This window comes from Campylobacter concisus (assembly GCF_002914195.1).
Classification (GTDB): Bacteria; Campylobacterota; Campylobacteria; order Campylobacterales; family Campylobacteraceae; genus Campylobacter_A; species Campylobacter_A concisus_M.
Genome location: NZ_PPAU01000080.1, coordinates 1 through 43,370 on the forward strand (window position 1 = coordinate 1; position 43,370 = coordinate 43,370).

Annotated in this window: 41 protein-coding genes and 1 pseudogene; 18 read left to right on the forward strand and 24 right to left on the reverse strand. The window is 38.0% G+C overall.

Annotated elements, in window-relative coordinates; genetic code table 11:
- The 14 genes and pseudogenes from CYP28_RS01975 to groES form a co-directional block, all read right to left on the reverse strand.
- Window positions 1-576: ABC transporter permease (locus CYP28_RS01975; protein WP_103592896.1), on the reverse strand; the 576-nt coding region annotated here is incomplete at its 3' end.
- Entirely contained in the window at window positions 573-1,799 is a 1,227-nt protein-coding gene (locus CYP28_RS01980; RefSeq protein ID WP_103592897.1) for a hypothetical protein, read from the reverse strand. The genes CYP28_RS01975 and CYP28_RS01980, both read right to left, overlap by 4 nt.
- Window positions 1,796-2,758 (reverse strand): NAD-dependent epimerase/dehydratase family protein, encoded by a 963-nt coding sequence (locus tag CYP28_RS01985; RefSeq protein ID WP_103592898.1) that lies wholly within the window; start codon window positions 2,756-2,758, stop codon window positions 1,796-1,798. Before CYP28_RS01985 ends, CYP28_RS01980 begins: the two co-directional genes overlap by 4 nt.
- Before the next feature lies 1 nt (window position 2,759).
- Window positions 2,760-3,866 carry a hypothetical protein gene (locus CYP28_RS01990; RefSeq protein ID WP_103592899.1) on the reverse strand — a complete coding sequence of 369 codons (1,107 nt, stop codon included), beginning with the start codon at window positions 3,864-3,866 and terminating at the stop codon, window positions 2,760-2,762.
- A 3-nt stretch (window positions 3,867-3,869) separates the two neighbouring features.
- On the reverse strand, window positions 3,870-4,805 hold the full coding sequence (locus CYP28_RS01995) for a GDP-L-fucose synthase family protein (protein ID WP_103592900.1): 936 nt from the start codon (window positions 4,803-4,805) through the stop codon (window positions 3,870-3,872).
- Window positions 4,789-5,319, reverse strand: coding sequence for a D-glycero-alpha-D-manno-heptose-1,7-bisphosphate 7-phosphatase (locus tag CYP28_RS02000; protein ID WP_103592901.1), 531 nt, complete (start codon window positions 5,317-5,319; stop codon window positions 4,789-4,791). The genes CYP28_RS01995 and CYP28_RS02000 overlap by 17 nt, the downstream gene beginning before the upstream one ends.
- Entirely contained in the window at window positions 5,309-5,998 is a 690-nt protein-coding gene (locus CYP28_RS02005; protein WP_103592902.1) for a nucleotidyltransferase family protein, read from the reverse strand. Before CYP28_RS02005 ends, CYP28_RS02000 begins: the two co-directional genes overlap by 11 nt.
- Window positions 5,986-6,597, reverse strand: coding sequence for a D-sedoheptulose 7-phosphate isomerase (locus CYP28_RS02010; RefSeq protein WP_103592903.1), 612 nt, complete (start codon window positions 6,595-6,597; stop codon window positions 5,986-5,988). The genes CYP28_RS02005 and CYP28_RS02010 overlap by 13 nt, the downstream gene beginning before the upstream one ends.
- Window positions 6,585-7,607: a dehydrogenase gene (locus CYP28_RS02015; protein ID WP_103592904.1), complete on the reverse strand. Its 1,023-nt coding sequence runs from the start codon at window positions 7,605-7,607 to the stop codon at window positions 6,585-6,587. Before CYP28_RS02015 ends, CYP28_RS02010 begins: the two co-directional genes overlap by 13 nt.
- 19 nt (window positions 7,608-7,626) lie before the next feature.
- Entirely contained in the window at window positions 7,627-8,661 is a 1,035-nt protein-coding gene (locus tag CYP28_RS02020) for a GDP-mannose 4,6-dehydratase (protein ID WP_103592905.1), read from the reverse strand.
- Between the two features lie 32 nt (window positions 8,662-8,693).
- A pseudogene (locus CYP28_RS02025) lies at window positions 8,694-10,035 on the reverse strand (mannose-1-phosphate guanylyltransferase/mannose-6-phosphate isomerase).
- 2 nt (window positions 10,036-10,037) lie between these two features.
- Window positions 10,038-11,438, reverse strand: coding sequence for a phosphomannomutase/phosphoglucomutase (locus tag CYP28_RS02030; protein ID WP_103592906.1), 1,401 nt, complete (start codon window positions 11,436-11,438; stop codon window positions 10,038-10,040).
- Window positions 11,439-11,571: 133 nt separating this feature from the next.
- The gene (gene groL, locus CYP28_RS02035) at window positions 11,572-13,206 is read right to left on the reverse strand and encodes a chaperonin GroEL (RefSeq protein ID WP_002940160.1); all 1,635 of its coding nucleotides are present in this window, start codon (window positions 13,204-13,206) and stop codon (window positions 11,572-11,574) included.
- Between the two features lie 17 nt (window positions 13,207-13,223).
- Entirely contained in the window at window positions 13,224-13,484 is a 261-nt protein-coding gene (groES, locus tag CYP28_RS02040) for a co-chaperone GroES (protein ID WP_087577938.1), read from the reverse strand.
- 167 nt (window positions 13,485-13,651) lie between these two features.
- On the opposite strand from groES, the gene CYP28_RS02045 reads away from it, so the two are divergent.
- The 4 genes from CYP28_RS02045 to CYP28_RS02060 all read left to right on the forward strand — a co-directional run bounded on the left by CYP28_RS02045 (window position 13,652) and on the right by CYP28_RS02060 (window position 17,766).
- On the forward strand, window positions 13,652-16,192 hold the full coding sequence (locus CYP28_RS02045; RefSeq protein ID WP_103592907.1) for a tryptophanyl-tRNA synthetase: 2,541 nt from the start codon (window positions 13,652-13,654) through the stop codon (window positions 16,190-16,192).
- 214 nt (window positions 16,193-16,406) lie between these two features.
- Window positions 16,407-16,796, forward strand: a complete 390-nt coding sequence (locus tag CYP28_RS02050; RefSeq protein WP_141089917.1) for a hypothetical protein — start codon at window positions 16,407-16,409, stop codon at window positions 16,794-16,796.
- Window positions 16,797-16,803: 7 nt separating this feature from the next.
- Entirely contained in the window at window positions 16,804-17,055 is a 252-nt protein-coding gene (locus tag CYP28_RS02055; protein WP_103592909.1) for a hypothetical protein, read from the forward strand.
- Between the two features lie 18 nt (window positions 17,056-17,073).
- Entirely contained in the window at window positions 17,074-17,766 is a 693-nt protein-coding gene (locus CYP28_RS02060) for a metallophosphoesterase (RefSeq protein WP_103592910.1), read from the forward strand.
- 2 nt (window positions 17,767-17,768) lie between these two features.
- Here the strand turns inward: CYP28_RS02060 and CYP28_RS02065 are convergent, their stop codons facing one another.
- Both CYP28_RS02065 and uvrB read right to left on the reverse strand, forming a co-directional pair.
- Complete coding sequence (locus CYP28_RS02065) at window positions 17,769-18,128, reverse strand: hypothetical protein (RefSeq protein ID WP_103592911.1); 360 nt, start codon at window positions 18,126-18,128, stop codon at window positions 17,769-17,771.
- A gap of 317 nt (window positions 18,129-18,445) precedes the next feature.
- A complete protein-coding gene (gene uvrB / locus CYP28_RS02070; RefSeq protein WP_103592912.1) occupies window positions 18,446-20,422 on the reverse strand; it encodes an excinuclease ABC subunit UvrB in 1,977 nt (658 codons plus the stop codon).
- Window positions 20,423-20,547: 125 nt separating this feature from the next.
- Between uvrB and CYP28_RS02075 the strand changes: the two genes are divergently transcribed.
- The 7 genes from CYP28_RS02075 (at window position 20,548) to CYP28_RS02105 (ending at window position 27,293) form a co-directional block, all read left to right on the forward strand.
- On the forward strand, window positions 20,548-20,781 hold the full coding sequence (locus CYP28_RS02075; RefSeq protein ID WP_021091279.1) for a cell division protein ZapB: 234 nt from the start codon (window positions 20,548-20,550) through the stop codon (window positions 20,779-20,781).
- A 13-nt stretch (window positions 20,782-20,794) separates the two neighbouring features.
- Window positions 20,795-21,031: a hypothetical protein gene (locus CYP28_RS02080; RefSeq protein WP_103576802.1), complete on the forward strand. Its 237-nt coding sequence runs from the start codon at window positions 20,795-20,797 to the stop codon at window positions 21,029-21,031.
- Window positions 21,028-21,444, forward strand: a complete 417-nt coding sequence (locus CYP28_RS02085) for a type II secretion system protein (RefSeq protein ID WP_103592913.1) — start codon at window positions 21,028-21,030, stop codon at window positions 21,442-21,444. The genes CYP28_RS02080 and CYP28_RS02085 overlap by 4 nt, the downstream gene beginning before the upstream one ends.
- A complete protein-coding gene (locus tag CYP28_RS02090; protein WP_103592914.1) occupies window positions 21,444-23,297 on the forward strand; it encodes a primosomal protein N' in 1,854 nt (617 codons plus the stop codon). The genes CYP28_RS02085 and CYP28_RS02090 overlap by 1 nt, the downstream gene beginning before the upstream one ends.
- Before the next feature lie 240 nt (window positions 23,298-23,537).
- On the forward strand, window positions 23,538-24,596 hold the full coding sequence (gene ispG / locus CYP28_RS02095) for a flavodoxin-dependent (E)-4-hydroxy-3-methylbut-2-enyl-diphosphate synthase (protein WP_103592915.1): 1,059 nt from the start codon (window positions 23,538-23,540) through the stop codon (window positions 24,594-24,596).
- A 10-nt stretch (window positions 24,597-24,606) separates the two neighbouring features.
- Entirely contained in the window at window positions 24,607-26,019 is a 1,413-nt protein-coding gene (locus CYP28_RS02100) for a replicative DNA helicase (RefSeq protein ID WP_072594392.1), read from the forward strand.
- Window positions 26,019-27,293 carry a ComEC/Rec2 family competence protein gene (locus tag CYP28_RS02105; RefSeq protein WP_103592916.1) on the forward strand — a complete coding sequence of 425 codons (1,275 nt, stop codon included), beginning with the start codon at window positions 26,019-26,021 and terminating at the stop codon, window positions 27,291-27,293. The genes CYP28_RS02100 and CYP28_RS02105 overlap by 1 nt, the downstream gene beginning before the upstream one ends.
- Here CYP28_RS02105 and CYP28_RS02110 read toward each other — a convergent pair.
- From CYP28_RS02110 to CYP28_RS02145, 8 genes are read right to left on the reverse strand one after another with little or no spacing between them, the layout of a single operon-like run.
- Window positions 27,290-28,153 (reverse strand): EamA family transporter, encoded by an 864-nt coding sequence (locus tag CYP28_RS02110; protein ID WP_087586594.1) that lies wholly within the window; start codon window positions 28,151-28,153, stop codon window positions 27,290-27,292. The genes CYP28_RS02105 and CYP28_RS02110 overlap by 4 nt on opposite strands.
- Entirely contained in the window at window positions 28,146-29,381 is a 1,236-nt protein-coding gene (locus CYP28_RS02115) for a TolC family protein (protein WP_103592917.1), read from the reverse strand. The genes CYP28_RS02110 and CYP28_RS02115 overlap by 8 nt, the downstream gene beginning before the upstream one ends.
- On the reverse strand, window positions 29,378-32,404 hold the full coding sequence (locus tag CYP28_RS02120) for an efflux RND transporter permease subunit (RefSeq protein ID WP_103592918.1): 3,027 nt from the start codon (window positions 32,402-32,404) through the stop codon (window positions 29,378-29,380). Before CYP28_RS02120 ends, CYP28_RS02115 begins: the two co-directional genes overlap by 4 nt.
- Complete coding sequence (locus tag CYP28_RS02125) at window positions 32,401-33,144, reverse strand: efflux RND transporter periplasmic adaptor subunit (protein WP_103592919.1); 744 nt, start codon at window positions 33,142-33,144, stop codon at window positions 32,401-32,403. Before CYP28_RS02125 ends, CYP28_RS02120 begins: the two co-directional genes overlap by 4 nt.
- Window positions 33,141-34,406, reverse strand: coding sequence for a TolC family protein (locus CYP28_RS02130; RefSeq protein ID WP_103592920.1), 1,266 nt, complete (start codon window positions 34,404-34,406; stop codon window positions 33,141-33,143). Before CYP28_RS02130 ends, CYP28_RS02125 begins: the two co-directional genes overlap by 4 nt.
- On the reverse strand, window positions 34,406-35,128 hold the full coding sequence (fliP, locus tag CYP28_RS02135; RefSeq protein WP_196781206.1) for a flagellar type III secretion system pore protein FliP: 723 nt from the start codon (window positions 35,126-35,128) through the stop codon (window positions 34,406-34,408). The genes CYP28_RS02130 and fliP overlap by 1 nt, the downstream gene beginning before the upstream one ends.
- Before the next feature lie 11 nt (window positions 35,129-35,139).
- Window positions 35,140-35,919 carry an OmpA/MotB family protein gene (locus tag CYP28_RS02140; protein ID WP_103592921.1) on the reverse strand — a complete coding sequence of 260 codons (780 nt, stop codon included), beginning with the start codon at window positions 35,917-35,919 and terminating at the stop codon, window positions 35,140-35,142.
- Window positions 35,919-36,686, reverse strand: a complete 768-nt coding sequence (locus tag CYP28_RS02145) for a motility protein A (protein ID WP_103592922.1) — start codon at window positions 36,684-36,686, stop codon at window positions 35,919-35,921. The genes CYP28_RS02140 and CYP28_RS02145 overlap by 1 nt, the downstream gene beginning before the upstream one ends.
- A 136-nt stretch (window positions 36,687-36,822) precedes the next feature.
- On the opposite strand from CYP28_RS02145, the gene glmU reads away from it, so the two are divergent.
- Genes glmU through truA form a run of 7 tightly spaced genes read left to right on the forward strand, consistent with a single transcriptional unit; the run spans window position 36,823 to window position 43,195 of the window.
- Window positions 36,823-38,130, forward strand: coding sequence for a bifunctional UDP-N-acetylglucosamine diphosphorylase/glucosamine-1-phosphate N-acetyltransferase GlmU (gene glmU / locus CYP28_RS02150; protein ID WP_103592923.1), 1,308 nt, complete (start codon window positions 36,823-36,825; stop codon window positions 38,128-38,130).
- The gene (gene coaBC / locus CYP28_RS02155) at window positions 38,117-39,289 is read left to right on the forward strand and encodes a bifunctional phosphopantothenoylcysteine decarboxylase/phosphopantothenate--cysteine ligase CoaBC (protein WP_103592924.1); all 1,173 of its coding nucleotides are present in this window, start codon (window positions 38,117-38,119) and stop codon (window positions 39,287-39,289) included. Before glmU ends, coaBC begins: the two co-directional genes overlap by 14 nt.
- Complete coding sequence (locus tag CYP28_RS02160; RefSeq protein ID WP_103592925.1) at window positions 39,286-39,972, forward strand: hypothetical protein; 687 nt, start codon at window positions 39,286-39,288, stop codon at window positions 39,970-39,972. Before coaBC ends, CYP28_RS02160 begins: the two co-directional genes overlap by 4 nt.
- 3 nt (window positions 39,973-39,975) lie before the next feature.
- Window positions 39,976-40,647 carry a polyprenyl diphosphate synthase gene (uppS, locus tag CYP28_RS02165; protein WP_103592926.1) on the forward strand — a complete coding sequence of 224 codons (672 nt, stop codon included), beginning with the start codon at window positions 39,976-39,978 and terminating at the stop codon, window positions 40,645-40,647.
- Window positions 40,648-40,654: 7 nt separating this feature from the next.
- Window positions 40,655-41,443: a prepilin peptidase gene (locus CYP28_RS02170; protein ID WP_103592929.1), complete on the forward strand. Its 789-nt coding sequence runs from the start codon at window positions 40,655-40,657 to the stop codon at window positions 41,441-41,443.
- Window positions 41,436-42,464: an LptF/LptG family permease gene (locus CYP28_RS02175; protein WP_103592927.1), complete on the forward strand. Its 1,029-nt coding sequence runs from the start codon at window positions 41,436-41,438 to the stop codon at window positions 42,462-42,464. Before CYP28_RS02170 ends, CYP28_RS02175 begins: the two co-directional genes overlap by 8 nt.
- Window positions 42,464-43,195 carry a tRNA pseudouridine(38-40) synthase TruA gene (gene truA, locus CYP28_RS02180; RefSeq protein ID WP_103592928.1) on the forward strand — a complete coding sequence of 244 codons (732 nt, stop codon included), beginning with the start codon at window positions 42,464-42,466 and terminating at the stop codon, window positions 43,193-43,195. The genes CYP28_RS02175 and truA overlap by 1 nt, the downstream gene beginning before the upstream one ends.
- Window positions 43,196-43,370 lie beyond the last annotated feature (175 nt).

Genomic DNA, 43,370 nt, shown 5'->3' on the forward strand with positions numbered 1-43,370 from the left:
TTTATAAATAATCGGAGTTAAAAAAACGCCATAAATAAGGACAATTTCCCAAATCTGTTTTATGTCTCTAAAAAAAACATTTAAAAAAGATAGGATTATATTTAAACTTAATATTAATATACTAATCTGCAGGAAAGAAACGGTAATAATAAAAAATTTAAATATATTAAAATCCAATATAGAATTATATGAAACCAGATATATAATTATAAAGATAATAAAGTTTATACAAAAGTTAAATAATGGCGTTAAAAAGGCGGCAATAGGCGGTATGAGTCTATTGACATTTATCTTATTTATTATTGAAGCTTTGCCAACAAATGAATTTAGCCCCAGCGATGTCGCTTCTGAAAAAAATGTCCATATTAATACACCAAAGAACAATCTTAATGCGTAGCCATCACCAGTATCTACTTGTAAAAATACACCGAAGACTGTAAAGTATACAAAAAACTGCAGTAATGGTTTTATAAAAGACCATGAAAAACCAATAAAGCTATTTTGATACTTTAACTTTAAATCCATATATGCTATTACAATTAATTTTTGGTAATTATTTAATATAAAATACATCATCTTTTATCCTTTTCAAACAGACTAATGTGCAAATTTATATTATTCTCAATGTTATATTTATCGTAATATTCAATTAGCCCTTTTGAATAATTATCTCTATAAAATAATATCTTTTGAGCCAACTCGACATAATTCCCGATGTCAAATGTCTCAAATGCACCTGGCGCATATTTTGATAGTTCAAAAAACGCCTTATTGTTAGAAAAAATTGATTTTGCTCTTGTTTCTAATGTAATTGAGGCTACACCAGACCCAGATTGCCCCGTTTCCTTATATGGCAAAACAGTAAAATTTACTTGATTCAACGCGGTGATAAATTCATCATCGCTCAAAGAGCCGCAAAAATATACCCTATTAGATAAATCACCTTTTCTTCTATTTTTTATTTCCTTTATAAGTATTTCTAAATATGGATCAATATCGCTATTGCTTAGTATAGACTGCGGGTGCTGACTTCCAAAAATCATAAGCTTATAGTTTTCTGGCAAAATTCTCAATGCTTTAATGGCTGTTAAATGCCCCTTGTAATCACTAATAAAACCAAACACGCCTATTATAACATCGCTATCGCCTAAATTATACCTATTCCTAAATACCTTATTACTTTCTATAGCTTTGTCGCAATAATATTTTATCTCATTACGATTCAAAAAAGTTATTGGAAAATCAAAAACATTATCGAAACCAAACATATACTTAATAATCTCTTTTTCCCTCTTTGTATGAACTATAATATTTACATTCCGCTCATTAGAAGCATACTTAAAAAAAAGTATTAGTTTTGCATATAGGCTTGGATAATACGAGCTATCTCTGTATTCCTTTATGGCCTTCATTGGAGAATTTATAATTTTCTTTAAAAAATCAACCGATAAAAAACTATTTTTCACATCAATTCTATGCATTGTAATAATTAGGTTTTTAGAACTCTCAACAATTTTCTTTAATCTACTATATATGTCTCTTCTTTTTATACCAAACAATCCAACTTCTAGCTGAATATTTACATAATCATAATCTTTAAGTTTACTACATAAATCATCAATGTGTTGCTGCGCCAACTTTTTATATTGTCTATTTTCAGATCGCAACAAGTTAACGCGTAGCGAAAGTACATCTACATTATAGTATTTTTCAAATTCTTTCTTTAATGCAAATGCATACGTGGCATTTCCACACAATTCATTATAGCTGCTTACTATAGCCAATTTACTCTTTTTCATATCAGATTACCTTTATTGTTAATATACCATTTATATATCATTCTATACAACCCTTCTTTTAAAGATACGTTAAAATTAAAATCAGGAAAATAGATTTTTATGGACTTTGAAGAGCAACTCTTGACTTTTCTGCCTTCTGGCTTTTTTAGATTATTAATGATAGTAATTTTTTTATTTGCGATTTCTGCCACTAACATAACTAAATCATTCATAGATATAACTTTTTCGTGTCCTATATTTAGCAATGGAATCAATTGATCATTAAAAGCGATTCTTACCAATAATTCCGCGCAATCGTCGGCATGAACATACGACCTTTTTTGATTCCCGCTACCCCAAACTTCTACGTCATTACTAGTCATAACCTTATTTATAAGCATCGGTATAGCCTGTGAGAATTCGCCGGCCCATCTGTATGACTCGCCATAAATATTCAATGGCCTAACTATTGAAAGTTCAAACTTGTTCACTACAGATAGTAATTTTAATCTATCCTCAAGGTACCGCTTTGAAAAACCATAACCTATATTTGCGAGCTCTGGAAAATTACCCAAAGGAGAAAATTCATCAACGATATCTTCTCCATCATCAGAATATACGCAAGATGAACTAACATAAACAAGGCGCAACCTGTCAGGATTTTGTTTTAGTAAAAATGATATAAAATTCTCATTCAACTTTACATTATTATTATAAAGTTTTAATTGATTTTTTTCAGAAAACCCTAATCCCAACATAAAACTAACTAAGTGAAATATTACATCAAAACTACCTAAATTATGCTTTTCAATATTACATATATTATCTTTAATAAAATTGCACTCAAACGGTATATTATCAATCCTTCCTCTAGATAAATCATCAAGTACGGTTATGTCTTTATATCCTTTTTTGATCAATTTTTTTAATAAGGAAGCCCCTATTAGTCCCGCTCCACCTAATACTAAAATTCTACTCATCTTATATACTTATCCTATTTGCAAATTCTTCTAGGCTAAAAACGACACTATAATTAACTTTATCTCTTTGGACTCTTTTTAAAACTTGCATTAACTGTATACTATTGCCTGGATCAAAAAAACTAATTGCTTTACCAAAATGCATCTCAGCCATTTCAAATGTTGTACATCTGGTTGCTACTATACTCTTCTTAAGTTCATATGCTTGCGATAAAACAGAACTTGCACTCATATATGTTTCCAAATAGCTAATTAAGACTATATCCATTTTAGACATTACTTTGAAAAAGTCAACATTTCCGAGTTTATCATAAAAAAGGACCCTATTTACAATATCAAAATCTTTAAACTTCCATAAAATTTCATCTAATTTTTCTATGGATACATTTTTCTTGCAAATCTGTCTTTCACCAGGATGAGCTCCGCCTACTATATGGAGCCTATAATTACTTGGCAACATAGTTAATGCTTTTATGGCGGTCTCAAAATCCTTATGGGCATTAATATAGCCGAACATGCCAATATCTATATAATTAACTTTATCATTAATGCACATTTTAGAGTAATTGCAAAAGTAAGATCTTATCTTGTTGCTAAAATATGTTACCGGATAGTAAACTATATCTCCATTATATATCCTCTTAACAGCGTTATAGTCTTTTATATTATTAACCCAGATTTTACTTTTATTATTAATACTATTTACAAAACTAATTATGTCTAGGTATAAATTAGTAAAGGTATCATCTTGAATATGAAAAGAATGAACAAATAAAACCAATTTGCTTGAATTTTCCAATATATTAAAAATATTTCTTCTCATATCTTCCAATGTATCACCATACATACCAAGTTCCAAATGCAAATGTGTAACATCAGACCTTTTTACAATCTCTATAACATTTTTAATATTATTATTAAATTTAGACTTGTCTCTTAGTACTGGATTGTATATGTTATTTATGGCTCCGGTATCGGCAAACGCTAATCTTGCCCCAATGGCTCTAGATACCCTTGTGGCATATAGTTTAACTGGATTATCTTCAGAAAAATCACAAACAACGGCTATACTATTAGTTTTATTTCTTAATAAAAATCTATTTAGCATACGTCATCTTCTTATATTTTGAATATTTTCACAAAACCAATCCCAGGTAATTTTTAGACCTTTATAAAGATCATATTTTGGCTCAAAACCAGTTGATTTTAGTTTAGTTAAATCATATGCACGATAATCTTGTCCATTAGGCTTCGTACTGTCCCATTTGACCTTACAATGAAGTCCGGTTATATCTGCTAAATTATCCACTATATCCTTTATTTTTATAACGCTACTACTACCAATATTCACAGCACCGTCTATATTAAACATTATATTTATAAGTGCTTGTGCAGCATCATAGGAAAATAAAAAATCCCTTTGAGCCGATCCGTCGCCCCAAACAACAATATCATCACCATTTTTATAAGCTCTATAAAATTTACTAATCAAAGCCGGCGTAACATGTCCGAAATTTTCATCAAATTTATCATGAGGACCATATAAATTACAACTAATAACAAAAGCAAAATTGGTATTATAGCTCTTTTTATAGGCACACAACTGTGCGTACATAGCTCTTTTTGAAATAGCATAAGAGTCCTCAGAATCATGCGGATACCCCATCCACATCATATCTTCTTTTAGCGGTAACCCAGGAGACGGGTATGGGTAAACACATCCAGAGCCCATCGCTACTATTTTTTTAACATTAAAAATCCTACTAGCCTCGACAACATTAGTATTTATCATAACATTATCAAGATAAGATAATCCCTTATTTTCCATATTTCCCATTATACCATACACTCTAGCCGCATTATGGAAAACATAATCTGGTTTCAATTCTGCAAACATTTTTAACGTTTGTTCCATATTTGCTAGATTATATTCTCTGCTCGTTGGTGTAAATATCTGCGAATATCCTTGTTCTTGCAATAATTTTTTTAAGGCATATCCAACCAAGCCATTGCCGCCAGTAATCAAAATTCTAGAATCTTTTTGCATATTTCACAAGCTCCTTTATATTGCTAATTTTATTAAAATATATACTTTCTTTTATGCTGGAATCAGTTGTAATCAAATAGTTTCTCCCTATACCAGCATTTATACCAGCTTCAACATCTGAAATTTTATCACCGACTAGTATAGAATTTTGCAAATCTATACCAATTTCTGCCTTTGCTCTTAATATCATACCAGGCCTTGGCTTTCTACACTCGCACTCTACACCGAATTCTGGATGATGCGGACAGTAGTACACTTTTGTAATATTAATATTATTTGACTTAAATTCACCAATCATCCAATTGTTTAATTTAATGAAATCGTCTTCCGTATATAATCCTCTTGCTATACCGGCCTGATTTGTGATAACTACTATAAAATAATCAAGCCTTTGAAAATATCTACAAACATCAAATATGCCATCTATAAATTCGAATTCAGAAATTTTATAAAGATAATTTTTTTCTATGTTTATAACCCCGTCTCTATCCAAAAATAGAGCTTTATGTAACATATTTTAGCTCCTTTTGCGCCTTATAATAGTCCTCCGGAATACCTACGTCAATGAAATATCCATTATCTATTACTCCATAAATTTTCTTTTCTTTATAGTTTTTATTCATAAAATCTTCAAAAGAAAATTTTTGTACATCTTCATTATCTAAAAAATTTTTCCTTATAATATATAAACCACCATTTATTAAACCGTTCTCGCAATACTTTTTCTCATTAAATCCAATAACCCTATTTGCGGAATCCAACTTTACAATACCGTACCTATCAAAGTTACACATTGGCTTTAAACATAGAGTTAAGTCCGCTAAATTATTTAGATGACTTTTGAATAGCGCATCCAAATTTACGTTAAAAAACGTGTCGCCATTAAGCAACAAGACATTCTCGTTATTGCAAAATTTTAACGACTGCTTTATTGCGCCACCGGTGCCCAATGGTTCTTCTTCTACTGAATATTTTATACTTATATCAAAAAACGTATCACTAAAATATTTAATAATAGTGTCTCTTTTATAGCAAACAGACAATACCACTTTATTAATATTATTTTTTTTAAGGTATCTAAAAATGTATTCCAAGAATGGTATACCCATTATTGGAGCCATTGGCTTCGGGACATTAGAAACTACTGCCTGAAGTCTAGTACCAAGACCTCCGGCTAAAATTATCGCTTCCAAAACTGAAAACCTTTACCGAATATAAATTCTTCTACAACTGCACATATGGTATGAGCTATCAGAATATGTCCCTCCTGTATTCTCGGCGTTTCGTTAGATGGCATGCATATACAATAATCGCAGACATTTTTCATAAGACCACCATTTTCACCGGTAAACCCAACCGTTAAAATATTATTTTCTCTCGCATACTTTAAAGCCTCTATTACATTTTTAGAATTTCCGCTGGTAGAAATACCTAAAAATACGTCACCGGCTTTCCCATTTGCTTGAAGTTGCCTTACAAAAATTTTTTCATACCCATAGTCATTTCCAATAGCCGTTAAAACCGATGTATCCGTAGTTAAGGCAATAGATGCCAGTCCTGGTCTATCAAAATAGAATCTACTAACGAATTCCCCGGCAATATGCTGGGCATCTGCCGCACTACCGCCATTGCCAGCTATTATGGTTTTATTTCCATTTTTATATGCTTTAACTATCGCCAATGATACATCTCTTACAACCATACCGATATTCTTAGAATTGTAAATTGCTTGTTTTAGCTCTAAGGACTTCCCAAACTGATTTATTATAAAATCATTAATCATACTTTCCATGCAGTAGTTCCTTCCTTTGTGAAATTGAAATTTATAACTTTTCCACCGCTATTATTCAATGCCTTAACAAGTTGATATTTTTTTATGGGATCGACCATAAAAAACATAAAGCCGCCGCCGCCAGCACCGCTAACCTTGCCAGAATATGCACCATTTTCAAGCGCAATATTTAAAACTTTATCTATTTCACTATTCGTAACAGATTTTGCCATATTTTTTTTAGACTCCCAAGATTTGCCCAATATCTTAGCAAAGCCGTTGATATCACCCTTTAATAAAAACTCTTTCATTAGACGGGCATCATCTTTTACTTGGTGCATGGCCTCCAATGGTTTAGGATTTTTTGTTGCGGTATTTTTCTTTTCTTCTTCTATAGCGGATGCAGACCTTCTTATCCCGGTAAAATACAAAACTATTGATGATTCAAATTCATTAATAATCCAATTTTTAACTCTTAATGGATTTACTATCACCCTATTATTATCATAGAATTCCATAAAATTAAATCCGCCAAAAGTTGCAGCGTATTGGTCTTGTTTACCACCAATTATACCAACATCAATTCTTTCTATTTCATAAGCAAGATAGGCTATTTCATATTCTCCCAATGACAAGTTTAACCATTCGCAGAATGCTTTTATTATTGCTACCACCATGGTTGATGAGCCTCCTAGACCGCTACCGGATGGAGCATCAGAATATGTGGTGAGCTTAAATGATAACGCATTGCCATTATTATAGCGCTCTATTATCTTATTATATATGCTTTTATATAAATCCAACTTTCCATCACAACTGATAAGATTGGTCTTTACAACTTCTACGAATTCATTTTGATCTAATGAATTAAAAATTATCTTGTCGTCATTAGTAACTTCTATATTGCAATAAGCGTACAAATTTAGAGTAGCATTTAAAACAGCCCCTCCATAAGTAGAGTAATAAAATTCTATATCCGTACCACCGCCAGCAAGCCCCAGTCTTAGTGGTGCCTTTGATCTAATTATCATACAATATCCTTTGCTATATTTATCTATTTAAAGGAATCTTGCCTTTTGAAATCTCATCCCTCCAATGATTCAGCAAGTCTAAGAACATTTTTTTGGTCGGTATTTCAGGTTTCCAATCTATAAATTGTCTAATTTTGGTATTATCAAACATTTGATAATCGGCATCTATCGGCCTTAATCTGTCTGTATCCGTTTCAACCCTTATCTTATCCTTCATGGTACTATAACCAATTAATAAATCTACAACTTCTGGCAATTTATAGGCTTCTTCACCAGCAATATTAAATGCCTCACCACAAGGAATATTCCCTTTTTCACTCTCTAATGATAAAAGATAATAAGCCCTAACAGCATCTCTTGCATCCTGAAAAGTTCTAACACTTGACAAATTTCCAACCTTGACGACTGGCTCTTGTAGTCCAGCTTCTATTAGCGCTATCTGTTTTGCAACCGTACTTTCGAAAAATACGTCGCTTCTTCTAGGTCCGGTGTGCGTCCCCATTCTAGTTATATAAGTTTTTATATTATAAGCTTCGCCATAAAATCTACCCAAATAATCGGTTCCAATTTTACTAATACTGTATGGGCTTGCTCCATGAAATTTAGTATCTTCATTTAGTTTTTCACCAGGCTTTGCTCTACCATAAACCTCACTCGAAGAACAGATGTGAACCACTGGGTCATAACCATCTGTCTCTTTAAATTGTCTAATAACTTCCAGCAGGCTAGCAGTTCCTATGATATTCGTCTGTAGTGTTTCTATTGGAATATTAAAAGATGTTTTTGGAAATGATTGTGCAGCCAAATGAAATATTACATTTGGTCTCACTGCATTAATCATCCTATTAATTGATGCATAATCATTCAAATCAGCATAGTATATACTAATCCTATCCTTTTTATTTATCCTGTCATTTAGATGATATAAATTATCCATAGGTTCTTGCCAACGCATCATTCCAACTATCTCATAGCTAGTATTTTCTAGCAAAAAATCAGCCATCTGTGAACCAACCTGCCCTGTAATACCGGTAATTAACGCCACTTTACCCACTATATAATCCTTTTATATAAAATTTTTATTTATCAATTTCTATCAAAATCGTCTTCTATCCTAATAATATTATCTTCTCCTATATACTCCCCCACTTGCACCTCTATTAAAATAACCGGCATATTACCATTGTTTGCCAAACGATGAACTTCTCCTGTTTTTATATATGTCGATTCGTTTGACTCAACTAGTCTAATTTCGCCTCTTACGGTTACGGTTGCCACACCAGATACAACCGTCCAGTATTCGCTTCTATAAAGATGCTTTTGCAAGTTCAGTCTTTTACCGGGTTTAACCACTATCTTTTTCATCTTATAGCCGCTACCCTCGCAGCACCTCGTAGCTGCCCCACGGACGGTATACGCTCGTGTGCGCTTCGCAAATTTCAGGAAATGAATTCAAAAAGTGCTTATAAACCTCTTTTACCTTTTACGAACTGCCTTTTTTGGCGATCAAAAGCGCGTCTTTGGTATCGACTACGAGCAAATTTTGCACGTCCACGAGCGCGGTCGGTTTTTTGGTCAGGATAAAATTTTCGCTTGAGTCGATTTGTAGCGATTCGCCGATATTTTTTATCTTTTTACTCAGCTCGTCAAAGCTACCCATATCGCTCCAGCCCGCATCAAGTGGTATCATTTTGATATTTAAGCTTTTTTGCATTAGCGCATAGTCGATACTGATATCCTCGATCTTATCCATAAAATTCGGACTAATTTTTAGCAAATTCGGTTCGTTTGCCGAATCCTCTATCGCCGCAGTAACGTCTTTTACGATACTTGGCGCATATTTTTTCATCTCGCTTAAAAACACGCCCGCCTTAAAACAAAACATACTGCTGTTAAAATAATATCCGCCCTCTTTTATAAATTTAGTCGCGGTTTCAAGATTGGGCTTTTCGATAAACCGCTCTACGTCGCCGTTTTTATCGGCCTTGATGTAGCCGTAACCGGTATTTGGCTCGCAAGGCTTTATGCCAAACGTCGCTAAAAAGCCCTGACTTGCGTAGCTTTGCGCGATCAAAAGCGCTTTTTTATACTCCGCTTCGTTTTCGATTAGATGGTCGCTTGGAGTAACTAGCAAAATCTCGTCCTCATCGCAGCAAAGCGCGGCAAACGTAATCGCCGCGGCAGTGTTTTTACCGAAAGGCTCGAGGATAAATTTATCTATTTTTTTACTTCCGCATTCATCAAGCGCCAAAAAATAGTGCGCCTCGTTGCAAACGATGATCGTTTTTTGCGCGTGTACGTTGCGTCTAAGCGTAAGATCAAAGAGAGATTTGCCGTTAAAAAGCCTGATAAATTGCTTTGGCATCAGAGTGCGAGATAGCGGCCAAAGTCTCGTGCCTGAACCTCCGCAAAGTATAACGTTTGTCATTTTTACGCCTTTTGCTTTAAATTTTCGACCAAATTTAAAAATGTTTCTTGTAATTTTACAAGCAAATTTTGATCCTTGGTCTCAAATCTCGTGACGATAACCGGCGTAGTGTTTGAGGCTCGTACTAGCGCCCAGCTGCCGTCCTCAAATCTCACTCTAACGCCGTCTATATCGATGATTTCGGCTATCTTACCTAAGCCTGCTAGCAAATTTTGCGCGTCGCCCTTCTCGTAAATTTCGACCAAAACCTCTTTTAGCTTTGCAACAAGCTTAAATTTTTGCGCGTCGGTCGTTTTAATCTTGATCTCGTCGGTGCTAAAGACCTTTGGCAGTTTATCTAGCTCGCCGTCTAGGTTAAAGCCCTTAGCTACAAGCTCCAGCGCGCGAAACATCGCATACGTCGCGTCGTCAAAGCCGAAATACCTCTCCTTAAAGAAAATATGCCCGCTCACCTCGGCCGCCATGTCGATATTTAGCTCCTTCATCGCCTTTTTGATATTGCTGTGGCCGGTCTTGCCCATGAAGCTTTTGCCGCCGTGCGCGTCGATCTCGTCGTACATATTTTGCGAGCATTTGACCTCGCCCAGCACCCTGGGATTTTTCATCGCAAGGCTATATAGATAGGCTAGTTCGTCGCCTTTTATGTTACGTTTTTTGGTTAGAACCGCGATGCGGTCGCCGTCGCCGTCAAAACCGAATCCTATGTCAAATTCGCCCTTTAGCGCAGCCTTTAGATCGCTTAAATTTTTCTCCTCGCTAGGATCGGGGTGGTGATTTGGGAAGTTACCGTCGGGCTGGGGATATAAAATTTGAGCGTCTAAATTTAACGCCTCGCAAATTTCGGGCAAAACCGCTCCGACCGCGCCGTTTGCGCAGTCGATGACGATTTTAAGCGGTAAAGCTTTTAAATGCGCAAACTGCTCTATAAGAAAATTTTTATAAGACGTCGCGATGTCAAATTTCTCGACTCTTAGATCGTCCGGGATTTGCGTTTTTGCCGCGATGTCTGCTAGCACGGCGACTTTTAACTTTTGCAAATCCTCGCCGAAGTAACTATCCTTAAAAATCGTGATTTTAAAGCCGTTGTACTCTTTTGGATTATGAGAGCCGGTTATCATTATGTTTGCGTCAAATTTGTCCGTAAACACGCTAAAATATCCGACCGGCGTCGGTAGCAAACCGATATCGTAAACCTTGACCCCAGCTAAATTTAACCCGCTAACCAGCCAGCCGAAAATCTCGCCCGCGCTTAGCCTAGCATCATATCCTACGCTAACGTTTTTTGCGCCCCTACGTAGCATTTCTCGGCCCAAATTTAACCCGATCGCCTTGACGCTCGTTTCGTTTAGATCGCGCTCATAAACGCCGCGTATATCGTATTCTCTAAAAATTTCTTGTATCATAAATTTTTTATCTTTTAATTAAATAATTTTGGGATTATAGATAAAAAGAAGTTAAATTTTTATTAATTTTAGCCATTTTTTAGAAATTTGAGATTTTAGAGATTTACCCGACGGAAAGTCGGGTAAATTCGGGCTACATCATGCCGCCCATGCCACCCATTCCGCCCATGTCAGGCATTGCAGGCATTGCTTTTTCTTCTTTTATCTCGCTGATAGTTGCTTCAGTGGTTAGTAGCAAGCTAGCCACGCTAACAGCGTTTTGTAGAGCAACTCTCTCAACTTTTACTGGGTCGATGATGCCAGCTTCAAACATATTTACATATTCGCCAGTTGCAGCGTTAAAGCCAAAATTTGCATCTTTGCTTGTCTCAACTGCATTTGCTACTACGCCTGCGTCAAAGCCAGCGTTCTCAGCGATTTGGCGAAGTGGAGCACGAAGCGCTCTTCTAACGATCTCAGCACCGATTGCCTCGTCACCTTGTAAATTTAAATTTACGCTCTTTGAAGCAAGGATAAGAGCTGAACCGCCACCTACTACGATGCCCTCTTCAACAGCTGCACGAGTAGCACTTAGAGCGTCATCTACGCGGTCTTTTTTCTCTTTCATCTCAGTCTCAGTCGCAGCACCTACTTTGATAACTGCCACGCCACCGCTTAGTTTTGCAAGGCGCTCTTGAAGTTTTTCTTTGTCGTAGTCGCTTGTAGTCTCGGCGATTTGAGCTTTTATTTGAGTTATTCTAGCGTCGATCGCTGACTTCTCGCCTGCACCATTTACGATAGTAGTGTTGTCTTTGTCGATAACTACGCTTGAAGCTTGACCAAGGTCGTTTATAGTGGCACTCTCTAGTGTTCTGCCTAGCTCTTCGCTGATAACCTCGCCACCTGTTAAAATAGCGATATCTTCAAGCATCGCTTTTCTTCTATCGCCAAAACCAGGAGCTTTAACAGCTGAGATGTTTAGCACGCCACGAAGTTTATTTACAACAAGCGTTGCAAGTGCCTCACCCTCGATATCTTCAGCGATGATTAGAAGTGGTTTGCCACTCTTTTGTACTTGCTCAAGCACTGGAAGCAGGTCTTTTAAATTTGTGATCTTCTTGTCAAATAGCAATATGAATGGATTGCTTAGCTCAACTTGCATCTTTTCAGGGTTTGTGATGAAGTATGGGCTTAGATATCCGCGGTCAAACTGCATACCCTCAACAACGCTTAGCTCGTCTTGGATAGACTTTGCCTCTTCTACTGTTATGACGCCATCTTTGCCGACTTTCTCCATCGCATCAGCGATAAGCTTGCCGATGCTCTCGTCTGAGTTTGCAGAGATAGTAGCGATCTGAGCGATCTCCTTTGAGCCAGAAACTTTTTTAGAGATGTTTTTTAGTGCATCTATAAGAGCTGCTACTTCTTTATCCATACCACGTTTTACTTCGATAGGATTTGCACCAGCAGTTACGTTTCTAAGACCCTCTTTAAATATCGCATGAGCTAGCACAGTCGCTGTTGTAGTGCCGTCGCCTGCTTGGTCGTTTGTTTTGCTTGCTACTTCTCTAACTAGGCTTGCACCCATGTTTTCGATAGTATCTTTTAGCTCAACCTCTTTAGCCACGCTAACGCCGTCTTTTGTGATGTTTGGAGCGCCAAAGCTCTTTTGGATAAGGACATTTCTGCCTCTTGGTCCCATTGTCACTTTCACAGCGTCATTTAGTTTTTTTACGCCCTCGTATAGGCGGTTTCTTGCATCATCAGAGTAAAAAATTTCTTTTGCCATTGTCTTTCCTTTTTTAATTATTTAATCACGCCTAAAACATCATCAATATTTAAAACAAGATATGTTTTATCGTCTAAATTTATCTCAGTGCCACCGTATTTTGCAAATACAACTTTATCGCCAACCTTTACACCCTCTACCTCAGTACCAACTGCTTTTACTTCTCCGCTTAAAGGTTTTTCTTTTGCGTTATCAGGTATAATAATGCCTGAAGCTGTGGTCTTTGTCTCTTCTACACGTTCGACTAGAACACGCTTGCCTAATGGTTGAAAATTCATTGTTCATCCTTTTAGTTTAATTGTCTTTTTTAGCACTCTTTATTTTTGAGTGATGAGATCCTAGCATTTTTTTCTAAAAAAGTCAATAATTTATACTAAAATTTATTAAAACTTTAGTCACTTACACTAAAGTTTTATGATATGTAAAACTAATATAATGGAAATTTATGAAAAAAATAGCCTATTTAGTAGCAGCTTTGGCACTGATAATCCTTTGCATTTTTGGCTTTATCTTTAGCTCTTTTGGCAATAAATTTATAGCTAGCAAGATAGAAAAAGAAGCACTCGCTCGTGGTATAGATGTCAAATTTAAAGACTTTAGCCTTGGACTTACCACGCTAAATTTAGAAGCGACCGTGATGAATGCCATAAATTTAAAGGCAAATGGGGATCTCTCGTTATTTGCTCAAAGCATGAACTTAAACATAGATATAGACGCCGACGAGTCGAAGGCTAGCAAGCTTGGATTAAAAAAAGATGTCGCACTTAAAGCAAACATGGCTGGTAAATTTAGCGACTTCAAGCTAGTGGCAACTGGCATGGCGCTTGGCTCAAACATAAATTTAAATGCAAATTTAAAAGACTACCTGCCAAAATCTCTAAATCTTGACGCTAAAAACATCGAACTCTCCGAGATCTCAGCTCTTGCACAAAAGCCAAATTTAGCTAGTGGTAAGCTTGACCTAACGAGCAACGTGCAAGGGGTTGATGAGAAAAATGAGCCCATCATTAACGCTCAAATTTTAGCAAGCGACGCAGCGATAAACAAAGAAATTCTTAAAAATGAATTTGGGCTAAATTTAGTAAAAGATATAAACTTTAAAGGCGGTGTAAATGCTAAATTTGCAAATGAGAAAGTGAGCGCAAAGACCCTTATCATCGCACTTGAAGCCACTTTAAAAGCAAACGAGACGACTTATGATCTGGCTAGCAAAAATTTAAAGAGCGACTTTTCGCTAAACGTACCTGATCTTGCTCTTTTTGGCAAGCTCTTAGGCGAGCAACTAAGCGGCGCAGTGGATGCAAACGGCGAAATTACAATGCAAGAAAATGCCCTTAAAAACCTAAAGGCTGAGATAAACGGCCTTGGCGGCAAGATAAATGCAAATTTTGATAGCAAAAACTTAGCCCTAAATGCGGCAAGCATAAAGCTAAAAGAGCTTCTAGCGCTTGCCTTGCAGCCTAGCTACGCAGACGGGCAGATAAATTTAAATGCAAATTTTAGCGGCTTTGACGAGCTAAAAAAGCTTGCAGGCGAGGCTAAATTTGAGATAAAAAACGGCCTTATAAATAATGGTCTTGCAAAGCTTAAAAATGCAGCTAAATTTGAGCTAAAAGGCGGCGTCACCGCAAAAGGTGAGCTTGTAAATTTTGACGCAAACGTGCTTAGTGACCTTGGCGAGCTAAAGGATATAAAGGGTGTTTTTGACCTAAAAAACAGCCAAATTTTTAGCAAATTTGCCCTGCTTATTAGCGACCATGAGAAATTTAAGGCAGTTAGCGGCTTTGAGATTGGCTCAAAGATGGCGCTTGCGGGCGATGTGAAGGTTAAAGCAAGCAAGATAGATGAGCTAAATTTAGGCGGCGATGCCTTTGCTGGCAAGCTAAACGCCACCATAAAAAATGAAAATCTTGATCTTAGTATAAAAGAGGCGCAGTTAGGAGAAATTTTAGCACTTAGCGGCAACGACAGACTGGCAAACGCTAAAGCAAATGTCCAAGCAAAGGGGCAAAATATCTTTAGTAAAAGCCAAAGTATCGCTGCAACGATCACTTTAAATGATGGCAAATTTAACGCCGCAGCGCTTAGCAAAATGCTTGATAAAAAATTCCCTGAAAACGAGAAATTTAGCTCAAATTTGAGCCTAGACTACAAAGGCGACGTAGCAAAATTTAGTGGCGACTTTCTTAGCTCGCTAGCTGATATAAAGGGTATAGATGGCAGCTTTGACGTGGGCAAAAGTACGCTAAGCTTAAAGCTTCAAGCGGTGTTTTCAGAGCTAAATAAGCTTGCATTTTTAGCTGGCCGCGAGCTTCACGGAAAATTTGCAGCCATCGTAACGGCAAATGGTAAAGTGGATGATCTAAGCGTAAAAGCTACTTCAGATGATCTATTTAAGGGCAAACTAGAGGCAAACTACAAAGGTGGCGCGCTTGATGCGGTACTAAAAAATTTTGAAGTCAAAGGGCTAACGCAGACTTTGGGGCTAGAGCACCTCTATGACGGCAACGGCGATGCTAAATTTGACTACGAAACAAAGCAAAAGCTCGGCAAATTTGACATCTTGCTAAAAGAGGGTCACCTAGCCAGCACAAATCTCACAAACAACATAAAAATATTCACCGGCAAGGACATCACAAAAGAAATTTACAAAGACGGCAAAATTTATGGCGATATAAAGGGCGATAACGTCGTCTTTAACGTAAATTTAAGCTCACCAAAGAGCGACATAAAGGTTACAAACGGCACTTATAATACCGCCACAAAAATGCTTAACGCGCCGCTTGTTTGCAGGCTCGAAAAGACTGATCTAAACGTGCAGATCTCAGGCACGACAGACAAGCTAAAATACGACGTCAGATCGCAGTATCTTGAAAATAAGGTCAAAAAAGAAATAGGTAGATTTTTAGATAAAAAGCTTGGCAAAGATAGCAACTCTAGCAGCGACAAACAAAATTTAAAGGGGCTTTTAAAAGGGCTATTTTAGATGAAAAAGGCGGAAAATTTAAAGTATCTAATGGGGCTTGGGCACTTTTGTAGCGATATAAACCAAAGTGCGCTTGGCGTAATGCTAGTGATCGGCGAGTGATAGCGCTCAAATTTGATGCGAAATTTAGATTGCGCGTATCGCGTATTTTGCAAGTAAAATTTAATGCTTGCGGTAGTAAAATTTCGCAAAATTTATGTTTACATGAGAAGCGATGAAAAAGCTGATTATTTTTATGATTGCGCTGATATTTTGTGGGTGCGGTATAGCGTCAAAGGGTGATGGAGCCTCAAATAGTATGAATTTTCATATAGCAAAGAGGGTAGCCATAGATATGTCGGGCGGCTGGATTGATTTTAACAAAGAAAACTACGATAAATTTTGGAGAAATATACGAAGTTCTGGCAACACAAAATATAAATTGGATTGGATTAAAGCTGATGCTTATTCGATGGTAAATTTAAATATAGAGTTTTTGAAATCAGCCCTTGAAACTTATAAGAGTAAAAATGTAATTAAAACAGCTAATTTTGTGTCCTACGAGAAAAATATCGAAAATTTGGTTCCAACCGTATCTGGTTATAATACCGAACAAGAAATATAAGTCAAAGATGATAATAAAGCAGGCTATAACAATATACAACAAGCAGCTTGAGGTTTTTAAAAACGGGAGCAAATTCGATATCTATCTTTATGTTATGCGAGTTTCAAATATTAGCGATAACGGCGTGAGTATATCAATTGACTTTGTGGGAATAAATGCTGTCGGCGAGAATAAAAACGATATAGAAAAACACTTGAATAGAGCATATGAATTAAAGCAAAATCTAGATAGTCTTTTTGATAAAAACTATCGTTGGTAATGTATAAATTTTAGCAAAATGAACGACCAAATTTACCTTATCGGCGACGTTCACGGCTGTTATAAAACCCTTTGCGCCTTGATAGATCGCTTGCCGCGCGGCGCCGATTCTAAAATTTGCTTCGTCGGCGATCTGATAGACCGCGGAAATGGTAGCTTTGAGGTCGTGCAGCTAGCGATGCGGCGCGGTTACGCTGCCGTGATGGGCAATCACGAGTACCGCATTTTGCAACATAAAGACGCATTTTTACGCGGTGAGACGCCTAGCGATCCGCGCTGGTTTTACCTAAACGGCGGCGCGCAGACTTTTGCTTCCTACGCCAAAGCTAGCCGCGCCCAAAAGCTCGCGCATTTAGAGTTTTTGTCGAATTTGCCGTTTTATTTGGAGTTTGCTGGGCTTAAAAACGCTCAGGGCAGGCGGCTCGTTGCGTCGCATTCGGCGATTGGGCAGATGTGGGTGCTGCGCAACTCGCACGGCGATAGTGCGGCGGAGTTTAGGCGGCATGTACTTTGCGGCAGAGGCGATTTTAGCCAAAACGAAGGCGTCTTTAACGTCTACGGCCATACGCCGATCGCGGAGCCTGATCTCGTTAAATTTAGCGCAAATATCGACACGGGCTGCGTTTATAAGCATGATTTCAGCCGTCTTTGCGCGCTCGAGTTTCCGAGCATGCGGGTTTTTATGCAGGAAAATATCGAGGACGGCGGGTAAGGCTATTGGGTTAAAATTTCATCGTAGCTTTCTTTAATATTAACTATTTCATTATCTATAAAATCACAACTTAGGCGCAAAATTTTACCATTCGAAAACATCTCTCTGACATGCGCCGCTAGGATACCTGCATCTTTGTCGCTCGAGCAAGGTATCCTAAAAATAATTTCCGTTTCTATGTCGTCTACAAAATTTGTCTTTTTGTTTAGATTTTGATATAAATTTCTTGTTGTGATTCTGACGGCAGAGTTATAGTATTTACCGTCAAGCGTACACTCTGCTAGTGTTTTTATTAAGCCGCCTTTTATATCAAATGTGGAATAAAAATCTCGTTCCGTAAATTTAATCTCCTCTTTTAACATTTTGTATGTTCCTCTTTTGATTAAAATTTTGCTTTTTACAAATACGTCATATTTTAGTAAAAATTGGCTAAATAAATTTTTGTACCATTTTTAAAATTTGGCATTTTTAAGATACGGGTCTCGGTGGGTAAAAATTTGAAGCCAAATTTACAAATTTAGCCAAATTGGACTCCAAATTTGAACGCAAAACGATAAGGCGGAAGTATTTTGCGATAGATTTAAATGTTGTGTAGATAAAATTTTGCGTAGGCTGGACAGGTAGTCCGCCGAGCAAAATTTTAGCAAACTCATTTAAAGATACGCAAAAGACAACACCTTCATATTTTACGTATCTTGGCGATTTCGTCGCGCAATGCCGCCGCCTTCTCAAACTCCAGCTGCGCCGCCGCTTCAAGCATCTGTTTTCTTAGCTCTTTTACTATCGCAGCCCGCTCGCTAGCTGGCATCTTCTCTAAATTCTTGCCACGCTTGTAAATTTCGCCATCATCTTCGACATGCAGGCTCTCTTCGATATTTCTGCTGGCAGAGTGCGGCGTGATGCCGTGAGCTTTGTTGTACTCATCTTGAAATTTACGCCTAGCTGTCGTCGTATCGATCGCCTCTTTCATCGAGTGCGTGATCTTTTTGGCAAACATTAGCACCTTGCCATTTACATTTCTAGCCGCGCGCCCCATCGTCTGTATAAGGCTCGTGGTAGAGCGCAAAAAACCCTCTTTATCGGCGTCCATTATGGCTATCAGGCTCACTTCAGGCAGGTCCAGACCCTCACGGAGCAAATTTATGCCTATTAGCATGTCAAATTCACCGCTTCTAAGCCCTCTAATGATCTCATTTCGCTCGATTGCGTCGATGTCTGAGTGCATATACTTGACCTTGACGCCAAGCTCGATGTAGTAGCGGCTTAGCTCCTCAGCCATCTTTTTTGTTAGCACCGTAACTAGCACGCGCTCACCTCTAGCGATCACCGCCTTTGCCTCGTCAAATAGCGCCTCGACCTGATTGTCGCTATCTTTTATCTCGATAAGCGGATCAAGCAGCCCAGTAGGTCGCAAAATTTGCTCATATACGTGCCCCTGGCTGATGCCAAGCTCGTATTCGTTTGGTGTGGCTGAGACAAAGAGAAATTTCGCCTTTTTGCTTATAAACTCGTCAAATTTAAGCGGCCTATTATCAAGCGCTGATGGCAAGCGAAATCCATACTCCACAAGCACCTCTTTGCGACTTCTATCGCCTGCGTACATGCCCCTAAACTGCGGCAAACTCACGTGACTCTCATCGACGATAACCAGATAGTCTTTTCCGCTTATCTCAAAGTAGTCAAACATCGAGTACGGCGTCTCTCCGGGCTTTTGACCAGTTAGGTGGCGCGCATAGTTTTCGATGCCTTTACACATGCCAGTGCTCGTCATCATCTCAAGGTCAAACTCCACCCTTTGCTTTAGTCTTTGCGCCTCGACTAGCTTGCCCTGCTCGTTAAACTCTTTCAAGCGCACATCAAGCTCCTCTTCGATCTCTTTCATCGCAATCTTTAGCCTATCAGCGCCCACGATGAACTGGCTGGTCGCATAAAGCGTAAATTTAGAGATATCCTTTAGCCTTTTGTTATCAAGCACGTCAAAATGATACATCGCATCGATCTCATCACCGAAAAACTCGATCCTTAGGGCTTCGTCGTTATAGTAAGCTGGGTAAATATCCACCACATCGCCATTTACACGAAAATCCCCCCTATCAAAGTAGTTATCATTGCGCTTATAGCCCATATCCACAAGCTGCTCTAAAAGCTTTCTTTGGCTTATTTTCTCACCCACGCTAAGATATGCCACCATCCCCTTATACTCACTTGGATTACCAAGTCCGTAGTTTGCAGAGACTGAGGCCACGCAGACAACGTCATCAAAGCTTAGCAAGCTAGCCGTCGCAGAGAGGCGCAGGCGTTCAAGCTCCTCATTTACAGAGCTATCCTTTTCTATATATAGGTCGCTTCTTGGGATGTATGCCTCTGGCTGGTAGTAGTCGTAGTAGCTTATGAAGTACTCGACGTGATTTTTTGGGAAAAAGCCCTTAAATTCGCTGTAAAGCTGAGCGGCGAGGGATTTATTGTGTGTCATTATAAGCGTTGGCATATTTAGCTCGCGTATGACATTTGCCATGGTAAAGGTCTTACCAGACCCTGTCACGCCTAGAAGTGTTTGGTATTTATTGCCTGATTTTATACTTTTTACTATCTCTTTTATCGCTCTTGCTTGGTCGCTGCTTGGGCTAAATTTAGATAAAATTTCAAATTTACTCATTGATTGCCTTTAAATTTGAGCGAATTTTATAGCAAAGATAGTGCTTTGTCAAATGAGAATTTTAATAAGAATTTAGCCTCTGCGTGTTAGAATACGAGCCTAATTATTATTTTAAAGGAACCTTTATGTTTGAAGATAATGCGATCTTAACCACACTAAGCGATAAAGTAAATGACCTGATCACAAAATATGACGAACTTTGCAAAACGAACGAAGAGTTGCGTAATGAGATCGTAACTTTAAAAGCACAAAATGAGGCAAAAAGCAATCAAATCATGCGTTTAGAAGAGGATCTTGACAAGAAAAATACCGAAGCTGACGATGTAATGAGAAAAATCGAAGCTGTCCTTGGCAGATAAGCTTGGCTAAAATATGAAAAAAATCACGCTCACGATATCATCTCGCGACTACACGATCACGCTTGATGATGATTTTGCTAAATTCTTTGAGGATGACTGGCAAAATTTAATGGGCGGACGCCAATTTATCGAGCCAAAAGAGCTTTTAAATGCCTTTATAGAAAAATGTTATGAAAATTATGCTGTGATAAAGACAGTAAAAAATTTAACTGGCAACATTGATGAGATATTAAAGCGAGAAGAGAGATGAAGAGACGAGCTTACACCTTGCTTGAGCTAATATTTATAGTAGTTATACTAGGTATTTTAAGCACAGTCGCTATACCTAGACTATTTTTTTCTAGAAGCGATGCTACCGTCTCAAATGCCAAAACTCAACTTGCTGCTATAAGAAGCGGAATTTCACTAAAATACAATGACAATATCTTGCAAGCAAAGCCAGAATTTCCACAAAAACTAGACGATGGCGATCCAAGCAAACTCTTTAAAAATGTTATAAATATACCAATAAAAGATAGCGGCAGCAAAAATGGCTGGCACAGAATAAGCGATGACAAATACACATTTAGATTAGATGGCAAAGTAGCAAATTTCAAATACGACAAAAATACTGGTGATTTTGGTTGCAGTGACGAAAATGAAATTTGCAAATCACTTCAGTAATGCATTATTACATACTCGCATTTTATGGGCTAAATTTAGCCCCGCTCACTTATGAAAGCGATCAAAAACTAGAAAAATTTCAAGGCGTAAAAGCTTCTTTAAGAGGCAAAATTCTTACTGCTTTTATCGTAAAAGAGACTGGCGAACCAGAGTTTAAAACAAGTAAAATTTTAGAAATTCTACCGATTAATCTAACTTCAATGCAAAGCGAATTGGCAATATTTATCTCAAAATATTACACATGCGAGCTTGGCGTCAGCCTAAATTTATTTGAACCAAATGACATTATTGCAGCAGATAAATTTTATGAAAATCAAAATTTTAATGTGGCACCCAAATTAAGCGAAAAACAGCAAGAGGCTTTGGATTTTATAAATAAACGTAAAATTTCACTCATATTTGGCGACACTGGAAGCGGAAAAAGCGAGATTTACATAGCAAAGATCAGAGAAATTTTAAACGCAGGCAGCCAAGCGTTATTTTTAATGCCTGAAATTTCGCTCACGCCACAAATGCAAAAACGCCTTGAGGGCTTCTTTGGCGAGGCAGTGGCTGTTTGGCACTCAAAGATCACATCAAAGAAAAAAGAGCAAATTTTAAAAGATATAAAAAGTGGAAAAGTTAGGCTCGTTGCAGGTGCGAGGTCGGCTTTATTTTTGCCACTTGAAAAACTAAAACTTATCATCATCGACGAAGAACATGATGATAGCTACAAAAATACAGGTTCAAAACCACACTACAACGCAAGAGATCTTGCCCTTTTTTTAACTGGTAAATTTGACCTGCAAGTAGTACTTGGAAGTGCCACGCCAAGCCTTACTAGCTTTTACAAGCAGGAGCATTTTCGCTTAAAAGGGACATATTTTGATTCGCAAAAAAATTACATTTTCGATGAGAGCGAGACTGGAATTAGTGAAATTTTAAAAGATGAAATTTCAAAGACACTCGCGAATAAAAAACAAGCTGTCATCTGCCTGCCAACAAGGGCAAATTTTAAATATCTAGTCTGCAAAAACTGCGGTGAAACGTTAAAGTGCCCATTTTGCAGTATCGGTATGAGCTATTACAAAAAACAAAACGTGCTAAAGTGTCAATACTGCGAGCATAAAATGGCTGTGCCAAAGACCTGCCATCAGTGCGGTAGCGAGATGATAGAGGCCAAAAAAATTGGTACTAGCGAGCTACTTGAGCGGCTGCAAGCTGAGTTTGCGAACGCTAGAATCGCTAAATTTGATAGGGATGAAATAACGACGCAAAACAAGCTCGTAAAGGCCTTAAAAGAATTTAACGACGGCAAGATAGACATCTTGCTTGGTACGCAGATGCTAAGTAAGGGACATGATTATCACAACGTAGAGCTTGCTGTCATCATGGGCTTTGATGAGCTTTTAAATTTTCCTGATTATAAAGCCAGAGAGCGAACTCTCGCTCTTGCCATGCAAGTAGCCGGAAGAGCTGGTAGAAACGGGGTTGGCAGAGTTATCATTCAAAGCAAACAAAGAGAATTTTTTGAGAGCTACATCAGTGATTATGACGCATTTTTAAAAGATGAGATTGGCTACCGCGAGGGGCTATATCCGCCATTTACCAGGCTTCTTCGCATTATCATCTCGCATAAAGATGAACACATAGTAAAAAATACATTGAATGAATTTGTACAAAGAATAGAACCTTTAAAAAGCGATGAGCTTGAGATCATAGGATACGGAAAGTGCCAGATAGAGTATCTTGGAAGCAAATTTAGATATGAAATTTTACTCCGCTCAAACTCTCATATACCTCTTTTAAAAGCTGCAAACCTCTGCAAAAGCGAGCTTAGCGATATTGATATAGACCCGGTCAATTTTAGTTAAAAATGCTAGTCTAAAAACTATCCAACAAAGACATGGTAAATTTTAAAATAGATAATAGAGAAACCTAAGGCTTATGAAAGCATTATGAAATTTGATAAGTTGGCTATAAAGAGTAAGTAAAATTTTAGAAACTACATCCAATAAAAATACTAATTTTTATAAACTATTAAAAATAAATTTTCAAGCCTTTTAAAAGCCATTTTTCTTTATAATCTCCAATAAAAATTTAAAGGCAAAATTTTGCAACGATACCCGACAAAACAGATAAAAATTCGCAATGTTTTAATAGGCGGTGACGCACCGATCTCCGTGCAATCAATGACATTTTCAAAGACAAAGGACGTAAAAAGCACGCTTGAGCAGATACAAAGGCTATATTTTGCAGGCTGTGATATCGTGCGCTGCGCAGTTTTTGACAAAGAGGACGCCAGCGCGATAAAGCAGATCGTTGCAGGCTCGCCCATCCCAGTCGTTGCAGACATACATTTTAACCACACCTATGCACTCATCGTTAGCGAATTTGTCGATGCTATCCGTATAAACCCAGGCAACATTGGCTCAGCCAAAAATATAAAAGCAGTCGTTGATGCCTGCAAACAGCGAAATTTACCTATCCGCATAGGCGTAAATTCTGGCTCGCTTGAAAAGCAGTTTGAGGACCGCTACGGTCGCACAGTTGAGGCGATGGTGGAGAGTGCGATGTATAACATCAAGCTTCTTGAGGATTTTGACTTTACAGATATCAAAATTTCTCTTAAATCAAGCGACGTTGAACGTACAATGCAAGCCTACAGAGCGCTTCGTCCAAAGACAAACTATCCATTTCACTTAGGCGTTACTGAGGCTGGCACTACATTTCACGCGACGATAAAGTCCGCGATCGCGCTTGGTGGGCTTTTGCTTGAGGGCATCGGCGACACGATGAGAGTTAGCATCACAGGCGAGCTTGAAGAAGAGATCAAAGTCGCAAAGGCGATCTTAAAAGATAGCGGCCGCCAAAAAGAGGGTCTAAATATCATCTCATGCCCAACTTGCGGGCGTTTGCAAGCTGATCTAATGGCGGCAGTAAAGCTCGTAGAAGAAAAGACAAAAGGTATAAAAGAGCCATTAAATGTCTCAGTCATGGGCTGCGTGGTAAATGCTATCGGCGAGGCAAAAGGCGCAGATGTTGCCATAGCATTTGGCAAAGGAAATGGTATGATCATGCGTCACGGCGAAGTGGTCGCAAGACTGCCTGAGAGCGAGCTTGTAGATAGATTTTTACAAGAGATCGACGATGAGATAAAAAGTAGGGACTAAAGGAAAATTTGTGGCAAAGCAAAGAGTTAACGAGATAGAATTTACCAACCTTTACGACATTGATATGGAGCGAGCTATACTAAGCTCCATTTTGCAAAACAACGATATTTTAGGTGAAATTTTTGACATTGTTAAGGCAAAGGATTTTTATCTAAAAGGGCATTCGCAAATATACGATGCAATGGTAGCATGCCTAAATAGTGATGATCCCATAACTATGCCATTTTTAAAAAATAGACTTGGCGAAAAATACGACGAAGAGCTAATACTAGATATTTTGGGCACAAATTCTCTAATAGACATTCAAAAATACGCAAACGAACTAAGAGAAAAATCTATAAAAAGAAGTCTTGTAAAGATCGCTCACAACATACCAAGCAAAGTAAATGAAGATAAGCCAAGTCGCGATATGGTCGATGATCTTAGCCAGGAATTTTACTCTTTGATAGAAGGTGGAAGCACTGGAGTCATAAAAGAAGGCAAAGAGATCATCATGAAAATGATGGATCATATTAATGCTCAAGCTTTACTTGGCGAAAAAGATATTGTTGGACTTGATACTGGATTTAAGAAGCTAAATGAGATGATAAAGGGCTTTAAAAATGGTGACCTCATCATCGTTGCAGCTCGTCCAGGCATGGGAAAAACGACACTTTGTTTAAATTTTATGAGTCAGGTTTTAAAAAATAATGCCGGAGTTGTTTTTTTCTCGCTCGAGATGCCAGCTGAGCAAATAATGATGAGAATGCTAGCAAGTAAGACCTCTATCCCGCTTCAAGACATAATGACTGCAAAGATGGATGATGAAGCGTTGGCTAGATTTAGCGATGCTTGCGAGGAGTTTGCGGCTAGCAAGCTTTTTGTACATGATAGTGGCTATGTAAATATCCATCAAGTAAGAACGCAAATGCGAAAACTAAAGGCTATGCATCCTGAAATTTCACTTTGCGTGATCGATTACATCGGTCTTATGATGAGTACAAATAACTACGCTGATCGTCACGTCCAAATAGCTGAAATTTCTCGTGGATTAAAGCTTTTAGCACGTGAGCTAGATATGCCAATCATCGCCCTTTCTCAGCTAAACAGAAGCCTTGAATCTCGCGCAAATAAACGCCCTATGCTAAGCGATCTAAGAGAGTCAGGTGCGATCGAGCAAGATGCTGACATCATTCTTTTTGTTTATAGAGATGAGTTTTATCTAGAACAAGAAGAAAAAGAGAAAGAAAAACGCGCAAGTGCTGAGGGCAAAGAGTACAAGAGCAATCATGTCTTTAATAAGCTTCAAGAAAAGGCCGAGATCATCGTTGGCAAAAATAGAAATGGTGAAACTGGCTCAGTTGATGTACTCTTTCAAAAGCAACACTCAAGGTTTGAAGATATGTCTGCAATGCCAGTATCTGACGTATCATTTGAAGGCTGATGCGTTTTAAAGCTTTAAAAAATAGAGAAATTTTTACTATATTTTGCCTGTTTTGCCTTTGTATTTTTTCTATAAATTTGGCTATTAGCTACCATAAATATCAAATTTTTATGGACAAAGGCGAACAAGAGCTAACAGCAACCGTGATTTCTAGCTATGAAAAGCTTGGAGATGACGGCAAGAAAAGGCAAATTTTAAAGCTTAAGACTGATGAGTTTACATTTTATACACTTGGAGCTAAAACAGATGACTTTAAAGCTGGAGATAATATATTTCTAAGCGTCATAAATTTAGACGTTAGTTTTAAAGACTATCTTGCTTCCTTCTTTTACATGCCTAGCTTCTCACGCGAAAAACTGCCACAAAAAGCCACGCAAAATATCAACCAAAAATTACAGTCACTAATCTACGCCCAGCATGAAAATAGCAAAATTTCACAGCTCTACTCGGCTCTATTTTTAGGCACAAGTATTGACGCAGAGTTAAGAGATGACGTCTCGCACCTTGGTATAGCGCATCTTATAGCCATAAGTGGCTATCATTTAGGTTTCATAAGCGCAGTTATATTTTTTGTATTTAGGCCGCTTTTAAAATTTTTATATGCGAGGTTTTTACCTTTTAGAAACTACAACTTTGATCTAGCCATTATAGTTTTTATAGTCTTGTCATTTTACTTTTTTATAATAGGCTTTATACCAAGCTTTTTGCGAGCATTTTTAATGAGCATTTTAGGATTTTATTGCACGTTAAAAGGCGTCAAAATTTTAAACTTCAAAACACTTTTTATAGTGGCACTTGTTAGCATATCGCTCTTTCCGCAGCTACTTTTTAGCGTAGGTTTTTACTTTTCACTCATGGGTGTTTTTTACATATTTTTATATTTTAAACACTTAAAAGATAAATTTTCTCCTTTCATTCATCTTATACTTTTAAATTTATATGTTTGCTTTGCAATGGAAATTTGCGTGCTTTATATCTTTCCGCTCATTAGCTTACAGCAGCTTAGCGTCCTTGCCATAAACTACATCTTTAGCGTTTTTTATCCATTAAGCGCCGCGCTTCACATCGCTTCGTATGGCGACATCTTTGATGGCTTGCTAAATAATGTTTTAAATTTTAGACTAAGCTCGACTAAAATTTTCGTGCCAGCCATTATTTTTATCTTTTATAATATCGCTTCACTTCTAGCTATAAAATTTAGATCAATATTCTACATTTTACCGCTGCTTGGGCTTTTGTGCTTTTTCATTGCTAGCTATAAAATTTACGCCTAAGCGATCTTCATACCATAAAATTTCATTATCTTGTTGTGAATTATCAAAGATATATACATTATAACAGCGCCTAAAATTAGCCTAGTTAAGTCCGTATCCTTTTGCCAAAAGACCAAATTTACGATGATAGCAGCTGGAATTAGAGCGTTATTCATGATGGCAAGCACGCCGCTATCGACCTCGCAAGCACCTTTGTTCCACATAAAATACCCTAGCCCACTAGCGACCACACCAAGCCAGAGAAGCACTAAAATTTGCGTTGAAGTAAGTGAAAATTTGGCTGGATTGCCAAGAGTAAGAAGCGCAACGACAGCTACAAAAAATGCACCAAAGTGAAAGTAGCCAAAGACATTTTTTTGATCCACGTCAAATTTTTCTAAAAGTGCTTTATATGCACTCTGCCCTGCTCCAAAGCAGATATTTGCCGCTTGCACTAGTAAAAAGCCCTTTAATACACCATCGTTTATAGCGCCGTATTTTATAACCAAAGCTCCAAAAACTGCAACGCCAACGCTAAATAGATAAAGTGGTCTAAATTTAAAGCTAAATGCGTCGTAGATGAGCGTCACATAAAACGGCGTAAAAATGGTAAAAAGTGCTACTTCTGGCACGCTTAAATACAAAAATGAATTGTAATAAAATAGATACATAAGTCCTATTTGCACCGCTCCGATCGCCATGATGCCAAATGCTAGCTTTGGGCTGATGCCACGAAATTTTGTAAATGGCAAAAAGACTAAGCTCGCAAGCGCAACCCGAATAAAAACAGCCAAATAGCTATCAACCTTGCCAGCTAAAAACTCGCCTATCAAACTAAAACTAAATGCCCACAAAATGGTTACAAAGATCAGTTTATTCAATTATCACCTCATTTATTTTTCTTGCACATTCAAAAAAATACTCAAGCTTGTTTAGCTCAAGCAAATCGCCATCAAGTATGAAATTTGCCCTATCGCTAAAATTTTTCTCACTCACAAACAAAAATTCTTCATATTTTATCTCGCCATCAAGATAGCCATTTAGCAGATCAATAAAATCACTATCAAGCTTATCTTGCTTCAAATCTTGCAAATTTAACTTCGCATTTAGACCTTTGATCGTGCTTTCTAGTTCTTTTAGGCGAGTGATTATCCTATTTTCTTCATCGCTTAGATCAAGTGCCGCCTTTTGCTCTTCAATGCGTTTAACTTGACTTTGCTTGCTAAGACTTAAGCTATCAGGCAGCTTCCACTCAAACTCCACTCTAGGCTTATTCGCATCAGCGTAAGCACCTATCATCTGCGAAGTCGTCCTCTCACCTTTTTTAAAGCTGTTATTATTCACACTTTGCGTATCTTTTAAGTAAATTTTTGGAGCAAATTTACTCTTTTGCTTCTCATTTTCTTGCTCTTTTATAAATTTTTCTTGCTCCATTGCCCCAAGTTTTGCGCTTATATCATCTTTGCTAAAATCAGGCATCATTATCTTTGAGCCAGCATTAAAGCCGATCTCGCCGTTTGAGAGCAAATTTATCCTTGAGTTTAGCTCGGCTAGCTTAAGCCCAAGCTCGTCTAGCTCGGCTCTTTTTTTATTAAGAGTAAAATTTATCGCATCAAATTCGCTCTTATCTATCTCGCCATACTCAAACCAAAACTCATTTTCGCTAGCAGCTTTGGCAAAGCTATCTACAAATTTTGTCTCTAAATTTATAAGAGAATTTAGTGCGATAGCGTTGAAATAGACCTTTGCGACCTGAAAAGCAGTGAGATTCATCAGCTCTTCATCTTTGTAAATTTTCTCCACGCCCTTGTGGTCTAAAATTTTATCAGCAGCCTCGCTCGCACCGCCGTCAAATATGAGATACTCAACCTTTGCCGTGATCGATCCCGCCTTTGTCATATATCCACCCTTTATCTCATCAGGCACAAAGGTATATCTGCCATCAAGGGATAAATTTAGCTTGTTGCTTTTATTTTTATTTATATATTCATTTTTATTAAATTCTTTCAAGCTCTCAAGCTTCGCACTTTGCGCCAGAGCGATGATCTCTAGTAAATTTCCAGCCCAAAGAGGCAAAGCAAAGAGCAAAACAGCCAAAATCTTCTTCAAATTCTCTCCCTTTCATAAAATTTTCTTATAAATTTATCAAGATTATAGACCCAAGCAAAAAGCACTGGCACGACAAGCAAGCTTAGCAAAGTCGAGCTAATGAGCCCAAAGATGATGCTTATAGCCATAGGTGAGTTGGCCTCAAAGCCAGCACCCCTGCTAAGAGCAAGAGGTAGCATGGCAAATATCATCGCAAAAGTAGTCATCAAAACGGCTCTTAGTCGCTTTTTAGCAGCCATTTTCACAGCTTCATTTGCCTCTATGCCGTTATTTGCAAAGTGGTTTGCAAAATCAACCACCAAAATGGCGTTTTTGCCGACCATGCCAAAGAGCAAAATGACGCCAACCATGACAAATAGGCTAAATGGATTGCCGCTTATAAAAAGGCCAATCACCACGCCACAAAAGGCAAGCGGCATGGCAAGCATGATGAGAAATGGCAGCAAAAAGCTCTCATAAAGTGCAGCTAGCACCATGTAAATAAGCACCGCACTCGCACTTACCGTAAAGATAAACGAAGCGTTCGTATCATCCATGAGCTCAACAAATCCTAGAAATTTATACTTGAAATTTGCTGGCAAAATTTCGTCAAGCTTCTTTGAAATTTCATTTGCCACGCTATTTAGCGGAGCGTTGTTTTTGGTATTTGCTAAAAATTTGATCTCATCGGCTCTATTAAACCTTGAAATGCTAGCTGGCTTTTGCTCAAAACTAATCGTCGCCACATCGCCAAGTGTGACAAAAAAGCCCTCATTGCTTCTTATCTTGGTCTTTAAGATATCATTTGTATCGCTTCTAAATTTATCATCAAGACGCATATAAAGCTCATACTCTTTGCCATTTTCGTTTTCAAAAACAGAGACCTCGTTCTGGCTAAATGCGCTATAAACAGCGCTTGCAATGCTAGCTTTATCTAAATTTAGCCTCTTAGCCTTATCTTCATCGATAGAAATTTGCACGCGCTTTAGCAGATCTTCTTCGGGCGAATTTACATCCGTTGCGTCATTTATCTCTTTTAGCATCTTGCTGATCTTTGGCACAAATTTCTCTAGATCTTTGCCATTTTCAGAGGTGATAGTAAGCTTAACTGGCTGCACATCGCCACCTTCGACCACTGGCAGATCAGCCACTATGACGCTCATATCATCACTTTTTAGCTTGTCACGAAAACTCTGCATGATAGTATTTTGCCGCTCGTGATTAGCTCTATCTTTTAGCTCCTTTAGCCTAACGTAAGCTTTTACAAGATAAGGCTGCTTGGCATCTGTGTAGCCAAGGATGAAGTAGGCGTAAGCGACCTGAGGATCGGCGTTTATGAGTGAAATTTTATCTTTTAGTCTCTCTTTGCTAGCTTGCAGGCTAAGTGAGGGATCGAGCTTAAAGTAGATGTTAAACTCCGAGTTATCCTCGCTTGGCATGAAGTCGCCGCCTACAAATTTAGCCAGTCCAAACGAGCAAACAACGACCACAAACGTTATGGCTAAAAATACGAGCTTAAATTTAAGTGCTAAGGCTAAAATTTTCTCATAGCCATTTTCAAGCGCTTCAAAAAATGGCTCGCTTTTTAGAAAAAAGCCGCTTTGTTTGGCATTTACAAACCTAGCGCTAAGCGTTGGCACAAGAAAGATACTCACAAAAAATGAGATGACGATGCCAGCTGCCACGCTCATCGCAAAGGAGTTAAAGTACTTGCCAACGATGCCGCTCATAAAGGCGATAGGCACAAAGACGCAAAGTAGCACGAGCGAGATCGCAAAGACGCTAAATGCTATCTCTTTTATGCCTGCAAAGCTTGCTTTTAGGGCATTTGGCTCATCTTTTAGCTTGCTAGCGATATTTTCAGTGACAACTATCGCATCATCGATGAAAATTCCGATGCCAAGTGTGAGCGCTATGAGGCTTAAGCGGTTGATGTCGTAGCCTAGGGCATTTATGATGAAAAATGTCGCTACGATGCTAGTTGGGATCGCTACGACTGAGATAATGGTGATCGAGAAATTTCTTAAAAACAGATATACGATCACGATAGTTAGCAAGACGCCAAGGATCATATCAAAGGCGGTTTGATCGATGTGCTTTTGTATTACTTCGCTCTTATCGTAGGCTATTTTTAAGTCATATTCGCTGCCAAGCAGGCTTTTAAACTGATCTAGCTTTACTTTAGCTAGAGCGATCACGGTTAGAGCATTTGCATCTGGGGCTAGCTCAAGGCCAAGCAAGACGCCACTTTTTTTATCCATTATCGCTGCTTCGTTTGCGTCTTTGTGAGCGAGATCAACACTTGCGATATCTTTTAAAAAGACCCCTTGCTTGATCGTTAAATTTCTTATCTCATCTATGCTTTTGGCGCTGAAATTTGACTTGATCGCCATTTGGATTTGCTCATTTTCTATCTTGCCAAGCGGTGCTTTTAAATTTTCAACCTTTATTAAATTTGCCACTTCGTTTGCGCTAAGAGCGTTTTTATCAAGCTTAAATCTATCTAGCAAAATTTTCACTGCTGGCTCTAAAAAACCATTTGTCTTGACCTTTGAAACGCCGCTAATTCGCTCCAAAAATGGCTTTGCCACGTCATCGATCTCTTGCATGAGCTTGGTTTGATTATTATCAAGCCTTGTGATAAAGAGACTAAAGACAGAAGATGAGAGACCATTTAGCTTTTCTATCTCGTAGTTTGCGTTTAGGCGTGCTTTTTGCATCTTGTCGCGGACGTCGTTTGTAGCGCTCTCTAGGTCTTTGTTTAGCTCAAATTCGATGCTTACCACGCTTAGGTTGTCAAAGCTAGTTGAGTAAAGCTTTTTTATCCCCTCGATGCTTGAGACCTCGTCCTCTATCTTTTGCGTGATCTTTGTCTTGATGTAGTTCATATCGCCATTTGCGTAGGTCGTGATCTTAACGATTGGGATATTTACTTGCGGGTATAAATTTACATTCATCGTCTTTAGCGAGTAGATGCCAAAGACAACGAGGCTTAAAAATATCATAAGCGTAGTTATGGGGCGGTTTATGGCTATTTTTATCATTTATTTTCGCCGATTATCACTTTTCCTTGACCAAACATGCCAGGTTTTAAGCTCGTATCATAAGCCTCGGCGTAAAATTTTCTAGTCTCTCTTTTTATCTCTGGATAAATTAGCGCGATCTTAACCTCTTTTTCATCGCTTGTTGCGTCAAGCCTAAATTTAAAAATGTTGCCAACTTTTACTAAATTTGCATATTTTTCATCGATCGATATTAAAATTTTAGCCTCTTCGGAGTTTAAGACAAAGGCTGGCTGAAGCGGCGAAGCACTCTCGCCAAGCTCGACATTTTTACTAGCTATGACGCCATCAAATGGAGCTTTTAAAACGGCCTTTTTAAGGCGATCTTGCGCATTTAAAATAGCAATTTGTGCACTTTGAACCCGAAGTATCGCTTCGTCAAATTTATACTTTACCTCGTCAAATTCTTGCTTTGAAGTGACGTTCCTTACTTGAGTAAATTTGCTTAAAGTATTTTTTGCAAATTCACTAGCGTTTTTTGCCAGCTCAAGATCATTTTTTGCCTTTTTAAGAGCGATTTCTAGGCTGCTTTGATCAAGAATAGCTAGCACGTCGCCCTTTTTAACATGGCTTGATACATCTACAAAAATTTTATCCACCTTGCCACTACCCTCAAATGCAAGCTTTGAGCTTTGCTTAGCATAGACTTCAAAATCAGCAAAAATTTCTTCACTAGCAAATGAAAAAATGCCAAATATCATTAAAATTATCAGCTTTTTCAATCTCTAATCCTCTCCAAAATTGGCTCGCCATTTTCAAAAAAGAACTCCGCTTTTTTGATCTCAAGCTCATCCTTTGCACTCTCAAAAAGGCTAATGGCATCAAATTTCTGAGAGAGCGCCTCAAGCAGATCGCTATATCCCAAAAGTCCAGAGTTATACTTCTCATAGCTAGCTTTTAATGCCAAATCGCTTGCTTTTACATATTCGTTTAGTGAAGCGATTTTTGAAGTAAGCACCACTATTTCACTTTGCAAATTTTTAAGCCTTGTCTCATTTTCACGCCTTTTATACTCCAAATTTAGCCTTGCCTCATCAAGCGCGATCTTTTGAGCCTGACTCATCTTGCTAGTGGCAAAAAAATCAAAAATTTTCCATTTAAAAGCGATACCAAATTTATTACCATGAGTATCTTCTTTTAGATATTTATCCACGTATGAGCGGTAAGAACTAAGCCTGCCTAGGTCGATGTCGTAATTATTTTTATAAAATCCATATGTGTCATAAAGCATTATTTTGGGCAAAAAATCAGCTCTTGTCTCGCTAAGCTTGGCCTCACCTAAAAATATATCTTGGCTTAGTCTATCAAGCTCGGCATTCTTTGAAGCTAAATTTGAGCTAATATCAGCCATCTTTGCTCCGCCTACTGGCAAAATTTTCTCACCAGTTAGCAAATTTATCTCATTTAAGATTTGCTCCATTTTGTTTTTGTATTCAAGCTGCGTGCTATTAGCTAAGTAATATTTAGCCCTTACATTCTCAAGCTCATCTTTTGCGGCAAGGCCTGCAATGTTTGCCTTTTCAAGCTTGTCTAAAACGCCTTTTAAAAAATTTGCCTGAGCCTGCTTGGCTGTGATTATATTTTCAAGCGCAGCTGCGTTAAAGTATAAATTTACGGCCTTAAATGCAAGGTAGTTTTTGGCTTCATCACTAGCGATAGCAGCTTTATTTTTCAAAAGCTGACTCATCTTTAGCCTAGCCTCTCTAGCCCCGCCATCATAAAGCAAAAAATCAATTCTAGCCAGCACACCGGCTGACTCTTTAGCAACAACACTTGGAAAATTGCTTGCATTTTTGCCATATGAGCCCTCTAAGCTAAGGCTTGGCATATATGAGCTTAATGTGGCTTCATCGTTTAAATTTGCTCTTTTTAGCTCAAGCTCTTTGATCTTTGAAATTTCATTTTGCGTTGCTTTGTTTGCGATCACACTTAAATTTGAACCAAGCAAAAACACTGGCAAAAAAATGAATAAAATTTTTTTCATCAGTGAAAGCTCTTTACGAGGTTTCCTATTAGTAAATTCCAGCCATCAACTAGCACGAAGATGAGTAGTTTAAACGGCAGCGAGATCATGACAGGAGGCAGCATCATCATACCCATCGCCATCAAAACGGAGCTTACGACCATGTCGATAACTAAAAACGGCAGATAGAGCAAAAATGCTATCTCAAAAGATGTCTTTAGCTCGCTTATCATAAAGGCTGACATCGCGATGCTTAGCGGTATCTCTTCAATATTTGCTGGATTTTGTAAATTTCTAATCCTAAAGAAAAGCGCAAGGTCTTTTTCCCTTGTGTTTTTTACCATAAATTCTTTAAATGGCTTTAAGCTCTTATCAAGCATCTCTTCATAGCCTATTTGCTCAGCTATATAAGGCTTTATGCCATCGTTATAGCTCTTTTGCCCAACTGGCTCCATGATAAAAAATGTAAGAACCATCGCAAGCGAGATAAGCACTGTTGAAGGTGGAACTTGTTGCGTGCCCATCGCTTGGCGTAAAAATGAAAATACGATAACAAGCCTTAAAAAACTTGTCATCATAAAAATAAGCGAAGGGGCAAGTGCAAGTGCGGTGAGGATTAGTAAAACGTTTAGAGAATTTACTAGTTGCTCGGCATTTGCTGGAGAATTTAGACTTAAATTTATAGTTGGTAGCGCAGGATCAGCTCCAAAAACCGTGCAAAGCAAAACCGCTAAAGCAAGCAGTGCTTTCACGACTAATTCCTCATGTCAAGGATACTCTTCTTAGTAGCCTCTTTATTTTTTGGCTCAAGCGATATGAAGTGAATTTCTACTCTATTATTCTTAGCTCTACCCTCTTCTGTACCGTTGCTAGCGATCGGATCAAACGAAGCTTTGCCAGAAGCTATTATTCTATTTTGTGGCACGCCATCGTTAATTAACTCTTCAACTACGCTTAAAGCCCTTGCAGTTGAGAGCTGCCAGTTATTTTTATAAGCTGAGTCTTTGCTTGGTTCTATATTATCTGTATGGCCGATAATATCGGCTTTTACATCATTAGGCATTTTCGCCACAATCATGCCTATTCGTTTTAAAAACAGCTTCGCATCTTCGCCAGAAATTTCAGCACTATCTTTCTCAAAAAGCATAGCTGCTGGAAGCCTTACGATAAAGCCATCTTCACTCTCTTCCATCGTAATCTCGGGCGCTCCACTAGCAGCTAGCAGCTCATTTATCTTTTTAACATTCATATTTAGCTCACTTTGTGAGCCCTTTTGCTTGCTTATCTTTTTTGCACGAGTATTTTCTGGATCCGTCTCTTTTTCTATCTGATTTTCAGGTCTAGCACCACCTTCAAGCACACTTAAAGCACCAGCTAGTGAGCCAACGGCAGCCTCCATCTTTTTAGCATCCATTGTCGCCATAGAAAGCAATAAAACGAAAAAACAAAGCAAAAGTGACATGAGGTCGCCAAAAGCAGCTAACCACTCAGGCATACATTTTGGACACTCTTCTGGTTTTATTAACTTACCCATTATTCGAACTGACTTTTTCTATCTTTTGGTGGTAAAAACGCTAAGAGTTTAGCTTCAAGCGTTCTTGGATTATCGCCCGCTTGTATCGACATGATTCCCTCAAGTACGACTTGTTTTTCAAGTGCTTCATCAGCATCACGAATAGAGAGGATGTTTGCCACAGGCGCACCTATGATGTTACCTATCATCGCACCATAAAGCGTCGTAAGCAAGGCAACTGCCATTGATGGGCCAATCGCACTAGGATCTGACATGTTAAGAAGCATCGCAACAAGACCAATGAGCGTTCCTATCATACCCATAGCACCAGCAAAACCGCCAACTTGCTCAAAAATTTTAATATTATTTGAATGTCTTGTGCTAGTTTGATCGATATCGATCTCCAAAAGCGCTCTGATCGCATCTGGCTCATTGCCATCGACCGCCATTGAGAGGCCTCTTTTTAAAAACTGATTTGTCTCATTATTTACTTCGCTTTCAAGCGATAAGATACCATCACGTCTAGCTTTAGTTGAATAATCAACTATTTTTTTTATAGTCTCAGGTAAATTTACTACGACTGGTGGCTTAACAGCAATGCCATAAAATTTACCAATTCCTTTAAGCGTCTCCATCTTGAAGCCAACCATCATAACGCCGATAGTACCACCAAAAACGATCATCACAGAAGGAATATCGATGTATGGTCCTATACCAACGCCTATCGCCATTGATCCAAACAAAAGCACCAGGGTCAAAACCCAGCCGACGACGGTTCCTAAATCCATTTAAGCTCACTTTATTTATAAATTCTTAAGAATTGCTATTTTATTAGCTTTTTGTTGAAACAATCGTTAAATTAAAAAAAATGTTTGGCATTTTTTGCTACAATCTGCGAAATTTTTAACGTTAAAAGGCTTAAAAATGAACAATACTTCAATCATAATTTTAGCAGCTGGTCTTGGCACTAGAATGAAATCAAAACGTCCAAAAGTCCTATTTGAACTTTGCGGTGAGCCAATGATCATTCACATCTTAAAGCAAGCTTATGCGATCACAAATGACGTTAGCGTCGTGCTTCACTACGAAAAAGAGTTAATTAGTCAAAAAATAAAAGAAATTTTTCCTCAAACTAAAATTTTTGAGCAAGATCATACAAATTTCCCAGGCACTGCTGGCGCGATAAAGAGCGTAAATTTAAGCGGCAAAAAGGTGCTTGTAACTTGTGGCGATATGCCTCTTGTAAAATCAACCGATCTAATGCGTCTAGCAAATGCCGAAGCTGACGTGGTTATGAGCTCTTTTGAAGCAGCAAATCCTTTTGGCTACGGCAGAGTCATCATAAAAAACGGCAAAGTTGAAGGCATCGTCGAGCAAAAAGATGCAAGCGAAGCGCAACTTGCGATAAAAAGCGTAAATGCTGGCTGCTACTGCTTTAAACGCGAGGCACTAGAGCAAATTCTACCACTCATAAGCAACCAAAACGCGCAAAAAGAGTACTACCTAACAGATGCCATAAAAATAGCAAACGAAAAGGGCTTAAAGTGCGTCGCAGTAAATGTAAATGAGCAAAATTTCATGGGCATAAATGATAAATTTCAGCTTAGCATTGCAGAAAAAATAATGCAAGATGAGATCAAACAAAATTTGATGAAAGCTGGCGTTTTGATGCGCATGCCTGAGAGCATTTTCATAGACAGCAGGGCTAAATTTGAAGGTGAGTGTGTGCTAGAAGAAAACGTAAGTATCCTTGGCGAGTGCGTCATCACAGAGAGTATCATCAAAAGCTCATCAGTGATCGAAAATAGCGTCATCAAAAACTCAGACATCGGCCCGCTAGCTCACATTAGGCCAAATTCTAAAATTTCTGACACACATATAGGAAATTTCGTCGAGGTTAAAAAAGGCGTTCTTAGCGGCGTAAAAGCTGGACATTTGAGCTATCTTGGCGACTGCGAGATAGAAAGTGGCACAAATATCGGTTGTGGCACGATCACATGCAACTACGACGGCAAAGCAAAATATAAAACAAAGATCGGCAAAAACGTCTTTGTTGGCTCAGATACACAGCTAGTAGCCCCTGTAAATATCGCTGATAATGTCATCATCGCAGCAGGTAGTACCATCACAAAAGATGTTGAGAGTGGAGCACTAGCGATTAGCAGAGGTCGTCAAGAGAACAAAAGCGGCTTTTTTGAGAAATTCTTTGGCAAAGACGATGTTAAAAAATAAGAAAATTTTACTAGCCGTTTGCGGCAGTATCGCCTTTTATAAGGCTTTTGAAATTTTATCGCTGCTTAAAAAGAAAGGTGCTGATGTTTATGTGGCTTTAAGTGACGGAGTGCTTGAATTTTGCAGTGCAAGCGGCTTTGAGGCGCTAAGTGAGCATAAAATTTTAAGCTCACAAACGCAAAACTGGCAGGATGGCGTAAATCACATAGCCTACTCTAAAATGGATCTAGTCCTAATCGCACCAGCCTCGGTAAATACGATAAATAAGCTAACAGCTGGCATCTGCGACAATGTCTTCATGCAAACGCTAATCGCCGCCTCGCATGTGCCTTTGGTTGTCGCCCCAGCTGCAAATAACAATATGATCGAGCATTTTGCGACGCAAAATTCACTTGAAATTTTAAGAAAAAACGGCGCTTTAGTAGTTGAGCCAGTTCTTAAAACTCTAGCTTGTGGCGATGTTGGCAAGGGTGGCCTTGCAAGCCCCGAAGTGATAGTAGAAGCTGCCATAAAAAAGCTTAGCAAGCCCATTTTCGCAGGCAAAAAAGTAGTAATCACTGGTGGTGCGACGACTGAAAAGATAGATGATGTTAGAGCCATTACAAATTTTTCAAGCGGCAAGATGGCAAGAGCTTTGGCTAGAGTCTTTTACTACGCAGGTGCGGAGGTAAAACTGCTTGCTAGCTTTGAAGCGGAAAACGAGCCATTTGAGAGCCTTAAATTTAGCTCAAGCAGTGAGCTTTTAGAGCTTTGCAAGAGCGAGTGTAAGAGTGCGAATTTGCTTGTAATGTGTGCTGCAGTAAGCGATTTTATGCCGACAAAAATTGATGGCAAGATAAAAAAAGAGGACGTTGGCGAAATTTTAAGCTTAAGTCTAAAGAGAAATGTCGATATTTTGCAAAGCTTAAAAGAGTTTAAATGCAAAAAGATCGGCTTTAAGCTTGAAATCTCAAAGGAGAATGCACACAAAAATGCTAGAGTAATGCTGGAGCAAAAGGGGCTTGACGCAGTTTGTCTAAATATCTTGGGTGAGAAAAATGGCTTTGCAAGCGAGCAAAATGAGGTAAATTTCATCACGAAAAATAGTGAAACTTTGCTGCCGCTTGCCGCAAAAGACGAGATCGCAAGACATATCGTGGAGCTAGCGGCAAATTTATGATAGAGAAAATTTCTCGCATTCAAAAAATAGCAAAAAATGCAAATTCACCGTTAGTAGCTATAAATTCGTCACTTCCGCTTAGTATCTTAGTAAGCCAAAAGATCGGTTTTAACAGATACATTTTAAATTTTGCAAATAAAAATTTAAACACAAAAAGCGCAAAAGAGCTAAACGTAGGCTCGAGATACTGGGGCGAGGTGCAAAGCCAGGGCGAAAATATCGTCATAAAAAATTTATACGAAAAGCCAAGAATTTTAGACGAAGATGTCTTGGCTGATGGGCTAAATCTTATCGAAAATTTGATAGAAAATGAGAATTTATCGTGGTTTTATGACCATTTATTTAAAAGTTTAAGTGAAGCTAAAACAAAAAACGAGATGAAAGTGCTAGCGAAAATGCTCTTTGCTCTGCAAGAAAATGTCTTGCACATACCATTTATTTATAATGGCATAAACGGCGTTTTTCAGCTAAAAAAAGAGGAGAATGATATGAAAATTTTTTTAATATTTTCAAATTTTGCTCCACTTATTTTTAAATTTAAAGATGAAGTTTTATACGAGATCACGACTCCATTTAATAATGTAGCTAGCTTGTTAAAAAGTGAATTTAGCGCCAACATAACAGTGCAAAATGTAAGTGCTCTTTGGAGCAAAAAAGAACAAATTATTGATATAAAAGGCTAAAGATTGAATGAATTAAACCACCTTGCTATTATCATGGATGGAAATGGACGCTGGGCTAAAAAACGTGGATTTTTACGGACAAATGGGCACGAAGCCGGAGCAAATGTAGTAAGCGATATGTGCGAATTTTGTATCGATAATGGCGTGAAAATTTTAAGTCTTTACGCATTTAGTACTGAAAACTGGAAAAGGCCACAAAAAGAGGTCGAGTTTTTGATGAATTTGCTTAAGAAATTTCTAATTTTAAAGCGTGTTGACTTTATAAAAAATGGGATTAAATTTAATACAATCGGCGATATTTCACCATTCAGAGATGAGCTAAAAAACGAGATAGAGATCACCAAAAACGCTACAAGAGAGAATAAAAATTTATTATTAAATTTAGCTATAAACTACGGCTCAAAAGATGAGATCATTAGAGCTGTAAAAAAGCTAACTTTAGAAGGCTGCGAGATAAACGAAGCAAGCCTAAATGCAGCACTTGATGAGAGTGAGCCGGTGGATCTTCTTATTAGGACTGGTGGCGAGAGCAGGCTTTCAAATTTCATGCTTTGGCAAGCAAGCTACGCAGAGCTATTTTTTACGCCCACACTTTGGCCTGACTTTAGCAATGATGAGCTTGCAAGCATCGTTGCTAAATTTAAAGATATAGAGCGAAGATTTGGCGGAGTTTAGTGAGATAATGGATAATTTAGTCATCTTTTTTGCCGTCTTTGCTTTTGTTTTAGGTATTTGTGTAGGCTCATTTTCAAATGTGCTGATATATCGCTTGCCACGAAATGAGAGCATAAATTTTCCAGCCTCACACTGCCCAAACTGTAATCACAAGCTAAATTTTTATCACAACGTTCCAATTTTTTCGTGGCTATTTTTAGGCGGTAAATGCGCCTTTTGTAAGCAAAAAATAAGCCTCATCTATCCAGTGATCGAGCTAATTTCTGGGATACTTTTTTTGATCTGCTTTTTTAAAGAGTGTGGCGAAATTTTAAGTGTAGAAACGCTGCTTTACGTGCTATTTTTAGGGCTTTGCTTTATCATGCTGCTAGCTCTTAGCATCATAGACATAAGATATAAAGCTGTGCCAGATCCGCTTCTTTTTGCAGCGCTATTTTTCGCATTTATCTATGCTCTGATGCTTTTTATATTTAAAGGAAATTTTGCCCAAATTTTAAATTTATTCCTTTTTGCACTTATCTTTTGGGTGCTTAGATTTGTCGTAAGTTTTGCTATAAAAAGAGAAGCGATGGGTAGTGCAGATATCTTTATAGCAGCAATCATCGGAGCTATCTTGCCAGTCAAACTGGCTCTAGTGGCGATCTATTCGGCAGCGCTTTTTACACTTCCAGTCTATGCGCTCGTTCGCAAAAAGAGCTATGAGCTAGCCTTTGTGCCATTTTTAAGTCTTGGCTTACTTATTACATACGCTTTTAAAGAGCAAATTTTAGAAATTTTAAGGTTTATTTATGAGTAGAGTAAATAGATATCTTTTATTTAACTTTCTAGGGACTTTTGCGTCGCTATTTAGTACACTTTTTTTGATCATGTCGATCGTATTTTTCATCCAGATCGCACGCATCACTTCTTACATTGAGATCAGTTTTGGCGAGCTTTTTAAACTCTACTCATTTATGCTTCCACGCGTGCTACTTTTTGTCGTGCCTATCGCATTTTTTGTATCACTTGCGATGACACTTTTTAGATTATCAAAAGAGAATGAAAGTATCGTTATTTTTACGCTTGGTGGATCGCCAAATAAAATAGCAAGATTTTTTTTAGCATTTTCAGCCCTTTTAAGTGCCGCTTTGCTGGTAGTTGCCATCGTCATGATACCAATAGCCGCCCAGCTAAATGCAAATTTCATCGACTACAAAAAGACTGTTGCAAAGCTAAATTTAAAGCCAACTCAGTTTGGACAAAAATTCTCTGACTGGATGGTCTATGTGGGTAGTGAAATGCAAGATAACAACGGCACTACTTATAAAGATATCGTGATGTTTAATCCTTACATTAAAGGCTCCCAACGCTTAATCACTGCTAAAAACGCAAAGATCACTAATACAAATCAAAGCATTGAGCTCTCTTTAGTAGATGGAAAAATGTATGACATAAAAGATGAAATTTATCATCAAAGCAACTTCAAATCCATGAAGATAAGGACTGCCCAAAGTGAAGAGATAAGCGATATAGGCAGTATAAAGGAGTACTGGACGGAGGCAAATAGTAGCGAAAAAAGAAGAAAAGATCTTAGTACGTATGTACTTGTTGCACTATTTCCACTTGCCAGTACACTTTTTGCCATAAGCTTTGGCATCGTTACTTATAGATATGAAAAGGGCATGGTTTATGTTGGGACATTTGGCGTTTTATTTGGGTATTTTACGCTCATAATGCTATTTTCATCAAAACCAGCTTTTGCGATTCCACTCATATTTTTCGTCTTTTTATTGGCAGGGATTTTGCTTTTTAAAGCCAAAATCGTGCGAAGATACTAATGAAAATCCAACTAATTTATAGCTACGATGGCTCCAAATTTCAAGGCTCGCAAACTCAGCCACATGAAAATGGCGTAGAAGATGAGCTCTCACGTGCTCTAGCTCACGTTGGAATATTTGAAAAAATAGTCTCTAGCTCACGTACGGACAAAAACGTTCATGCGATCAATCAAAGTTCAAGCGTAATTTGTGGCGATCATTTTAAAAATTTAGAGCACTTAAAAGAGCTAATCAACCGCCATGCCCACCCAAATATTCATATAAAACGTATAAATTTAGTTGATGAAAATTTTCAAGCAAGATTTGACGCCGTAGCAAGGTCTTATAGATACATTATAGATCATGGAGAATTTGATGTTTTTAGCTCAAATTATAAAGTCTTTTTGCCAAAATTTGATATCAAAAAAGCAAATAAAATTTTATCTAATTTTGTTGGCGAGCATGATTTTAGCTCCTATATGAAAACAGGAAGTGACACAAAAAGCCCAGTACGAGAAATTTTTAAAGCATTTTGTTATAAACACAAAAACCAAACTATCATCGTTTTTAAAGCAAATGGCTTTTTACGCGCTCAAGTGCGGCTTATGATTGCAAATCTACTTAAAGCTTTGAGTATCAAAAATGGTAGTGAGCTCATCAATGCTTCGCTTAATGGACACCTTGCATTAACTCGTATCCCAGCTCCAGCTGAAGGACTTTATCTAAATAGAGTTTTTTATAAATTTAACTAGGTATTTAGAATATTCAATAGGAGGCTTACTTAATATTAAATAGAGAATCCTAACCCTCCTTCAAATTTTTAACACAGTAAATGATAAAGAAAAACTTTTTAAGATCCACTCTGACTCACCCAAGGCCTGCCCGCTCGGTAGCAAGATCGAAGGTCTCTTAACCATCCCCCTCCTA

Excerpts from the sequence above, each read along its gene's own strand:
- CYP28_RS01980 (WP_103592897.1), bottom strand. The coding sequence starts at position 1,799 with ATGAAAAAGAGTAAATTGGCTATAGTAAGCAGCTATAATGAATTGTGT.
- CYP28_RS01985 (WP_103592898.1), bottom strand. The coding sequence starts at position 2,758 with ATGAGTAGAATTTTAGTATTAGGTGGAGCGGGACTAATAGGGGCTTCC.
- CYP28_RS01990 (WP_103592899.1), bottom strand. The coding sequence starts at position 3,866 with ATGCTAAATAGATTTTTATTAAGAAATAAAACTAATAGTATAGCCGTT.
- CYP28_RS01995 (WP_103592900.1), bottom strand. The coding sequence starts at position 4,805 with ATGCAAAAAGATTCTAGAATTTTGATTACTGGCGGCAATGGCTTGGTT.
- CYP28_RS02000 (WP_103592901.1), bottom strand. The coding sequence starts at position 5,319 with ATGTTACATAAAGCTCTATTTTTGGATAGAGACGGGGTTATAAACATA.
- CYP28_RS02010 (WP_103592903.1), bottom strand. The coding sequence starts at position 6,597 with ATGGAAAGTATGATTAATGATTTTATAATAAATCAGTTTGGGAAGTCC.
- CYP28_RS02015 (WP_103592904.1), bottom strand. The coding sequence starts at position 7,607 with ATGATAATTAGATCAAAGGCACCACTAAGACTGGGGCTTGCTGGCGGT.
- CYP28_RS02030 (WP_103592906.1), bottom strand. The coding sequence starts at position 11,438 with ATGATACAAGAAATTTTTAGAGAATACGATATACGCGGCGTTTATGAG.
- groL (WP_002940160.1), bottom strand. The coding sequence starts at position 13,206 with ATGGCAAAAGAAATTTTTTACTCTGATGATGCAAGAAACCGCCTATAC.
- groES (WP_087577938.1), bottom strand. The coding sequence starts at position 13,484 with ATGAATTTTCAACCATTAGGCAAGCGTGTTCTAGTCGAACGTGTAGAA.
- CYP28_RS02045 (WP_103592907.1), top strand. The coding sequence starts at position 13,652 with ATGAAAAAAATAGCCTATTTAGTAGCAGCTTTGGCACTGATAATCCTT.
- CYP28_RS02050 (WP_141089917.1), top strand. The coding sequence starts at position 16,407 with ATGAAAAAGCTGATTATTTTTATGATTGCGCTGATATTTTGTGGGTGC.
- CYP28_RS02055 (WP_103592909.1), top strand. The coding sequence starts at position 16,804 with ATGATAATAAAGCAGGCTATAACAATATACAACAAGCAGCTTGAGGTT.
- CYP28_RS02060 (WP_103592910.1), top strand. The coding sequence starts at position 17,074 with ATGAACGACCAAATTTACCTTATCGGCGACGTTCACGGCTGTTATAAA.
- CYP28_RS02065 (WP_103592911.1), bottom strand. The coding sequence starts at position 18,128 with ATGTTAAAAGAGGAGATTAAATTTACGGAACGAGATTTTTATTCCACA.
- uvrB (WP_103592912.1), bottom strand. The coding sequence starts at position 20,422 with ATGAGTAAATTTGAAATTTTATCTAAATTTAGCCCAAGCAGCGACCAA.
- CYP28_RS02075 (WP_021091279.1), top strand. The coding sequence starts at position 20,548 with ATGTTTGAAGATAATGCGATCTTAACCACACTAAGCGATAAAGTAAAT.
- CYP28_RS02080 (WP_103576802.1), top strand. The coding sequence starts at position 20,795 with ATGAAAAAAATCACGCTCACGATATCATCTCGCGACTACACGATCACG.
- CYP28_RS02085 (WP_103592913.1), top strand. The coding sequence starts at position 21,028 with ATGAAGAGACGAGCTTACACCTTGCTTGAGCTAATATTTATAGTAGTT.
- CYP28_RS02090 (WP_103592914.1), top strand. The coding sequence starts at position 21,444 with ATGCATTATTACATACTCGCATTTTATGGGCTAAATTTAGCCCCGCTC.
- CYP28_RS02105 (WP_103592916.1), top strand. The coding sequence starts at position 26,019 with ATGCGTTTTAAAGCTTTAAAAAATAGAGAAATTTTTACTATATTTTGC.
- CYP28_RS02120 (WP_103592918.1), bottom strand. The coding sequence starts at position 32,404 with ATGATAAAAATAGCCATAAACCGCCCCATAACTACGCTTATGATATTT.
- CYP28_RS02130 (WP_103592920.1), bottom strand. The coding sequence starts at position 34,406 with ATGAAAAAAATTTTATTCATTTTTTTGCCAGTGTTTTTGCTTGGTTCA.
- CYP28_RS02140 (WP_103592921.1), bottom strand. The coding sequence starts at position 35,919 with ATGGGTAAGTTAATAAAACCAGAAGAGTGTCCAAAATGTATGCCTGAG.
- CYP28_RS02145 (WP_103592922.1), bottom strand. The coding sequence starts at position 36,686 with ATGGATTTAGGAACCGTCGTCGGCTGGGTTTTGACCCTGGTGCTTTTG.
- glmU (WP_103592923.1), top strand. The coding sequence starts at position 36,823 with ATGAACAATACTTCAATCATAATTTTAGCAGCTGGTCTTGGCACTAGA.
- coaBC (WP_103592924.1), top strand. The coding sequence starts at position 38,117 with ATGTTAAAAAATAAGAAAATTTTACTAGCCGTTTGCGGCAGTATCGCC.
- CYP28_RS02160 (WP_103592925.1), top strand. The coding sequence starts at position 39,286 with ATGATAGAGAAAATTTCTCGCATTCAAAAAATAGCAAAAAATGCAAAT.
- CYP28_RS02170 (WP_103592929.1), top strand. The coding sequence starts at position 40,655 with ATGGATAATTTAGTCATCTTTTTTGCCGTCTTTGCTTTTGTTTTAGGT.
- CYP28_RS02175 (WP_103592927.1), top strand. The coding sequence starts at position 41,436 with ATGAGTAGAGTAAATAGATATCTTTTATTTAACTTTCTAGGGACTTTT.
- truA (WP_103592928.1), top strand. The coding sequence starts at position 42,464 with ATGAAAATCCAACTAATTTATAGCTACGATGGCTCCAAATTTCAAGGC.